Consider the following 57,671-nt stretch of genomic DNA (forward strand, 5'->3'; position numbering starts at 1 on the left):
CGACCGCACCGTGTGGATCCGCCCGTCGGACGCCGCGGCCTCCTACGACAAGGGCGAGCTGCTCATGATGCCGCCCACCATCGCGACCCTGCGCCGGCTCGCCCCGTACGCCACGGCGGCCGAAGCGCTCGCCGCCGCCCCGGACCTCGATCTCACCCCCGTCCTGGCAGAGGCGCGGATGGTGGAGGGCGAGGTCGTGCTCTCCTGGCCCGGGCACGACGAGTTCACCAAGCGGATCGGGGCCGAGATCACCGGAAGGGGGCCCGCATGACGGCCCTGTACACGGTCGCCCGTACGGTCCTCGGCGCGACGGTCGCCCGTACGGACCTCAGGACGACGGACACGCGCGTGGCGACCCGCCCGCGCGGGGCGGGTATCCGCCGGTCTCGGCCGGACGGTGGCGCGCAGGCCGTCGACCGCCGCCGTGGTGTTGCCCCCGGCGTCACGGAAGGGGCCCGGGCATGACCGACGCAGCCGCCCTCCCCGGCCAGCCCCGCGGCGGAGTGCTCTCGGGCCCGGCCACCGCGCGCGCGGTCAACGTCCTCGCTCCGAACGCGTCCGCCATGACCCTGGACGGCACGAACACCTGGATCGTCGCCGAGCCCGACTCCGACCTGGCGGTCGTGATCGACCCGGGCCCGCTGGACGACGGTCATCTGCGCGCGGTCGTGGACGCCGCCGAGCGGGCCGGCAAGCGCGTCGCGCTGACCCTGTTGACGCACGGCCACCCCGACCACGCCGAGGGCGCCGTCCGCTTCGCCGGGCTGACCGGCACGAAGGTGCGGGCCCTGGACCCGGCGCTGCGGCTGGGCGAGGAGGGGCTGGGCGCCGGCGACGTGGTCACCGTGGGCGGCCTCGAGCTGCGGGTCGTCCCCACGCCCGGCCACACCGCCGACTCGCTCTGTTTCCATCTCCCGGCCGACCGGGCCGTCCTGACCGGCGACACGATCCTCGGCCGGGGCACGACCGTCGTGGCGCACCCCGACGGCCGCTTGGGCGACTATCTGGACTCCCTGAGGCGGCTGCGGTCCCTCGCGGTCGACGACGGCGTCCACACGGTCCTTCCGGGCCACGGCCCGGTCCTGGAGGACGCCCAGGGCGCCGTCGAGTTCTACCTCGCCCACCGCGCCCACCGCCTCGCCCAGGTCGAGACGGCGGTCGAGAACGGCCGCCGCAGCCCTGCCGAGGTCGTCGCCCACGTGTACGCCGACGTCGACCGCTCACTGTGGCCGGCGGCAGAGCTGTCGGTACGGGCCCAGCTGGAGTACCTGACAGAGCACGGCCTCATCTGACCCGCACCGCACGGACCCGGCCGGCACCCGCACGGACCCGGCCGGCGCCCGCACGGACCCGGCCGGCGCCCGCACGGACCTGGTCAGGCCTGCCGGGTCGGCCCGATCAGGTCTGCTCGGCCGGTCTCGGGGCCTTCACGCCGTGCACGCGCGCGTACTCCCGCGCGAGCCAGGGGCCCAGGTCGTCGACGTAGGACGCGAGGACGTCCCGGTCGCCCCGCGGCTCGTACCCGAGGACGGCCGCCGCCCGCAGTTGCTCCGCGCGTCGCGGGTAGTAGACGCCGAAGGCCTCCGCCATCTCGTGGAGGTCGCTCGTCCAGCCGTTCCAGCGGGGCATGACGAGGGTGAAGGCGGTCCGCACGAGACGCCGGGACATGAACCGGACGAGAGGCCGCCGGGCCCCTTCGGAGTCGGCCGTGGCGACGCGCTCGCGCCAGCGCGGCAGGAGCAGGGCCAGATCGCCGTTGGTCTCGCGCGCGAGGAGGGAGTCGGGCCGGTAGCGCGGGAGGTGCTCGGCCAGGTCCTCGCCGAGCAGAGGGGTGCACAGGCAGGCCACGAACCACCCCAGGTCGTGGGTCTCCAGGTCGCTCAGCACGCGCGGGTGATCGACCAGGAGCGTCCCACAGCCGTCGATCTGCGGGAACTCGCTGTCGAGCGTCTCGTCGAGCGCACCGGCCGCCGCGCGGTCCCGGGCGGACGGCTCCGCGCGCAGCACGACGAGCAGGTCGAGATCGCTGCGCCCCACGCGCGCGGTGCCGCGCGGGATCGATCCGTAGACGTACGCGCTGTGCAGCTGTGCCGCGAAGAGGTCGCGGAGCCCGTCCCGGGCGGCTGCGACGACCGGCTCGAAGGCCGCCGGTACGCGCGCGAGGGAGCCTTCGCGCGCGATGTACCCCTGGGCGTCGAGACCTCGGGAAGGAAGCGCTTCTGTCATGCGCCCACTGTGCTGCCCCGGGGAGCGACTCGGCGGCCCGTTTTTCGGCCGCGCGAGGACGCGGCGGGGTCGCGAGTACGGCGGAACCGCGGACGCGGCGGGGCCGTGAGTGCGGCGAGGCCGCCGGAGGCGCTGTGGCGTGGCGCGGCGTGGGCGCGTGCGGGACGGCCTGTCCCGCACGCACATCACCAGATGACCATCGGGAGGGCGAGGCCCGCTCAGAGGCGTCAGCAGGGGGCTGGGGGCGGGCAGCCCCGAGGGACGGTCACGGCACTAGCGCGAGCGCTTGGCCAGTCGCTCGACGTCCAGCAGGATGACGGCCCGCGCCTCAAGGCGCAGCCACCCGCGCTGGGCGAAGTCCGCCAGGGCCTTGTTCACGGTCTCGCGCGAGGCGCCGACGAGCTGCGCCAGTTCCTCCTGCGTGAGGTCGTGGACGACGTGGATGCCTTCCTCGGACTGCACGCCGAAGCGGCGCGAGAGGTCCAGCAGCGCACGAGCCACACGGCCGGGAACGTCCGAGAACACCAGGTCGGACATGGCGTCGTTGGTCTTGCGCAGGCGCCGGGCGACGGCGCGCAGCAGCGCGGTGGCCACTTCCGGGCGGGCGTTGAGCCAGGGCTGGAGGTCGCCGTGGCCGAGGCCGAGCAGCTTGACCTCGGTGAGGGCGGTGGCGGTCGCCGTCCGCGGGCCCGGGTCGAAGAGCGACAGCTCTCCGATGAGCTCGCTGGGGCCCACCACGGCCAGCATGTTCTCCCGGCCGTCCGGGGACGTGCGGTGGAGCTTGACCTTGCCCTCGGTGACGACATAAAGCCGGTCGCCCGGGTCGCCCTCGTGGAACAGGGAGTCGCCGCGGGCCAGGGTCACCTCGCTCATGGAGGCGCGCAGTTCCGCGGCCTGCTCGTCGTCGAGTGCCGCGAAGAGCGGGTTGCGCCGCAGAACGTCGTCCACGAGTTCTCTCCTTGTCGACCTGCTCGGGGGATCTTGCTCCCCGTGTACCAGGGGACCGTGTTCCCCACTCTGCCGGAAGGTCCAAACAGTGTGATCTGTCACAAGGATGCCGCACACATGTCCTGAGGTAAGCGGCAGGGGTCCAATTGGGGGCTGATCTTCAGGGTCCGGGGCGGATGTCGGTCCCGGGCTTTAGGCTGGCCGGGTGTCCAAAACGCCGGTGAGAGCACAGGCCTAGGGGGCTGGGCGGGTGGTTGTACGTCGCGTTTCCGCTGTGGGCGAACAGAACTCTGGTGGTGGTAGGAAAACGGCAAAGGTGACAAACGAGATGCCTGGTGAGAAAGCCGCGGAAACGACCGGTGGAGCAGCCGCCGAAAGGGTTGCCGAGGATCAGACCGACGCCGGCAAAGCCGCGGTCGGGACCACTGCAGCGAAGAAGGCAGCGGCGAAGAGGGCAGCGGTCAGGAAAGCACCGGCCAAGTCGGCTCCGGTCAAGAAAGCTCCGGTCAGGAAGGCAGTCGACGCGAAGGCCCTCACGGCTGCGAAGACCGTCGTCCGGAAGCCCGAGTCCCGCACCGCGCTCGTCCGCCGTGCCCGCCGTATCGACCGCGAGCTTGCGGAGATCTACCCCTACGCCCACCCCGAGCTGGACTTCGTCAATCCGTTCCAGCTGATCGTCGCCACGGTCCTGTCCGCACAGACCACGGACCTCCGGGTGAACCAGACGACTCCCGCTCTCTTCGCCAAGTACCCCACCCCTGAGGACCTGGCCGCCGCCGACCCGGAGGAGGTCGAGGAGATCCTGCGCCCCACCGGTTTCTTCCGGGCCAAGACCAGGTCGGTGATAGGCCTCTCCAAGGCCCTGGTGGAGGAGTTCGGCGGCGAGGTCCCCGGCCGCCTCGAGGACCTGGTGAAACTGCCCGGCGTCGGCCGCAAGACCGCCTTCGTGGTGCTGGGCAACGCGTTCGGCAGGCCCGGGATCACCGTGGACACGCACTTCCAGCGGCTCGTACGGCGCTGGCAGTGGACCGAGCAGACCGAGCCCGACAAGATCGAGGCCGAGATAGCGGCGCTCTTCCCCAAGAGCGAGTGGACGATGCTCTCGCACCACGTGATCTTCCATGGCCGCCGCATCTGCCACGCCCGTAAGCCCGCATGCGGCGCCTGCCCCCTCGCTCCCCTCTGCCCGGCGTACGGAGAGGGGGAGACGGATCCGGAAAAGGCGAAGAAGCTCCTGAAGTACGAGAAGGGCGGCTTCCCCGGCCAGCGTCTGAACCCGCCCCAGTCCTACCTGGACGCGGGCGGCAAGCCGGCCCCGCCGCTGGGGGCCGGATGACGCGAGGAGTGACAGCCGGAGGACTGACGACCGGAGGACTGACGGCCGGAGGATTGACGGCCGGAGGGCTGGCGACCGCAGGACTGGCGACCGCAAAGCCGACTCCGGCGGTCGAGGCGAGGCGTCCTCGGCGATCCGCCGCCATGACCCTCGATGTGGGGTGTGAGCGGCGCTCTGCCGCTCTGGCGGTCGATGCGGTGGCCGGGGAGCTGTCGGCCGCGGCGGTGATCGGAACGGGATCCGCGGAACGATCTGCCGGTGTTCGGGCGTTGGACTCGGCAGAACGGGGGGCGGTGTGGCGATGACGCGAGCGAGCAATACCCAAGGCGGTTCCGTGACGCTCAGCAAGAAGGGGCTGCCTGCCTGGCTGGACCCGGTGGTGCACGCCGCGGAGACCGTCCAGCCACCCCAGCTCAGCCGCTTCCTCCCGCCGGCGAACGGCACGGGGCGCCAGTCGGCCGTCCTGATCCTGTTCGGCGAGGGCGACCGCGGCCCCGAGCTGCTCCTCATGGAGCGTGCGAGCTCCCTGCGCTCCCACGCCGGTCAGCCCTCCTTCCCGGGCGGCGCCCTCGACCCCGAGGACGGCGACCCGCACGGTGACGGGCCGCTCAGGGCAGCCCTCCGCGAGGCGGAGGAGGAGACCGGGCTCGATCCGTCCGGCGTCCAGCTCTTCGGTGTGCTGCCCAAGCTGTACATCCCGGTCAGCGGCTTCGTCGTCACCCCGGTGCTGGGCTGGTGGCGTGAGCCGACCCCGGTGGGGGTCGTCGACCCCGGCGAGACGGCCCGGGTCTTCACGGTCCCCGTGGCGGATCTCACAAATCCGGGCAACCGGGTCACGACCGTACATCCGAGCGGTCACCACGGCCCGGGATTCCTGGTCGAATCAGCCCTTGTGTGGGGGTTCACGGCCGGCGTCATCGACCGATTGCTGCACTTCGCGGGCTGGGAGCTGCCCTGGGACCGTGAGAAGCAGGTCCCGCTGGACTGGCGGTCATGACAGGGTGAGCTCCGTGAATGTGCTGGACATCCTGTTGCTGGTCGCCGCCCTCTGGTTCGCGGTCGTGGGCTATCGCCAGGGCTTCGTCGTCGGCATCCTGTCGGTGATCGGCTTCCTGGGCGGCGGCCTCGTCGCCGTCTACCTGCTGCCCGTGATCTGGGACGCGCTGACCGAGAACTCCGAGGTGAGCACCACGGCCGCTGTCGTGGCGGTCATCGTGGTGATCGTCTGCGCCTCGGTCGGCCAGGCGCTCACCACCCACCTCGGCAACAAGCTGCGCCGGCACATCACCTGGTCCCCGGCCCGCGCGCTGGACGCGACGGGCGGTGCGCTGGTCAACGTCGTGGCGATGCTGCTGGTGGCCTGGCTGATCGGCTCCGCCCTGGCCGGCACCACCCTGCCGACCCTCGGCAAGGAGGTCCGCAGCTCCAACGTGCTGCAAGGGGTGTCCCGGGCGCTGCCCGCCCAGGCCGACACCTGGTTCGCCGACTTCTCCTCCGTCCTCGCGCAGAACGGCTTCCCGCAGGTCTTCAGCCCGTTCTCCAACGAGCCGATCACCGACGTCCAGCCACCCGACCCGGCGCTGGCGAACAGTGCGGTCGCCAAGCGCGCCCAGCGCTCCATCGTCAAGGTCATGGGCACCGCGGAGAGCTGCGGGAAGGTCCTGGAGGGCACCGGCTTCGTCTTCGGCGAGCGCCGGGTCATGACCAACGCGCACGTCGTCGGCGGGGTCGACGAGCCCACCGTCCAGATAGGCGGTGAAGGGCGCAAGTACGACGCCACCGTCGTGCTGTACGACTGGAAGCGCGACATCGCGGTCCTGGATGTGCCGGACCTCGACGCGCCCCCCCTCCGGTTCACCACCGAGGACGCGGCGAGCGGCGACAGCGCGATCGTCGCGGGCTTCCCGGAGAACGGGTCGTACGACGTCCGGGCCGCGCGGGTACGCGGGCGCATCACGGCCAACGGTCCGGACATCTACCATCGCGGCACCGTGCGCCGTGACGTGTACTCGCTGTACACGACCGTCCGCCAGGGCAACTCCGGAGGCCCGCTCCTCACCCCCGACGGCAAGGTGTACGGCGTGGTCTTCGCGAAGTCCCTGGACGACTCCGACACCGGCTACGCCCTGACCGCGGACGAGATCCAGCAGGACATCTCCACGGGGCGTACCGCGGGCCAGCAGGTGGACAGCGACAGCTGCGCCCTCTAGCCGCGTACTTCAGCCGCGCTCTCCTCGGGCCGCCCGCGGCCTGCGTCAGGTTCAACGCGGCCCTGCGTCAGGCTCAACACGCCTTGCGTCGGGATCGAGGGCGGCCCCGCGTCAGCCTCGAGGGTGGCGCAGGCGGACCGAGACCCAGCGGGCCCGGCGGCGCAGGATGCGCGGAATGCCCACCCGGAGATCGGAATCCGGCAGTTGCGGGTCCGCGCCTCGTTGGTGGGGGCTCAGGCCACTGGCCGAGCGGCGGTTGCGTCCTGCGTCACTGTAGTCGTGCGTCCAGCCCATACCCGGACGTCTGCCCCTGCCCCAAGGTCGATAACCGCCCCCGGAGCCGCCAATTGGCCTATGCGTCAGGCATTTGGCCGATCGTCGTACAGGTGTGCCGAACCGACTGCCCGGACGCGGCCGAACGCTGTACCCATCGGGATCGAACGGTCACCGGTCGGGTTCGGGATCCTTCAGCCAACTGACCAGTTCGGTGGAGAAAGCGACCGGATCCTCCTCGTGCGGAAAGTGCCCGAGCCCGTCGAACAGCCTCCACCGGTACGGCGCTTCGACGTACTCGCCGGAACCGGCCGCACTGCGGGTGCGCATCACCGGATCGAGGGAGCCGTGCAGGTGCAGCGTGGGAACCCGCACCGGCCGCTTCATACGCCGGTAGAACTGGACGCCGTCCGGACGGGCCAGCGAGCGCACCAGCCATCGGTACGGCTCGACGGCGCAGTGCGCGGTGGACGGGATGCACATCGCGCGCCGGTACGTCTCCACCGCGTCGTCCTCCGGCAGCCGTGGCCCGGACCAGTCCCGCATCAGCCGGCCCACCAGCTCGCCGTCGTCGGCGGTGAGCTGCCGCTCCGGGATCCACGGCCGCTGGAAACCCCAGATGTGGGAGCTTGCGGCGCTCTGCCGGACGTCGGACAGCATCGCCGAGCGCCAGCGCCGCGGATGCGGCATCGACGCGACGGCCAGCCGCCGCACGAGCTTGGGGCGCATCACGGCCGCAGTCCACGCCAGGTAGCCGCCGAGGTCGTGGCCGACCAGCGCGGCGTCCGGCTCGCCCAGGGAGCGGATCACGCCGGTGATGTCGAGGGCGAGGTTGGCCGGGTCGTAACCGCGGGGCGTGCGGTCGCTGCCGCCCACGCCCCGCAGATCCATCGCCACGGCCCGGAAGCCGGCCTCGGCCAGCGCGACCAGTTGATGCCGCCACGTCCACCAGAACTGCGGGAAACCGTGGACGAGCATGACGAGCGGACCGTCGCCCGCCTCCGCGATGTGGAACCGCGCGCCGTTCGCGGCGACCTCGCGGTGGGTGACCGGCATGCCGAAGACCGCGCCCGGCCGTACGAGCGAGGCGGGCGGCGGCGAGGGAAACGCGGGGTCCGTCATGACGACGAGCGTGCCACAGCCTCGAGGGCCTCCGGCGCCCGCTCATGCGGCAGCTCGGGCCGCGGGTGCGGCTTGGCGTTCTGCAGGACGCCCGCCGTCTCCTTCATGGACGCGGCCACCTTCTGCGCTCCCTTGCCCTTCTGCGCCTTCTTGGCGAAGACCACGCCGATCAGCACGAGGACGACCGCGACGAGCACGTTCGCCGCGAAGGACAGCAGGAAGCAGATCGCGAGGTTCCAGTCGCTCCAGGTCCGGATGCCGTACGCCAGGGCGAAGTTCAGCATCGGCAGGGAGAACACCAGGACCGCGCCGGCCACCGAGAACGCCCCGCCGCTCAGTGCGCCGCGCTTGACGTCCTGCTTCAACTGCGCCTTCGCCAGCGCGATCTCGTCGTGCACCAGCGCCGACAATTCGGTCGTCGCCGAGGCGAACAGCTGGCCGATGCTGCGTTCGGCGCCGACCGGGCTGCCGTCGGGTGCGCTCATCGCGTTCTCCCTCTCCTGCTGCTGCTCTGAGATTCCGGGTTCTTTTGTACCGTCCCGTCAGATCATGCCGGACGGTCGCCGTCCTCGCCTGCCCCGCCCGGCACTTCGGCAAGCCCGTGACGCGCGGCGGCGTCCTCCTGGGCGATCCGCCGGCTGATCTCCTCAGCCGTCCGGCGGTGTTCGGCGGCCTTGCGGTCGTGGATCTCCGCCATCCGCAGGTGGTACGCCGGGTCGTCCTGTTCGTAGACGTCGGGGATGCCGTCGAGGTCGTCGTCGCGCTCCTCCGTTTCGCACATCCGGCGATACCGGGCGTTGCGCAGTTTCAGCAGCACGGTCGCCAGGGACGCCGCGATCAGTGAGCCCAGCAGGACGGCGGCCTTGACCTCGTCGGTCAGGGCCGCGTCTCCCTCGAAGGCCAGCTCGCCGATCAGCAGCGAGACGGTGAAACCGATTCCGGCGAGGGACGCGACGGCGAAGACGTCCGCCCAGGCCAGGTCCTCGCTGAGCGAAGCCCGGGTGAAACGGACGGTCAGCCAGGTTCCGCCGAAGATGCCGAGCGTCTTGCCGACCACGAGGCCGAGTACGACGCCCAGTGTCTCCGGCTGGCCGAACACGTCCGCGACGGCGTTGCCCGAAATCGCCACTCCGGCGCTGAACAGGGCGAACAGCGGGACCGCGACACCTGCGGAGAACGGTCGCACGAGATGCTCGATCCGCTCGCCGGGGGAGCTCTCCTCGCCGTCGCGCGTCGTGCAGCGCAGCATCAGCCCCATGGCGACGCCGGCGATCGTGGCGTGGATGCCGCTGTTGTACATCAACGCCCACACGATCAGCGAGAGCGGCAGATAGACGTACCAGCCGCGTACGCCCGAGCGCAGCAGCAGCCAGAAGACGACGAGCCCGGCGACCGCGCCCCCCAGCGCGGCGAAGTCGATGGTGCTCGTGAAGAAGACCGCGATGATCAGGATCGCGAAGAGGTCGTCGACGACGGCGAGGGTGAGCAGAAAGGCGCGCAGCGCGCTCGGCAGCGACGTCCCGATGACGGCGAGCACGGCGAGCGCGAACGCGATGTCGGTGGCCGTGGGCACGGCCCAACCGCTCACATCGCCGCCGCCCGTGAGGTTCGTGAGCGTGTAGACGAGCGCCGGCACGGCCATGCCGCTCAGAGCGGCCGCGACCGGGAGCGCGGCGGCTCTCGGATCCTTGAGATCACCGGCGACGAGTTCGCGTTTGAGTTCGATGCCGGCGACGAAGAAGAAGACGGCGAGGAGGCCGTCGGCGGCCCAGTGCTCCACGGAGAGGTGGAGGCCCAGGGCCTCCGGGCCGAGGTGGAAGTGGCTCACGCTGTCGTAGGCGTCGTGCAGTGAGGGTACGTTCGCCCAGATCAACGCGGCGACGGCGGCCACGAGCAGCAGCACCCCGCCGACGGTCTCGGTGCGCAGGGCGTTCGCGACGAAGTTCCGTTCGGGGAAGGAGAGCCGTCCGAACACCTTGCGGGGAGCGGGGGACGGGGCCGAGGGGCGGGGCGCGTTCACGGGGGGACCTCCGGTCGGTGGGCAGGGCTGACTGCATGCCGACCAGACTTCCCGGCGCACCTGAGGTTCACGTTTCTTCCCGAGCCTACCCATGGCACGTCGGGTCGCATCACGAGCGTGCGCCTCTTATGCATTTCACGGGTGCCCCCAGGGGCGGACGTGCGGGTGCTCCCAGAAGCGGCGCGCGGGTGCTCCCGGGTGCGGACGCGGGGGCGCACGGGCGCGCGGGGGGCCCGTCCGGCGCGGCGTGCGCCGGACGGGCCTGTGGAGCGTGTCCGCGGGGCCTTGAGAAGCCCCCGGGCTCAGTCCTCGCTGGGTGCGGCGGGGAGCTTGGCCTGGATGAGGTCCATGACCGTTGAGTCGGTCAGCGTCGTGACGTCACCCAGCTGACGGTTCTCCGCGACGTCCCGCAGCAGCCGGCGCATGATCTTGCCGGAGCGGGTCTTCGGCAGCTCCGCGACCGGCAGGACGCGCTTCGGCTTGGCGATCGGGCCGAGCGTGGCGCCGACATGGTTGCGCAGGTCGGCGACGAGTTGCTCGTCCTCCGCGTTCGCGGTGCCGCGCAGGATGACGAAGGCGACGATGGCCTGCCCGGTCGTCTCGTCCGCGGCGCCCACGACGGCCGCCTCGGCGACGGACGGGTGGGACACCAGCGCGGACTCCACCTCGGTGGTGGAGATGTTGTGACCCGACACCAGCATCACGTCGTCGACGCGGCCGAGGAGCCAGACGTCCCCGTCGTCGTCCTTCTTCGCTCCGTCGCCCGCGAAGTACCTGCCCTCGAAGCGGGACCAGTACGTGTCGAGGAACCGCTGGTCGTCGCCCCAGATGGTGCGCAGCATCGACGGCCACGGCTCGGTCAGGACCAGATAGCCGCCGCCGCCGTTCGGCACCTCGTTGGCCTCGTCGTCGACGACGGTCGCGCAGATGCCCGGCAGCGGAGTCTGCGCCGACCCCGGCTTGGTCGCCGTCACGCCCGGCAGCGGCGAGATCATCATCGCGCCGGTCTCGGTCTGCCACCAGGTGTCCACGACGGGCGTGCGGTCGCCCCCGATGTGCTTGCGGTACCAGATCCACGCCTCGGGGTTGATCGGCTCCCCGACCGAGCCCAGCACCCGCAGGCTGCCGAGGTCGAACTTCGCGGGGATGTCGTCGCCCCACTTCATGAAGGTGCGGATGGCGGTCGGCGCCGTGTACAGGATCGTGACCCCGTACTTCTGCACGATCTCCCAGAAGCGGCCCTGGTGCGGTGTGTCGGGCGTGCCCTCGTACATGACCTGCGTCGCGCCGTTGGCCAGTGGCCCGTACACGATGTACGAGTGGCCGGTGACCCAGCCGACGTCGGCGGTGCACCAGTACACGTCGGTCTCGGGCTTGAGGTCGAAGACCGCGTGGTGGGTGTACGCGGTCTGCGTGAGGTAGCCGCCGGACGTGTGCAGGATGCCCTTCGGCTTACCCGTGGTGCCGGAGGTGTAGAGGATGAAGAGCGGGTGTTCGGCCTCGAACGCCTCAGGTGTGTGCTCGGCCGACTGCCGGTCCACGGCCTCGTGCCACCACACGTCCCGGCCCTCGGTCCAGGCCACGTCCTGGCCGGTGCGCCGCACCACGAGGACGTGCTCGACGTTGTCCACGCGCGCGACGGCGTCGTCCACGGCCGGCTTCAGGGCGGACGGCTTGCCGCGCCGGTAACCGCCGTCGGACGTGATGACGACACGGGCGTCCGCGTCCTGGATCCGGGTGGCCAGCGCGTCCGCCGAGAACCCGCCGAAGACGACGGAGTGCGCCGCGCCGATCCGGGCGCAGGCGAGCATCGCGATCGCCGTCTCGGGGATCATCGGCATGTACACCGCGACCCGGTCGCCCTTCCGAACTCCCAGCTCCAACAAGGCGTTGGCGGCCTTGGACACCTCGTCCTTGAGCTCTGCGTAGGTGAGCGCGCGGCTGTCGCCCGGCTCGCCCTCGAAGTGGATGGCGACCCGGTCTCCGTTGCCGGCCTCCACGTGCCGGTCGACGCAGTTGTAGGCGACGTTGAGCTCGCCGTCCTTGAACCACTTGGCGAACGGCGGGTTCGACCAGTCCAGCGTCTCGGTCGGCTCTTTGGCCCAGGTGAGCCGACGGGCCTGCTCGGCCCAGAAGCCGAGCCTGTCAGCCTTGGCCTGCTCGTACGCCTCCGCCGTGACGTTGGCGTGGGCCGCCAGCTCGGCGGGCGGCGTGAACCTGCGCTCTTCCTTGAGCAGGTTGGAAAGTGAAGGAGACTCGGTCATACGCCACTCTCCTCCCCCAGCAGGTTGGCCAGGCTTTCGTTGTTCACGACATCTCCCTCTCGAAGGGTGTCCGTGTCCGTTGTGTCCCAGGCCACAGCTCATCAGACCTGAGGGGCCGGTGACAAGGGCCGACGAATAATTGGTTTAGACCTGTCAGGGTCGGGGTGACGCGAGGGTGCTCGCCCCCGTCGCGGTGAGCCAGGGGTCATCCGTACCCACGGACACGGAGCGGGAGGAGTTCAGCGGGTGTAACCCCTCTCACATCGGTTGTCGCATCACGGCACCTCCCCGTCTGCGTACCTCCTCATTTCCTCGGCCGGTGCGCCGCTGCCCTCCCGCCCGAGTCCGGAAAGGCAGCGGTGCGTGGTGCGTTTACGCTTGCGCGTCGGGGGCTCAGGCGGACACGTCCGTCGCCCCTACGTGGTCGAAGACCTCGCCGCCGCCCTGCTCGGCCCCGGTGAGCAGATACGTCTGGGCCTCGCCCACATGGAAGTACAGCCCGTGCAACTCCAACGTCCCGGCCTGCAACGCCCGGGTCACGGACGGGTGGGTCCGCAGATGCTCCAGCTGCTGGACGACATTGGTCAGGCACAGCTGCTCGACCGTGTCCGCCGCCGCCCGCCCGGCCAGCCGGGCGACGGGACGGCCGTCGTCGGCCATCCGATCCAGGCTCGGCAGGCCGTGCCGCAGCCACCGTCTCAGCGGTGTGCGCGCCGGGCCGGGCTCGCAGGTGAGCAGTGCCTGCATGGCGCCGCACCCCGAGTGCCCGCACACCGTGATGGATCGCACGTCGAGCACGTCCACCGCGTACTCGATCGCGGCGGCCACCGAGTCGTCCCCGCTCTCCTGCCCCGTCGGGGGCACCAGGTTGCCCACGTTGCGCACCACGAACAGGTCGCCGGGACCACTGGAGGTGATCATCGACGTGACCAGCCGTGAATCGGCGCAGGCGAGGAACAGCTGGGACGGCTGCTGCCCCTCCCGTGCCAGTCGGGCCAGCTCGCCCCGCACCAGTGGCGCGGTGTTGCGCTGAAACGCGCTGATGCCACGGACGAGCCGACGTGCGCTCGGCTCGGACGTGCTCGGTCCGGTTCCGCCCCCGGAACCCACGGCTCTGCCGGCGCCGGACCCCACGGCTCTGCCGGCACCGGCGGACCGGTGAGCCCCGGCGTCGCCGTGGCCGGCAACGGCCTTCCAGGTTCGGGCGGCGGCCTCGATGCCGGGCATCGGGCCGACTTCAGGAGCCCCGTCGGCGTCGGCGGCCCCGTCGTCCTTTGGCCGGGCACTGCCCACCCTGGCCCGGGCCCCATCGACCCCAGGCCGGTCCTCGTCGACCCCGGCTTCGGCCACCGCCCCGCCGGAGCCGGTGACGCGCGCGGAGCCGTGCACTGGTCCGTCGGGCACTGCTTCCCCGTGTCCCGGCTCGCCGTGCCGTCCGACCGGCTTCCCGGCCGACGTCGTCGGCTCCGAGCCGGCGGGTCTGCCGCCGGGACGGTTGTCGGCACTGCCGTCTGCGCCGTCGCCGTCAGCGGTGTCGTCGGTGTACTCGTCGAGGGACGAAGGGGCGGAACGCGGCTGTTCGCACTGGTGGTTGCGCCAAGGCGTCCAGGGACGGCAGCGGCAGTCGGCGAGGGCGGCGCCCACTTCCTGGCCGTCAGCCGGGTGTTCGACGCCGGCGGGTTCGAGGATTCTGCCCCCGAATGCGGAGCGCCGGCCGGCCAGGTCGACGGAGCCGCCGTGCGCGGTGTGCGTCTTCTGCCAGTGCTGCAGGGACTCGTAGGCGGCGTGATCCATGAAGGAGCCGTCCAACTCCACCACGACATGGGTTCCTTGCGGGACGAGGTGCAGGATTCGGCTGAGCCGCGGCACGGCGAGGAACGTCAACTGGCCTCTGACCTGTACGTGATGGACTCCTTCCTTCTCGTGGTGCGTGATGCGGGTGCGGGCGAGGCGGTGCAGGGCCACCGCGACCCCGACGGCGATGCCGAGGGCCACGCCTTCGAGGACGCCGAGGGCGACCACTCCGAGGGTGGTGACGGCGTACACCAGTACCTCTCGGTGGCGCGTCACCGAGCGAATGTGGTGCAGGGACACCATCTGGATGCCGACGGCCATCACCAGGGCGGCGAGTGAGGCGAGCGGGATGAGATCCAGGATCGGGACCATCAGCAGCGCGGCGACTACTACGAGAACGCCGTGCAGCATCGTGGAGTTCCGGCTCGCGGCACCGGCTCGGACATTCGCCGAACTGCGCACGGCCACGCCCGCGACGGGGAGTCCTCCGAGCGCGCCGGAGACGATGTTGGCCGCCCCCTGGCCCAGCAGTTCGCGGTCCAGGTCGGAGCGGCCGACGCGGGCGGAGCGGGAGCCGAGCAGGCCGGGGCGGGTGGCGATCATCTTGTCCACGGCAACCGCGCCGAGCAGAGACTGGACACTGCAGACGAGCGTGGTGGTGACCACGGCGGCCACCAGCCCGAGCACCGGTCCCTCGGGGAGGCCGGCCAGGGCGTGACTGCTCCAGGACGGCAGGTCGACCTTCGGCAGGGCAAGGCCGGCGAGAGCGGCCGCGGTGGTGGCGCCGTTGACCGCGACCAGCGCGGCGGGCACCTTGTTCAACAGCCGGCCCGCCCGGCCGGGGATACGCGGCCAGAGCAGCAGCAGGGTCAGCGTCAGCGCGCTCACGACGACGGCCGCGGGATGCAGGCCCGCCAACTGAGCGGGCAGAGCACGAAGGTTGTCGAGGACGGAGCTCTGCGGGTTGCCGCCGAGGACGACATGGAGCTGGGCGACGGCGATGGTGATGCCGATGCCGGCGAGCATGCCGTGCACGATGGCGGGGCTGACGGCGAGGGCCGTGCGCGCCACGCGCAGGCAGCCGAGACCCAGTTGGGCGATCCCGGCGAGGACGGTGATGGCGCAGGTGGTCCGCCATCCGTAGCGCTGGATGAGATCGGCGGTGACGACGGTCAGACCGGCAGCGGGGCCGCTGACCTGGAGCGGTGAACCGCCGACCCAGCCGGCGACGATCCCGCCGGCGGCGGCGGCCACGAGGCCGGCCTGAAGGGGCGCGCCGGTGGCGAGGGCGATGCCGAGGGACAGCGGGAGGGCGATCAGGAACACCGCGATCGAGGCGGACACATCGGCGCCCGCGACGTGGAAGCGGCGGTGAGGGGGCGGTGACGGACTGTGGGACTGCTGGACGCGCTTCGTGCGCGTCGAGTGGGCGGTGGTGCGGGTGGGGACGCAGGCGGACATGGTTCCCGTCTCCTCCGGGGCGGCGCGGTCGCGGAACAGGTGGTCCCCCGGCTGTGGCGGGGGCGGTCGCGGCCGTGGGTCACGGCATGCAGCGGCGGGATGAATTCCAACGCTCGGTAAACAGATCGTAATGCAGAGTAAAGGTCAAGCATGGATTTTTGTGGCAAATAGGGCAACGAATCGCCTGAAAGGGTGAAGTGGTCTTTTTGTCGGCTTGTCGTATTAATTCCTTCTCGGCCCTATGCGATCTTGACGGCGCCGTCGGCTCGATCCGGCGCGTCATCAGAGAACGCCCTCGTCGGCGTTGGCCGAGAGAAGGAAGAAGGTGGGCGGAACATGGCCGCCACCCAGAGGATCGCCGCAGGCGCAGTGGTCGCCGCGGCCGTAGCCGCATCGCTCGCCGGTTGCGCCACGGGAACCGGTGGTTCCCATGGCTCCGAGGAAGGGGTGTCGGGGGCGGAGAAGGCGAAGCCGGCTCCGGCGCCCAAAAGCCTCGTCCGGCTGATCGGCGACGGCTCCACCGCGTACACCGGAGCACAGCCCCACCTGCCCAGGGCCGAACGCCTGAAGCCGGGCCAGAAGCCGCCCCAGTTCGTGGTCTTCTCCTGGGACGGCGCCGGCGAGGACAGCCAGAAGCTGTTCTCGCACTTCCGCAAGGTCGCCAGGGACAACCACGCGACCATGACCTACTTCCTCAGCGGCGTGTACATGCTGCCGGCGGAGAAGGCCGACCTGTACAAACCGCCACAGCACTCGCCGGGCCGCTCGGACATCGGGTTCAACGACGAGCAGGGCATCGCCGCAACCGTGAAGCAGCTGCGCCTGGCGTGGCTGGAGGGCAACGAGATCGGCACCCACTTCAACGGTCACTTCTGCGGCAAGAACGGCGGCGTCGGCGAGTGGTCCGTCGAGGAGTGGAAGGACGAGATCGACCAGGCCAAACAGTTCGTCAAGACCTGGAAGAGCAACACCGGCATGAAGAAGGCGGCCCCGCTGCCCTTCGACTACGACAAGGAGCTCGTCGGCGCGCGCACGCCCTGCCTCGAGGGGCAGAAGAACTTCATGACGGCCGCGCGCGGGCTCGGCTTCCGCTACGACACGAGCGGCGTCAACAACCAGGTCTGGCCGGGCAAGAAGCAGGGCCTGTGGGACCTGTCCATGCAGCTCGTGCCCTTTCCCGGCCACCGCTACGAGCAGCTCACCATGGATTACAACTACATGGTCAACCAGTCTGGGACCGCCACCCAGGGCGACCGGACCAAGTTCGCCTACTGGGGCGACCAGATGCGCGACAGCCTGCTCAAGGGCTTCGGCCGGGCCTACGACGGCAACCGCGCACCGCTGATCATCGGCAACCACTTCGAGTCCTGGAACGGCGGCACGTACATGCGCGCCGTCGAGCAGGTCGTCGCGCACGTCTGCAACAAACCCGACGTGCGCTGCGTGTCCTTCCGGCAGCTGGCCGACTGGCTGGACGCCCAGGACCCGGCGGTCCTGGCCAGGCTGCGCACCCTGGACGTGGGCGAGGCCCCGAAGCAGGGCTGGGCGTCCTTCCTCTCCGGCGCCCCGGCCCCGGCGCCCAAGGGCGTGCCCGGGGTGCCGGCGGTCGGGCGGTAGCCGAGGGGGATCGTCGACGCCGGCGGCCGCCGGTGCCGTCCGGCGGACACGGCAGGCGCCGCCGACGCGGCGCCTGCCGAAGGGGGGAGGCCCAGCCCGTCACACAGAGGCTGTGGCGGTGACCCCTTCCCCCAGGACGAAGCCGGGGTCGACCTGCGCGGCCAGGTCGGCCCCGGTGCGCTCGTTGCCCCAGGACTCGGCGTTCTTGAGGTGGAAGTGCACCATCTGGCGGGTGTAGCGCTCCCAGTCCCGCCTGTCGTACGCCGAGTCGACGGTCGTCCGCAGAAGGTGCAGGGCGTGAAGGTTGGTGTCCTCGAGGAGTGCGAACCGGGGCGGTCGGCCCTTCTCCATCGCACGAACCCAGTCCGACTGCCCGACCGTCACGAGCAGGTCGTCGCCGACTTCGGCGCGGAGGAAGTCGATGTCGTCCCGGCCCTGCACCTTGTTGCCGACGACCTTCAGCTCGACACCGAAGTCGCGGGCGTACTCCTTGTACTGGCGATAGACGGAGACCCCCTTGCGAGTCGGCTCGGCGACGAGGAACGTGATGTCGAAACGGGTGAACATGCCGGAGGCGAAGGAGTCCGAGCCGGCGGTCATGTCGACCACGACGTACTCGTCACGACCGTCCACCAGGTGGTTCAGGCACAGCTCCACCGCTCCGGTCTTGGAGTGGTAGCAGGAGACCCCCAGGTCGGCTTCCGTGAAAGGCCCCGTGACCATCAAACGGACGGAGCCGCCGTCGAGTTCCACCGGCCGGGCGCAGGCGTCGTACACCGGATTGTCCTCGCGCACCCGCAGCAGGCGTGAGCCCTCGCCGGGCGGTGTCGTCTTGATCATCGTCTCGGTGGAGGCGACGCGGGGGTTGGAGCCGCGCAGATAGTCCTTGATCAACGGCAGCCGGTCGCCCATCGCGGGCAGTGCGGCGGCGTCCGACTCGTCGAGCCCGAGCGCGGGGCCGAGGTGCTGGTTGATGTCCGCGTCGACCGCGATGACGGGTGCGCCGGCGGCAGCGAGGTGACGGATGAACAGGGAGGACAGGGTCGTCTTGCCGCTGCCGCCCTTCCCGACGAAAGCAATTTTCATGTTCACCAAGCGTAGTTAATAGATAGCTTTGAGTGACAGCGGGGCGTGAAGAAGACCACTCCTTCGTGGGGTGTGGGCGCAGGTTGCGTAATGTCGCACTCATGAGTACGACAGGCGCGTCCGCCGATCCGCTTGCCGCCCTGGGAGTGTTGCCCGGAGTGGCCGAGTCCGTGGAGTCCGTCCGCAAGGCCGTGGACCGGGTCTACGGGCACCGTGTCATGCGTCGCCGCAGCGGCGCGGTCACTTCCGAGGCCGCCCTGCGCGGAGCCCGCGGCTCGGCGGCGCTGTCCGGGGCGGACTGGGCCCTGGAGGAGGTGCGCCGACGCAGCGACTTCGGCGTGGACGGCGAGGCACGCGTCGTGGGCGCCTCGCTGCGGCTCACCGCGGAGGCGGGTCAGTTGCTGTCCATCTGGCGGCAGTCGCCCCTGCGGGTGCTGGCGCGGCTGCACCTTGTCGCCGCCGCGAGCAACGGTGACGAGGTCGGGCGGCCGCGCCATGCCGGGGAGGCGGTCGACGAACCGCTGATCGAACTGCCGCTGCCGGACGCGGACGAGCTGGCCGGCCGCCTCGAGGGCCTGTCCGAACTGATCATCGCGGGAGGGTCCGCCCCCGCCCTGGTGACGGCCGCAATCGTGCACGGGGAGCTTCTGGCGCTCCGTCCCTTCACCTCCCACAACGGTCTGGTGGCGCGGGCCGCCCAGCGTGTCGTCCTCATCGGCAGCGGTCTCGACCCCAAGTCGGTCTGCCCCGCCGAGGTGGGACACGCCGAGCTCGGCCGGGCCGCCTATGTCGCGGCCCTGGACGGTTACGCGTCCGGCACCCCGGACGGCATGGCGGCGTGGATCACGCACTGCGGCAAGGCCGTGGAACTGGGCGCGCGCGAGTCGACGGCGGTGTGCGAGGCGCTGCAGCGCGGAGCCGCGTGACGACGCTCCGCGCGTGGTGGAGCGGCAAGCCGACAACCCGTGCACGCGTGAGGCGGGTATGAAAAAGGCCCCCCGCGGGGGCCCTGCAAAGGGTTGCGGCGGTACGAGTTCTCGTACCGCCGCTGGCATGATCACCCGGTTACCAAGCGTCCTCGATATATGCCCATCAGGTCGGGACTTTGCCCGTCACCTGGTGCGGCTGGCCCGTAATCGACGGGTCGACGTCGCGTGGGTGCCCGGTTCTCATGCGCGGTCCGTGGGGCCAAATGCGTTATTAAGGTGATCCTCTCGGATGTCCTTGGTCTCGCGGGCCGTTGAGTCATTTGTACTCCAGGACCTCGACAAGCGGAAGCCCTGGCACCAGTTCTTTACTTTCACTCTCAAACAACAGCGAATTAAATGAAAACGGTCATTGTGGCGCGGCGTCGTACGGTGGATCGTCGCGGACGCAAGTGGGGCGACCCCTCAGGCCATCGCCGCCCGGCGCCTGCTGGCGTACCAGACCAGACCCGCGGTGGCCGCCGCCGCTCCTATGGCCGCCATGGCGACGAGTGCCGGGCGCGGCGGCACGGAGAACGCGGGGATCCGCTGCTTGAGGCGCACCGGACGATGGAAGTCGAGAATCGGCCATCCGCGCGCCACGGCCTCGCGCCGGAGCGCCCGGTCCGGGTTCACCGCGTGCGGATGCCCGACCGACTGCAGCATCGGCAGGTCGGTCGCCGAGTCGCTGTAGGCGTAGCAGCGGGAGAGGTCGTAGCCCTCGGACACGGCCAGCTCCTTGATCGCCTCCGCCTTCGTCGGACCGTACGCGTAGTACTCCACTTCGCCGGTGAAGCAGCCGTCCTCGCCCACGACCATGCGGGTGGCGACCACGCGGTCCGCTCCGAGCAGCTCGCCGATCGGCTCGACCACCTCCGCGCCCGAGGTGGAGACGATGACCACGTCACGGCCGGCGACGTGATGCTCCTCGATGAGTGAGGCCGCCTCGTCGTAGATCAGCGGATCGATCAGGTCGTGAAGCGTCTCGGCCACGATCTCCTTCACCTGTTGGACGTTCCAGCCGCGCACGAGGGCCGACAGGTACTCGCGGGTTCGTTCCATCTGGTCGTGGTCCATGCCGCCGACCAGGAACACGAACTGGGCATATGCGGTACGCAAGGCCGCCCGGCGGTTGATCAGCCCGCCTTGGTAGAAGGACTTGCTGAAGGTGAGCGTGCTCGACTTCGCAATGACGGTCTTGTCCAGGTCAAAGAAGGCCGCGGTGCGGGGCAGGGAGTGGTTTTCCACAAGCAAGAGCATAGGCGCAGCCCATTCGGCGTAAGGTGGGCGCGTGGGTTTGCCTGAGAGGGCTCTCGGGTACACCATGGAAGTCACGGATCGTTCGCGACCGTGCTAACCCGGTCCGGCTCCTCCCCCCCCCGAGTCGGCCGTGGAGACGACCCCCGCTCTCCCCCCCGGCGGGGGTCGTCGCATGTCCGGGTGGGTTTTGGTGGGTTTCTCCCTTTGAACGCGGCGGATGCGCCGTCTCGAGGCGGCTGCGGCCGCCTCTTTCGCATGCCCGCGACGCGTCACGGTACGTAGTCGTCGGACTGCTCTGCGGGAGTCGCGCAGGACGGGCGCCAGCCGCCGTACGGGTGACGGCGATATTCACAACTGTCCGCTCGTCCACAGTTTTCCACCAAGATCCACAAGATTTCCGGGTTCGTCGCACCGTGATTCCCACGGATCCGCTCGGGCCGACTCCACATGGTCGGTTCCGTTTGTCGGACGCCCGCCGCCGGTTTCCGGTGGCCGCTCATACGGAGGGCCGCGCGCCGGTTCTCCACGCATCGGTGAATCGCGGGGCCGCAGTCACTGCGCGACCCGCAGTGAAGGGGGATGGAGAACATGACCGGAGCCGTCGCACACGAGCCGCCGCCCACCACCGGAGGGCGGCCGGCCAAGCCTCTGATCGTCACGGAGGACCCGGACCTCCTGGACGACCTGCTGCGCCTGTGCGCCGCGGCCGGCGCCACACCGGAGGTCCACCACTCGGCACCGCAGCGCCGGGGCAGCTGGGAGGCCGCGCCCCTTGTCCTGGTGGGCGACGACGCGGCACGCCGCGTGCGCGGTGCCGCCCGCCGGCGCGGGGTGGTCCTGGTCGGTCGCGACCAGGACGACTCCGGGGTGTGGCAGCGCGCCGTGGAGATCGGCGCCGACCACGTCCTGATGCTTCCAGACGGAGAGCAGTGGTTGGTCGACCGCATCGCCGACGTCGCCGAAGGCATCGGCCGGCCCGCCCTCACCGTCGGCGTGATCGGCGGCCGTGGCGGCGCCGGAGCGTCCACGCTCGCCTGTGCCCTCGCCGTCACCTCGGCACGCGAGGGGCTGCGCACCCTGCTCATGGACGCCGACCCGCTGGGCGGCGGACTCGACGTGCTCCTCGGCGGCGAGAGCGCCGAAGGGCTGCGCTGGCCCGCCTTCGCCGCCTCACGGGGGCGAGTCGGCGGTGGCGCCCTGGAGGAGTCGCTGCCCAGGCTGCACTCGCTGCGCGTCCTCAGCTGGGACCGAGGCGACTGTGTGGCCGTCGCGCCGCAGGCCGTACGCGCGGTGCTCGCTGCGGCCCGCCGCAGGGGCGGCACCGTCGTCGTCGACCTGCCACGCCGTATCGACGACTCGGGCGCCGAGGTGCTGGCCCAGCTCGACTTGGGCCTCCTCGTGGTCCCCGCCGAACTGCGCGCCGTCGCCGCAGCCGGGCGCGTGGCCTCCGCCGTCGGCATGGTGGTGCGCGACCTGCGGGTGGCGGTGCGCGGCCCCTACGCACCCGGGCTCGACGACGTCGAGGTGTCCCGCCTGCTCGGATTGCCGCTGGCCGGCGAGGTGCCCGTCGAGACGGGCCTGCTGCGTCCGGACGGCGGGAAGACGCCGCCGGGCGCGGCCGCGCGCGGGCCCCTCGCCCGCTTCTGCAAGGAGTTCTGGGAGCGGGCGCTGACCGAGACGGGCAGGTCATGAGCGCGCCGCTCGGCCTCGAACGGACGGGAGAGGACGGGGCGCTGCTGGACGGCGTACGTCAGTGGCTCGCCGAGAGCGGCGCCGACCCCACTCCCGCCCGCGTGGCGCAGGCCCTTCGGGAACAGGGCCGGGTCCTCGGGGACGCGGAGATTCTCGGGGCGGCCGAGCATCTGCGCTCCGAACTGATCGGCAGCGGGCCTCTGGAGCCGCTGCTGGCCGACCCCCGGGTGACCGACGTGCTGGTCTCCGCCCCGGACCGGGTGTGGGTCGATCGGGGCGGCGGCCTGGAACCGACCGGCGTCTCCTTCCCGGACGCGGCGGCTGTGCGACGCCTCGCGCAGCGGTTGGCGGCGGTGGCCGGACGACGGCTGGACGACGCCCGGCCATGGGTCGACGCCCGGCTGCCGGACGGGACGCGACTGCACGCGGTGTTGCCCCCGGTGGCCGTCGGCTGCACCTGCCTGTCGCTGCGCGTCGCGCGGCCCCGAGCCTTCACGCTCGAGGAACTGGTGGCCGCCGGCACCGTCCCGCCGGGTGGCGACCGGGTGCTGCGGGCCCTGTTGCGAGCACGATTGTCCTTCCTGGTCAGCGGGGGGACGGGAAGCGGCAAGACGACCTTGCTGAGTGCGCTTCTCGGCCTGGTCGGGCCGGGGGAGCGGATCGTCCTGGCGGAGGACTCGGCGGAGCTGCGACCGGAGCACCCGCACGTGGTCCGCCTGGAGAGCAGACCCGCCAACCAGGAGGGCGCGGGGCTCGTCACCCTCGAGGACCTGGTGCGACAGGCCCTGAGAATGCGGCCGGACCGGCTTGTCGTCGGCGAGGTACGCGGGCGGGAGGTCGTCGATCTGCTGGCCGCGCTCAACACGGGCCACCAAGGCGGCTGTGGCACGGTCCACGCCAATGCCGCCGGCGACGTCCCCGCGCGGCTGGAGGCGCTCGGCACGGCGGCCGGGCTCGACCGGGTCGCGCTGCACAGCCAGTTGGCGGCGGCGCTGTCGGTGGTCCTGCACCTGGTGCGGGACCCGGCAGGGCGACGGCGGATCGCGGAGGTGCACGTCTTGGAACGGGACCTGACCGGACTGGTGCGGACCGTGCCGGCGCTGCGCTGGACGACCGGCGCCTTCGCCCGGGAGCGGGGCTGGGAGCGGCTGCGGGAACTGCTGCGGAGCGAGGAGGACGACCAGTGGGCGTGGTGAGCAGGGCGGACGGACGGGTGGGCGAGTGGAGGGAAAGGCCGCCACGAGCGGGAGCGGAGGGGCGATGGCGGGTGACGGGAGGGCGGGGGCCGGCGCCGGGTGAGGAGGGCCGGAGACCTGTGACGGGTGAGGAAGGAGAGAGGGCTGTGACGAGTGACGAAGGGGTGGGCGGGTGTGATGAGTGAGATGCCCATGGCCGCTGCCGTGGCGTGTGCCGGGGCCGCGGCCTGGCTGACCGGCGGACCGTACGCAGGGGCCAGGAGGGCGCAGATGCTGCTCGCCGGAGGCGGCGTGGTCGGCAGTGTGCCGCCCCCGGCCTGGCGCCTGCTGGCCGATGAACTGCGCAGCCTCCGGGGCCGGTGGCGGCCCGAATGGTGGGCGCCGGTCGCCGGCTTGGTCCTCGCGGTGCTGGGCGGCTCGGCACTGCCCGTCGTCGCGGGGGCGGCCGGAGTGCCCCTGCTGCGCCGGGCGCGGCGGGCGGCCGAGGCGCGGCGGGCGGGGGAGAGTCGGGGCGATGCGGTGATCGCGCTGTGCGCGGCGCTGGCGGGGGAGGTGCTCGCGGGCCGGCAGCCCGGGGAGGCGTTGCAGTGGGCGGCGCGGGACTCGGGCGGGCTGGGCGAGGTGCAGCCCACGGTGCTGGCGGCGGCGCGGTTCGGCGGCGATGTGCCGCGGGCCCTGGCGCTCGCCGCGCGGTCGCCGGGAGCCGAGGGGCTGCTGGGACTTGCCGCGTGTTGGCGGGTGGCTGTGGACCAGGGTGCGGGTCTGGCGGCCGGACTCGACCGTCTCGAAGCCGCGTTGCGAGCGGAGCGGGATCAACGGGCTGATCTACGGGCTCAGTTGGCAGGACCTCGCGCCACTGTGGTGATGCTCGCCGGCCTGCCGGTCCTGGGACTGCTGCTGGGCGCCGCGCTCGGTGCGGACCCCCTGCACGTCCTGCTGCACACCGGAGCGGGGTTGGGCTGCCTGCTCGTCGGCGGAGTGCTGGAGGGAGCCGGGGCGTGGTGGGCGCTGCGGATCGTACGCAGGGCGGAGGCGGCGTGAGCGGGGAAGTTGTCCACAGGCTGGGGGTGACCGTGGGGATCGTGGCGGCCCTGTGGTGGTCGGTGCGGCGGCTGGCGACCGTCCGGCGCGAGCGCGGGGCACGTCGGCGGCTGGCCGGACTGCTGACCTCGGACACGGCGTCGGGGCCGGTGTTCGCGTCGACGTCGGGCAGTCGGCGTCCCGGGCCACGGGAGGCCGTACGGCAGTGGCTTCCTGAAGCCCTCGGGGTGGGCGCCGGATGGGCGGCGGTCGGCGGTGTCACGGATTTCCTCCTGGGGTTGACGGGCGCGGTGGGCCTGGGACGGTGGCGGCGTCGGCAGCTGGCCACGGGTACGGCGGGCGAGGACGACGCCGGGATCGCCGCACGGCAGCTCCCGCTCGCCGCGGATCTGCTGGCCGCATGCATCGCGGCGGGTGCCGGCCCCGTGATCGCGGCTCAGGCGGTCGGCGAGGCGCTGGGCGGTCCTGTCGGCAACGGGCTGGCGCGTGGTGCTGCCGAGGTACGGCTGGGAGGCGAACCGGGCACAGCCTGGCGGAGGTTGGCATCGACGCCAGGCGCGGCAGCGCTGGCCGGGCTGCTGGAGCGGGCTGCCGTGTCGGGTCTGCCGGCCGCCGCACCTGTCGCCCGGCTCGCCGCCGACACCCGAGCCGGCTGGGCGCGCGCGGCGACGGCACGGGCCCGGCGGGCGTCCGTCATGGTCACCGCGCCTGTGGGGCTGTGCTTTCTTCCCGCGTTCATCGCGGTCGGTGTGCTGCCGATCGTGCTCGGACTGGCGGGCGGGGTGCTGGGAGGAGGTGGGCCATGACGAAGCGGCGCGGGTGAGCAGCCGAACGACAAGAGATCGACAGACCTGACCTGAACTGAACTGAGCCGAGCTGAAATCGGACGAACTGGGCCAGAAACGACGGGGGTTGAAATGAACAAGACGACGGCAAGGGTGGTACGGACGGTGCGGGCAAGGCTGCTCGCCCTGGTGTGCAGGGCACAGGGGGCACGGCGGGACGCGGGGATGGTGACGTCCGAGTACGCGATGGGAATCGTGGCGGCCGTGGGTTTCGCGGTGCTTCTCTACCAGGTGGTGACGAGCGATGTGGTCGCGGAGCAACTGCAGGCGCTCGTGAAACGGGCGCTCAGTGCGGGCGCGTAGGTACGGAGGCGAGTCCTCGCGCGGGCGTCGGCGGCAGCGCGGCCGCGGGGACTGGGGGTTCGTGACGGCGGAGTCGGCGGTGGTGCTGCCGGTGCTGGTGGTTTTCGCGATGTCGCTGGTCTGGGGGCTGCTCGTCATGGCTGCCCAGATCCAGTGCGTGGACGCGGCCAGGGCCGGCGCCCGGGCCGCGGCCCGTCAGGACCCGGCCGGCTCGGTGCTCGAGGTGGCCCGCGCCACGGCGCCGCGCGGGGCGCGGGTGACGATCGGCAGGGAGGGCGACCAGGTTCGCGTGGTGGTCGTCGCGAAGCCGCCCGGGCTGCGCGGGCTGCCCTTCGAGGTACGGGAGGAGGCCGTGGCCGCCGCGGAGGAGGCCGTGGGAGACCCCGGGAGCCCAGAGGATCTGGGCACCCCGGGCACCCCTGGGGGCGCAGGGGGCGCAGGGGGCGCAGGGGGCGCGGTCGACGCCCCAGGGGTGGCCCCGGGAGCGGAGGCGGGGTCATGAGCCGCCTCGGCCACGTCGGAGGGGATGGGCGGAGCTTCCGACAGGTCGGAGAGGACGGGAGGCGTCTTAGTGGCCTCGCAGCGGACGGGAGCAGCCTTCGTGACCTTGGAACAGGCGGGAGGCGCTGGGGCCTCCGTGACCTGCGGGAAGACCAGCGCGGGGGTCTTCGTCGCGCCGGAAGGGGGTGGACTCGTCTCCGGCGCCTCGCGGCAGGCAGCCGCGGCGGGGGAGATCGCGGTTCCGCCACCGTCTGGAGCGTCGGTGCGATCACCGTGCTGTGCGTGGTGTTCGGCGCGGTACTCGCACTCGGGCAGGCCGTGACGTCCCGGCATCGGGCCGCGGGCGGCGCCGACCTCGCGGCGCTCGCGGCTGCCGACCACTGGTCGGACGGCGCCGAACGGGCTTGCACCCGGGCGGACCGGGTGGCCCGGGCGCAACGCGCGCGGCTGGTGCGGTGCTCCGTGGTCGGTCAGATCGCGGACGTCACGGCGGCCTCGGGAAGCGGAGCCTTCGCGGCCCAGGTCAGGGCGCGGGCGGGACCACCGGAGGCGGCGGCACTCCCGGTGCCTTTGCCACCGCAGGCACCCCCACCAGCGCAGGCGCCCCCGTCTCCTCCTGCGGACGCACTTCCGTCTTCGCCCGCGGAGGAGTCTCCGTCTCCTCCTGCGGACGCACTTCCCTCCACTACTCCGCGGCCGGTCCCGCCGTCTCTTGCGCGGCCGGTATCGCCGTCTCCTCCGCGGCCGGTCCCGCTGCCTCATGCGCGGCCGGTATCGCCGTCTCCTCCGCGGGCGCTCGGGGGTTCTCCTGTGGAGCCTCCCGCAGGAGTTCCGTGAGGAGGCGGACCGCACCCCGCTTGTGCAGTGGGTCGTTGCCGTTGCCGCACTTGGGGGACTGGATGCAGGACGGGCAGCCGGCGTCGCACTCGCAGGAGGCGATGGCCTGGCGGGTGGCGGTCAGCCAGGCGCGGGCCGTGTGGAAGGCGCGCTCCGAGAAGCCCGCGCCGCCGGGATGGCCGTCGTAGACGAAGACCGTCGGGAGCAGCGTGTCGGGGTGGAGGGGCACCGACACGCCACCGATGTCCCAGCGGTCGCAGGTCGCGAACAGCGGCAGCATGCCGATCGACGCGTGCTCGGCGGCGTGCAGGGCCCCGCCGAGGATCTCGGGGTTGATCCGGGCCGCGTCCAGTTGGTCGTCGGTGACGGTCCACCAGACGGCACGCGTGCGCAGGGTACGGGGAGGGAGGTCGAGCTTCGACTCGCCCAGGACCTCACCGGTGATGACGCGTCGACGAAGGAAGGAGACGACCTGGTTGGTGACTTCGACCGACCCGTAGCACAACCGGCCCTGACCCCAGGGGATTTCGACGTCCGTCTCCAGGACGGAGATCGACGTGGTGTCGCGGGCGACCGTCGAGTACGGCGGGCTGGCCTCCTCGACCAGGGCGACGGAGTCGTCCAGGTCCAGGGAGCGCACGAGATACGTGCGGCCCTGGTGGAGGTGGACAGCGCCCGTGTGAACGGTGGTGTGGGAGGCCCCGGCGTCGACCGTGCCGAGCAGTCGGCCCGTGCCGGCCTCGACGACCTGGACCGGGCGACCGCCCTGGCCGCGGATGTCCGCCAGGTCGGCGGCCCGTTCACGGCGGGTCCAGTGCCAGGCCTTCGTCCGGCGGCGCAGCAGCTTCGCGGCCTCCAGCTGCGGCAGCAGGCCTTCCGTCTCGGGGCCGAACAGGGGCAGGTCCTCGTCGGTCAGCGGCAGCTCGGCGGCCGCCGCGCACAGATGCGGCGCGAGAACGTAGGGGTTGTCGGGGTCGAGGACCGTCGACTCCACCGGACGGTCGAACAGCGCCTCCGGGTGGTGGACGAGGAAGGTGTCCAGGGGGTCGTCCCGGGCGATGAGCACGGCCAGCGCGCCCTGACCGGCGCGACCCGCCCGGCCGGCCTGCTGCCACAGGGACGCGCGCGTGCCCGGGTAGCCGGCGATCAGGACGGCGTCGAGTCCGGAGACGTCGATGCCGAGTTCCAGGGCGGTGGTCGCGGCGAGACCGAGGAGCTCGCCCGAATGGAGGGCCTGCTCCAGGGCGCGTCGCTCCTCGGGCAGGTAGCCACCGCGGTAGGCGGCGACACGCCGGGCGAGCGAGCGGTCGACCTCGGCCAGACGTTCCTGGGCGATCACGGAGATCAGCTCGGCGCCGCGCCGGGAGCGGACGAAGGCGACGGTGCGCACGCCCTGGACGGCGAGGTCGGTCAGCAGGTCGGCCGTCTCGGCGGTGGCCGTACGCCGGACGGGTGCACCTTTCTCGCCCACCATCTCGGTGAGCGGCGGCTCCCAGAGGGCGAACACCAGTTCACCCCGGGGTGAGGCGTCGTCGACCACCTCGACCACGGGGAGGCCCGTGAGGCGGCCGGCGGCGACGCCCGGGTCGGCCGCTGTCGCGGAGGCCAGCAGGAAGACCGGGGAGGCGCCGTAGCGGGCGCACAGGCGGCGCAGACGCCGCAGCACGTGGGCGACGTGGGAGCCGAACACGCCGCGATAGGTGTGGCACTCGTCGATGACGACGTACTTCAGGGACTTCAGGAAGGAGGACCAGCGGGGGTGGGACGGGAGTATGCCCCGGTGCAGCATGTCCGGGTTGGTGAGGACGTAGTTGGCGTACTGGCGGATCCACTCCCGTTCCTCGAACGGCGTGTCGCCGTCGTACACGGCCGGCCGTACGGCGTTGCCGAGCGGTTGTGAGAGTTCCTTCACCGAGCGGCACTGATCGGCCGCCAGCGCCTTCGTGGGCGCCAGGTACAGGGTGGTGGCACCGCGGCCGTTGGGGGCCTCCGAGCCCTCCAGGAGGGCCGAGAGGACCGGTACGAGGTACGCCAGCGACTTGCCGGACGCGGTGCCCGTGGCGACGACCACGCAGTCGCCGTCGAGGGCGTGCTCGGCGGCCAGGGCCTGATGGGCCCAGGGGTGCTCGATGCCGCAGGCCTGCACGGCCGCGACGACTTCGGAACGAATCCGGTCGGGCCAGACGGCATGGCGGCCCGCACGCGGGGGCAAGTGCTCCGTATGAGTGATGCGCGACGCCCGGCTCGGTCCCGGGGCGAGCCGGTCGAGGACCGCGCCCGGAGACAGGCGGGGCGCGGTCTCGGGCGAGGATCGATCGGATCGGAGATTCTTGGCCATCGGCACCGAGTGTGTCACTGGCGTGACGGACAATGGAGCCAAGGCGTCGTGCACGCCTGCCGGTAAGTGATTGAATGCCATCGCGGCTGGCGTACCGTCCCGGGGGCTCCTGTTCAGGTGTTCCGAGGGACGACCGCTCGATAGCAAGGTGCTGGAGGATCCGTGGACCTGTCCCTGTCGACCCGTACCGTCGGCGATCGTACGGTCGTCGAGGTCGGTGGCGAAATCGACGTATATACCGCGCCCAAGTTGCGCGAGCAGCTGGTCGAGCTGGTGAACGACGGGAATTTCCACCTCGTCGTCGACATGGAGGGCGTGGACTTCCTCGACTCCACCGGGCTCGGCGTACTGGTGGGCGGACTGAAGCGGGTGCGTGCCCACGAGGGCTCGCTCCGTCTGGTCTGCAACCAGGAGCGTATTTTGAAGATCTTCCGCATCACTGGTCTGACCAAGGTGTTCCCCATTCACACCTCGGTCGACGAAGCGGTCGCTGCCACCGACTGACCACCCCTGCCGGGCCGATGCGGCCCGGCACGGATGGTCGAACAACATAGGGGGTCCGGGCCTGTGCGGCCCGGCCCCCCTGACAGCACGCCCGTAGTTCCGAGGGGGACGCATGGCCACCGTTGAACTCCGCTTCAGCGCGCTGCCCGAGCACGTCAGGACCGCCCGACTGGTGGCGGCGGCGGTGGCGCGCAGGGCCGGGGTGGACGAGGCCGTTCTCGACGAGGTCCGGCTCGCCGTCGGTGAGGCCTGCTCCCGCGCCGTCGGACTACACCAGACGGGCGGTATCACCGCGCCCGTGAAGGTGCTGCTGATCGAGGAGGAGAAACAGTTCTCCATCGAGGTCGGCGATGAGGCGCCCCATACGGCTCCCGGCGACCGGGCGCCCGGTTCCGGCGGGGAGGTCGAGGTCGAGGAGGACGAGATGGGCCTCGCGGTCATCAGCGGCCTCGTGGACGACGTGGAGGTCACCGCCGGAGAGCACGGTGGGCAGATCCGTATGTCCTGGCCGTCGGCTGCGGTCACGGCCACGCTGACCTGAGTCGTCCCGAGCCGCCCACAGCGTTTCGGTTTCCCAGGGGCCCCACTCCGGTGGGGCCCTTTGGCATGCGCGGACCTGGGGACTCGTGCATGCTTGCAGTGATCTCGTGAAGTGAATCATGAGAAGTCAGTCACGAGAAGTGAATCATGCAGTGGCGGAAATCGACTGGAATTCGTGAAGTAATTCACGATCAATGCCTTGAAGGCATTACTTGACGAAAAGGCGAATTTCGTTTGCCGGGCACTGTTTTGATCAGGTTCCGGTACCTACAATCCGTCCACATCTTGAGCTCAGCCCAAGCGTCAAGGAGGACGAATGGCGGGGCTTCCCACCTCTCATCCGTTGGATCACCCGACAACCCTCGCAGCCGCGGAGCTGACCGACGGCAACCGCCTCCTGGTGGTGGTCATCGCGGTCGTGGCGTTGGCCGCACTCGTGGTGGCGGGCGTGCTGCTGCGCCAGGTGCTCGCGGCCGGCGAGGGCACCGACAGCATGAAGAAGATCGCGGCGGCGGTCCAGGAGGGCGCCAACGCCTATCTGGCCCGACAGCTGCGCACACTCGGCGTATTCGCCGTCGTCGTCTTCTTCCTGCTCATGCTGCTGCCCGCGGACGACTGGAATCAGCGCGCCGGAAGATCGCTGTTCTTCTTGATCGGAGCGGCGTTCTCGGCGGCCACCGGTTATATCGGTATGTGGCTCGCCGTGCGCAGCAACGTGCGTGTCGCCGCCGCGGCGCGGGAAGCGACTCCGGCGGCAGGTGAACCGGAAAAGGATCTCACCGCCGTCTCGCACAAAGCAATGAAGATCGCATTCCGTACGGGCGGCGTCGTCGGCATGTTCACGGTGGGGCTCGGCCTGCTCGGCGCGGCCTGCGTGGTGCTGGTGTACGCGGCCGACGCGCCGAAGGTGCTGGAGGGATTCGGACTCGGCGCCGCTCTCATCGCCATGTTCATGAGGGTCGGCGGCGGAATCTTCACCAAGGCCGCCGACGTCGGCGCCGACCTGGTCGGAAAAGTGGAACAGGGCATTCCGGAGGACGATCCGCGCAATGCCGCGACCATCGCCGACAACGTGGGCGACAACGTCGGCGACTGTGCGGGCATGGCGGCAGACCTCTTCGAGTCGTATGCCGTGACCCTGGTCGCCGCGCTGATCCTGGGCAAGGCGGCCTTCGGCGACGCCGGACTCGCCTTCCCGCTTCTGGTGCCCGCGATCGGCGTGCTCACGGCCATGGTCGGGATCTTCGCGGTCGCCCCGCGCCGGGCCGACCGAAGCGGCATGTCGGCGATCAACCGGGGCTTCTTCATCTCTGCGACGATCTCGCTCGCGCTCGTCGCCGTGGCCGTCTTCCTCTACCTCCCCGGCACGTACGCCGACCTCGACGGCGTCACCGACGCGGCGATCCAGGACAAGAGCGGCGACCCGCGCGTCCTCGCACTCGTCGCGGTCGCCATCGGCATCCTTCTGGCAGCCGTCATCCAGCAGTTGACGGGCTATTTCACGGAGACCAACCGCCGACCGGTGCGCGACATCGGCAAGTCGTCCCTGACGGGCCCCGCCACCGTGGTCCTCGCCGGAATCTCCGTCGGTCTCGAATCGGCCGTCTACACCGCCTTGCTGATCGGCCTCGGCGTGTACGGGGCGTTCCTGCTCGGCGGCACGTCGATCATGCTGGCGCTGTTCGCCGTGGCGCTGGCCGGTACCGGTCTGCTCACCACGGTGGGCGTGATCGTGGCCATGGACACCTTCGGGCCGGTCTCCGACAACGCGCAGGGCATCGCCGAGATGTCCGGTGACGTCGAGGGCGCGGGCGCCCAGGTGCTCACCAACCTGGACGCCGTCGGCAACACCACCAAGGCGATCACCAAGGGAATCGCCATCGCCACCGCGGTCCTCGCGGCGTCGGCGCTCTTCGGGTCGTACCGGGACGCGATCACGACCGGCGCGCAGGACGTGGGCGAGAAGCTGTCCGGGGCGGGCGCGCCGATGACCTTGATGATGGACATCTCGCAGCCCAACAACCTCGTCGGTCTCATCGCGGGCGCGGCGGTCGTCTTCCTCTTCTCAGGGCTGGCGATCAACGCGGTGTCGCGGTCGGCCGGCGCCGTGGTGTTCGAGGTGCGTCGGCAGTTCCGCGAGCACCCCGGGATCATGGATTACAGCGAGGAGCCGGAGTACGGCAAGGTCGTCGACATCTGCACCCGGGACGCGCTGCGCGAGCTGGCCACACCCGGACTGCTGGCAGTGCTGGCGCCCATCTTCATCGGGTTCACCCTCGGGGTCGGGGCGCTGGGCGCGTTCCTGGCGGGCGCGATCGGCTGCGGCACGCTGATGGCCGTCTTCCTCGCCAACTCCGGCGGTGCGTGGGACAACGCCAAGAAACTGGTCGAGGACGGCCACCACGGCGGCAAGGGCAGCGAGGCGCACGCGGCGACGGTGATCGGTGACACGGTCGGCGACCCGTTCAAGGACACCGCAGGTCCCGCGATCAACCCGCTGCTGAAGGTCATGAACCTCGTGGCGCTCCTCATCGCTCCCGCAGTGATCAAGTTCAGCTACGGAGACGACAAGAGCATCGGTGTGCGGATCGTGATCGCGCTTCTCTCGCTCCTCGTCATCGTGGTCGCGGTGTACGTCTCCAAACGGCGCGGCATCGCCATGGGTGACGAAGAGAACAGCGCCGGCAAAGCGTCCAAGTCGGCCGATCCGGCGGTGGTTTCCTAGGGCGGCTCACCGGAGGCCAGTTCAAAGGGCGGGCGGGCGACGCGGGTTGACGCGTCGCCCGCCCGCTGTGTCGTCGGTGTGCCCCCGCCGTGAGCCTTCTCTCTCTTGGTGCAAATGGTTCAGCAGCTCACATAGCGGTCATTCGTTCTGGGGTTGTCGCCCGGTTGCCGTGTATGTTCCGGGGCCGAGAGCCATGGAAGGAACCAAACCGGTGAACAAGAAGCTCACGGCCGCACTGTCCGGCGGTGCGGTACTGGTACTGGCACTGTCCGGATGCAGCAGCGACGAAGGCAACAAGGAGCTCGACGCCTGGGCCAAGCAGGTCTGCGACGCGCTGCCCGCGCAGGACGCCAAGGTCGACGCGGCCAACGCCGCGATCAAGCAGGCCGCCACGGACAACAACGCCCCCGTGAACGTCCAGAAGACCGACTCCAAGGCCTTCCAGGACATGTCCGACGCCTACAGCGCGCTCGCGCAGGCCGTCCAGAAGGCGGGCACGCCGCCCGGCGTCGACAACGGCGAGAAGAAGCAGAAGGACGCCGTCGCGGCGCTCACGACCCTCTCGACCTCCTACGCCGGCCTGAAGAAGCAGGTCGACGCCCTGGACACCAAGGACCAGGGGAAGTTCGCCGACGGTCTGCAGGACATCGCCACCGATCTCGGCCGGCTCAGCAAGAGCGGCAACACCGCGCTGAAGAACCTCGAGCAGGGCGACGTCAAGGACGCCATGGCCAAGCAGGACAGCTGCAAGAAGGTGGCCGCCTCCGCCTCCGCCCGCGCGAAGAAGAGCTGAGCCGGCGCGACCGGACCGGCTGGGGCCGGGAGCGGCCCCAGGGGTGACGGGGGACAATGGGGGCGTGAGTAACGCCACCCTGTCCCCCCTGCCCTCCGCCGACCGTCCCGACGTCGCGGCCCGGCTGCGGGAGGCCCTGCTCGCGGCCTCCTTCACCGCGGACGGTCTCCTCGAGCTGCTCGGCGCCCCCGCCTACGCGGCTCTGGCCCGCAGCGAGACCGTTCCCGCGCTGCGCGCGACCCGCGGGGACACGCCGCTGGAGACGCTCGCCCGCCTCTTCCTGCTTCAGCAACCGGTCCCGCACGCGCGCGTGGCGGAGTTCCTGCCCGTACACGCGTGCGTGGAGAGCGGCTGGCTGGTCCCCACGGGCGGCGACGAGATGGCCGCGACCGTCGACGTGCGGCCGTACGGCGGGCCGGGCGGCGAGGACTGGTTCATCGTGTCCGATCTCGGGTGCGCGGTCGGCGGCGCCGGAGGCATCGGCAGCGACGCCGAGGGCGTCGTCCTCGGCGTCGGAGGCGCGTCCACGACCCTCGCCGGCGTCACCGTGCGCAAGCCCGTCTCCGCCGCGCTCGACCTGGGCGCCGGCTCGGGCATCCAGGCGCTGCACGCCGCCCAGCACGCAACGCGCGTGACGGCGACCGACCTCAATCCGCGCGCGCTGCACATCACCGCCCTCACGCTCGCGCTGTCCGCGGCCCCGGCGGCCGAACTGCGTGAGGGCTCGCTCTTCGAGCCGGTCCGGGACGACGAGACCTACGACCTGATCGTGTCGAACCCGCCGTTCGTGATCTCGCCGGGCGCCCGGCTGACCTACCGGGACGGCGGGATGGGCGGGGACGATCTGTGCCGCTCGCTCGTTCAAGGGGCGGGGGAACGGCTGAACCAGGGCGGGTTCGCGCAGTTCCTGGCCAACTGGCAGCACGTGGAAGGGGAGGACTGGCAGGACAGGCTCAGGTCGTGGGTGCCCCGTGGGTGCGACGCGTGGATCGTGCAGCGCGAGGTGCAGGACGTCACGCAGTACGCCGAACTCTGGCTGAGGGACGCCGGTGACCACCGCGGCGACCCGGCCGAGTACCAGGCCCGGTACGACGCATGGCTGGACGAGTTCGAGGCGCGCAAGGTGAAGGCCGTCGGTTTCGGCTGGATCACGCTCCGCAGGACCGCGGCCGAGGAGCCCGTGATCACGGTGGAGGAGTGGCCGCACCCGGTCGAACAGCCGCTCGGTGACGCGGTCCTGGCGCACTTCGAGCGGCTCGACTACCTGCGGGCGCACGATGACGCGGCGCTGCTCGCCGGCCATTTCAGGCTGGTCGAGGAGGTCGTCCAGGAGCAGGTGGGCCTCCCCGGCGCGGAGGACCCGGAGCACGTGGTGCTGCGCCAGCACCGCGGCATGCGCCGGGCGACCAAGGTGGACTCGGTCGGCGCGGGCTTCGCGGGCGTGTGCGACGGCTCGCTGAGCGCCGGCCGCATCCTTGACGCGATCGCCCAGTTGGTGGGCGAGGACCCGGTGCTGCTGCGGGACCGCACTCCGGCCCAGATCCGTCTGCTGGTGGAGCAGGGGTTCCTCGAACCGGCGCAGTGACGCGGTGCAGCGGCCGGATTTCGGCTCCTCGGGACGGCCCGGTCGTGTCACCACCGGTACACGCGCGCCGTCGCCCAACCGAGCCCGCTGGACGCGCCTCCGCCCCTCCGGCCGTGGTCGCCACCGACCCGTCCCCGTCCCCGTCCCCGCTTCCACGCCCACCTCTCCTGCCCTTGCTTTCGCTTGCCCGGCCCCTGGCCCGTCTCGGTGGCGCGGCATCCGCCCCCTGCGTAGTCCAGGTGTTCACCTCGGGTTCGCCGGTTCGCCGCCCGCGCGTGGCAGCGTCCGTGCCGGGGCCGGGGCCGGGGCCGGGGCCGAGGCGGGGGCCGGGGCCTGCGCCGACGTCGGGACAGGCACGGGCAGGCGGGCAGGCGAAGGGGGCGGGGGCAATCATGGAGAGTGTGCCGATGATCTTCGCGGGAATGGTGTTCGCCCTGTTCGGGGGCGCTCTGCTGGTGTGGGCCGGGGTCCGGGTGGGGCACCGGGAGCCCGTGGCGCAGGGTGTGAGCCCTGTCGCATCGGCGGCTCTCGCCCTGCTGGCCTCGGGCGCCGCACTGGTGGTCGGCGTGTGGTGCCTGGCCCGCCGGTGAATCGATCTCGCCGCACGCGCGTTCGGCCGGCGTGAGTGTGCTCACGCCGATCAGGAGGAAGGCGCCCTCCGGTCGTACGGAAAAGGGCCGGTCGGTACTCCGGGCGGCAGGAATGGCGGTAGTCGGGTTACCGTTCGAGTGGCCGTTGCGGGCTTTTCCCGTTTGACACGGGGGCGGGATGTACCGTCACACTCCGCAGCGTCACCATGACCCGACCCCGGGAGCAAGGCCTGGGGAGGCCCCAGCCTCGACCGGAGAGAAGAGCGAAGTTGTCCCCGACCAGCGAGACCGCACAGGGCGGCCGCCGACTCGTGATCGTCGAGTCGCCTGCCAAGGCGAAGACGATCAAGGGTTATCTCGGCCCCGGCTATATCGTCGAGGCCAGCGTCGGGCACATCCGCGACCTTCCCAACGGCGCCGCGGAGGTGCCGGACCAGTACACGGGCGAGGTCCGCCGCCTCGGTGTGGACGTCGAGCACGACTTCCAGCCGATCTACGTGGTCAACGCCGACAAGCGGGCGCAGGTCAAGAAGCTCAAGGACCTGCTGAAGGAGTCCGACGAGCTCTTCCTCGCCACCGATGAGGACCGCGAGGGCGAGGCGATCGCCTGGCACCTCCAGGAAGTGCTCAAGCCGAAGATCCCGGTCAAGCGGATGGTCTTCCACGAGATCACCAAGGACGCGATCAGGGCCGCCGTCGCCAACCCGCGCCAGCTCAACCAGAAACTGGTCGACGCCCAGGAGACCCGCCGCATCCTCGACCGCCTCTACGGCTACGAGGTCTCGCCGGTCCTGTGGAAGAAGGTCATGCCGCGCCTGTCGGCGGGGCGTGTCCAGTCCGTCGCCACCCGTCTCGTCGTCGAGCGGGAACGCGAGCGCATCGCGTTTCGCTCTGCTGAGTACTGGGATCTGACGGGCACCTTCGCGACCGGCCGCGCCGGTGACCCGTCGGACCCGTCGTCGCTGGTCGCCCGCCTCCAGTCCGTCGACGGCAGGCGAGTCGCACAGGGCCGCGACTTCGATTCCCTGGGACAACTCAAGAGCGCGAACACCCTCCCGCTCGACGAGGCGAACGCCCGCGCCCTGGCCGCCGCCCTGGAGAACACCCGGTTCTCCGTGCGCTCCGTCGAGTCGAAGCCGTACCGCCGCTCGCCGTACGCCCCGTTCCGTACGACGACCCTGCAGCAGGAGGCCAGCCGCAAGCTGGGCTTCGGCGCGAAGGCCACGATGCAGGTCGCGCAGAAGCTGTACGAGAACGGCTACATCACGTACATGCGTACGGACTCCACGACCCTGAGCGGCACGGCCGTCTCCGCGGCCCGCGCCCAGGTCACACAGCTGTACGGCGCCGACTATCTGCCGGCCCAGCCGCGCACGTACGCCGCGAAGGTCAAGAACGCGCAGGAGGCGCACGAGGCGATCCGCCCATCGGGTGATCGTTTCCGCACCCCCGCGGAGACGGGCCTGGCCGGCGACCAGTTCCGGCTGTACGAGCTGATCTGGAAGCGGACCGTCGCCTCCCAGATGAAGGACGCGACCGGCAACAGCGTCACCGTCAAGATCGGCGGCACCGCGGCCGACGGCCGGGACGTCGAGTTCAGTGCCTCCGGCAAGACGATCACCTTCCACGGCTTCCTCAAGGCGTACGTCGAAGGCGCCGACGACCCGAACGCCGAGCTGGACGACCGTGAGCGCCGGCTGCCCCAGGTCGCCGAGGGCGACCCGCTGTCCGCCGAGCAGATCACGGTCGACGGGCACGCCACCAAGCCCCCGGCCCGCTACACCGAGGCCAGCCTCGTCAAGGAGCTCGAAGAGCGCGAGATCGGCCGGCCGTCCACGTACGCGTCGATCATCGGCACGATCCTCGACCGCGGCTACGTCTTCAAGAAGGGCACGGCGCTCGTCCCGTCCTTCCTGTCCTTCGCCGTGGTCAACCTCCTGGAGAAGCACTTCGGGCGGCTCGTCGACTACGACTTCACCGCCAAGATGGAGGACGACCTCGACCGCATCGCCAACGGCGAGGCGCAGTCCGTGCCGTGGCTCAGGAGGTTCTACTTCGGCGAGGGCGCGGCCGAGGGCCGTGCCGCCGACGCAGGCAACGGCGACGGGGACCACCTCGGAGGTCTCAAGGAACTGGTCACCGACCTGGGCGCGATCGACGCGCGCGAGGTGTCCTCGTTCCCCGTCGGCAACGGCATCATGCTGCGGGTCGGCCGCTTCGGCCCGTACATCGAGCGCGGGGAGAAGGGCGCCGAGGGTCACCAGCGGGCGGACATCGCCGAAGAGCTGGCGCCCGACGAGCTGACCCTCGAGATGGCCGAGGAACTCCTCGCCGCACCGAGCGGTGACTTCGAACTGGGCGCCGACCCGGAGACGGGTCACCAGATCGTCGCCAGGAAGGGCCGCTACGGCCCGTACGTCACCGAGGTGCTCCCCGAGGGCACCCCGAAGACCGGCAAGAACGCCGTGAAGCCGCGTACTGCCTCGCTGTTCAAGACGATGTCGCCGGACACGGTGACGCTGGCGGAGGCCCTCAAGCTGATGTCCCTGCCGCGCGTCGTCGGCGTGGACGCGGAGGGCCAGGAGATCACCGCGCAGAACGGCCGCTACGGGCCCTACCTGAAGAAGGGCACGGACTCGCGGTCGCTGCAGACCGAGGAGCAGCTCTTCACGATCACCCTCGAAGAGGCGCTGGAGATCTACTCCCAGCCCAAGCAGCGCGGCCGGGCAGCCGCCAAACCGCCGCTGAAGGAGCTGGGCGCGGACCCGGTCAGCGGAAAGCCCGTCGTCGTCAAGGACGGCCGCTTCGGCCCGTACGTCACCGACGGGGAAACCAACGCGACCCTGCGCTCCGGCGACAGCGTCGAGGAGATCACCCCCGAGCGCGGCTACGAGCTACTCGCCGAGAAGCGCGCCAAGGCGCCCGCCAAGAAGACGGCGAAGAAGGCCCCGGCGAAGAAGACGACCACCGCGAAGAAGGCCGCGCCGGCGAAGAAGGCCGCGGCCAAGAAGACCACGACGGCCGCGAAGACGACGACGGCGAAGAAGACCACTGCGAAGAAGAGCACCGCGACGAAGACGACGGCCGCACGGTCGGCGTCCGAGGACTGACCGGCCCGGCCCGGCCCGGACCGCAGCCCCTCCCGGACGGATCGCCCCTTTCGCGCATTCAGTGCCTGTCAGGCGTTACAGGCGGCGGATCCGGCACGGTTCGCACACGGTTTCCGCACGGATTCCGCACGGCGCGTTCGCGAAACGACCGGCCCCGGCATCACTTTGGTGTCGGGGTTGTCGCACGCCCGGACGGGGGCCACGGGCTGTCGGTCGCGGCCGATAGGCTGAAAGCATGACGCGAGCCGAGCAGCCAACGGCCCACCACCCGGCCCCGGACGACGCCCTGGTGGCGGACTCCCGCGAGCGTGCCGTGCGCGCGCTGTTGCGCGAGCCACAGCTCAAGCGGCTCTGGAGCGCGCAGCTGGTGAGCGGTGTGGGAGACGCCCTCGCCCTTCTGGTCTTCGTCCTCCTCGTCCTCCAGACGGCCATCGCCGAGGCCTCCTTCGGGGGCGGCTACCGGGGCGTGGCGTTCGCGGTGGCGACCGTCTTCGGGGTGCGCATTCTGGCCACCCTGCTGTTCGGGGCGGTCCTCCTCGGTCCGTTGACGTCACTGACATCGCCCGACGGCCCGCTCGACCGCCGCTGGACCATGGTCGCCGCCGACGGTCTGCGCGCCGCGCTCCTGATCGTCGCGCCCTTGTGGATCGACTGGACTCCCGACGACGCGCTGCCCCTGCTGCTCGTCACCGTGTTCGTGACGGGCGTCGCCGAACGGTTCTGGACGGTCGCCCGGGAGAGCGCCGCCCCCGCCCTGCTGCCCGCGCCGCCTCTGGAGGGCGCGACGGTACGCCCGCTGCCGGACCACATGGACGCCCTGCGCCGCCTGTCGCTGCGCACCGGATTCGTGACGATCCCGGTGGGTGCGGTCACCCTGGTCGCCGCGGCGTTGTTCAACAATCTGCTGGGCATCGGCATCGCCTGGTTCGACCAGCATCAGGCGGCTCTCGCCTCGTACGTCGCCGGAGGGCTCTTCGCCGGGTCGCTGTCCATCGTGACGTTCCTCGAACTACCCGCGGTGCGTACCCCCCGCGCGCGGTCACCGCTCGAGGGCCTGCGCCGCCCCCGCACCGCCACCGGCGTCGACAGCGGACGCACGGGCGCCGTCCCGCTGCTGGTCCTCGCCTGCGCCGCGGTCGCCGGAGCGATCGCCGCCGCCGTGGCCGTCGCCGTGCTGCACGCCACGGACCTGGGCGGCGGCCCGGTCCTGTACGGACTGCTCGTCCTCGGGCTGACCGGCGGCGTCGTCATCGGCGTCCGCACCGCTCCGAAGGTGCTGGTGTCACTTTCGCGGCGCAGGCTGCTCGCTCTTGCCCTCGCCTTCACCGGCGTGGCACTGCTGGCCGCCGGCCTGGTCCCGGACGTCACCAGCGTGCTGCTGATCGTGACCCTGGCCGGCGTCGGCGCGGGCGTCGCCGCCAACACCGGGCACGCGCTGCTCGACCAGGAGACCGAGGACCACCGCCGCGCGCGGACGAACGAGCACCTGCACGCCGTGGTCCGGGTCCTGGTGGCGCTGGGTGCGCTGCTCGCCCCGGTCGTCGCGGCGCTCATCGGCCCGCACCGGCTGGAGAACGGCAGGTTCGTCTTCGCGCACGGCGGAGCGGCGTTCGTGCTCATGCTGGTCGGCGCGCTGCTGCTGCCGGTGGCCGCCGTGGTCCTCGCCAAGGTCGACGACCGCTCCGGCGTCCCTCTGCGAAAGGACCTGCGGGACGCGCTGCGGGGCGGCGACGACCCGGAGACGATGCCGGCCGCGAACGGCTTCTTCATCGCCCTGGAGGGCGGCGACGGCGCCGGCAAGTCCACCCAGGCCGAGGCGCTCGCCGAGTGGATCAGGGCCAAGGGCCACGAGGTCGTCCTCACCCGCGAGCCCGGCGCCACGCCCGTGGGCAAGCGGCTGCGTTCGATCCTGCTCGACGTCTCGAGTGCCGGGCTGTCCCATCGCGCGGAGGCGCTGCTGTACGCGGCGGACCGCGCGGAGCACGTCGACACCGTCGTACGGCCCGCGCTGGAACGCGGCGCGGTGGTCATCACCGACCGGTACGTCGACTCGTCCGTGGCCTACCAGGGCGCCGGCCGTGACCTGTCCCCGACCGAGATCGCGCGGATCTCGCGCTGGGCGACGAACGGCCTGGTCCCGCATCTGACGGTCCTTCTGGACGTGTCGCCGGAGGCGGCCCGGGAGCGTTTCACGGAGGCGCCGGACCGGCTGGAGTCGGAACCGGCGGAGTTCCACGCGCGCGTGCGCTCCGGTTTCCTCACCCTGGCCGCCGCTGACCCGGGGCGATACCTGGTGGTCGACGCGGCCCAGGAGCCCGAGGCCGTCACCGCCGTCGTCCGGCACCGGCTCGACCTGTTGCTGCCCCTGTCCGAGGCCGAGATCAAGGCCCAGGAGGAGGCGCGCAGGAAGGCCGAGGAGGAGGCGCGCAGGAAGGCCGAGGAGGAGGCCGCGCGCAAGGCCGAGGAGGAGCGTCTCGAGCGCGAGCGCCAGGAGCAGCTCGCCAAGCTGCGCGCCGAGGAGGAGGAGCGCAAGCGGCGCGAGCTGGAGGAGGCGCAGCGCCGCGAGGCCGAACGGCAGGCCGAGGAGGCCCGGCTGCGCGCCGAGGAGGCGCGGAGGCGGGCTGAGGAGGAGCGGGTCCGGCTCCTCGCGGAGGAGAAGGCCCGCGCCGAGGAGGAGGCCCGCCGCAAGGCGGACGAGGAGCGGCGTCGCAAGCAGGCCGAGGAAGAGGCCAGGGCGCGCGCCGAGGCCGAGACCCGCCGGCTGGAGAAGCAGCGCAAGGCCGAGGAGGCGCTGCTGCGGGCCGAGCAGGCCCGGCGTGCGGCCGAGCAGGCCGCCGCAGCCGCGTCGGTCGGCCCGAAGCCGCCCCGCCCGGCACCGGCCGCGGCTGCGGCTGCGGCTCCGGCGGTCCCGCCGGAGGCGGTGACCGTGCCGACGCCGGTGGTGACTCCGACCAACGCGTCGGGCGGGCCGGTGGACGAGACGGCGGTGCTGCCGCCGATCCGGATGGACAAGGAACCCGAGCAGCCCTCCCGGCCGTCGGCGGAGCCCGCAGGGTGGGCGGCCGACGCCGAGGTGACGACCGAGCTGCCGCAGCCGTCGATCCCGGCAGGCGCCGCGGACGAGACGGCGGTCCTGCCCCCGGTGCGTGACCAGGGCCCCGATGACGAGACTGCCGTACTGCCTCCGGTGAGGGACGAGAGCCCCTCGGACCGGGTGCCGCCGGGCTTCTTCCGCGACGAGCGGGGCGGACGGGCCGAGCGGGGCGGGGCGCGTCCGGACGGTACCGACGACCGCACGCGCGAACTGCCTCAGCTCGACGAGGAGGGCGCGCCCCGGCAGCGCCCCCGTCCGGACTGGGCCGAGGAGACCCCGCTGGACGATCTGCCCACACTCGCGGACGAACTGCTGGGACCGCACCGCGACGAGGACGACGGCGACGAGGGACGCGAGGACGGCCGTGGGCGGGGCCGTCGCCGCTGAGCGAGCCTGTCGTGGTGTCGTGGGTGCGGCGGGCCCGTTCAACGGGACCCGCCGACGGCCCGCCCGCGTCGCCTGCCCCGTCCGCCTCGCCCTCCGGCCCGGTTGTCAGTGGTGGCCCGCACAATGGAACCCGCAGCGCGAAACGTGACGAAAGGGCGGCGTGACGCATGACCGTGTGGGACGACCTCGTCGGGCAGGAGAAGGTGAGCGAGCAGCTGATCGCGGCCGCTCGGGACGCCGACGCGTTCGTCACCGCGGCCGCCTCCGGCACCGCCCCGCCGGAGGCGTCGAAGATGACGCACGCCTGGCTGTTCACCGGCCCGCCGGGTGCCGGCCGCAGCCGGACGGCGCGGGCCTTCGCCGCCGCCCTGCAGTGCGTGAGCCCCGATCGGGCGCTGGGCGGCATGCCGGGCTGCGGGTTCTGCGACGGCTGCCATACGGCGCTCATCGGCACGCACGCCGACGTCACGACCGTCGCCGCGGTCGGGTCGCAGATCCTCGCCGAGGACATGCGCGACACGGTCCGCAAGTCCTACACCTCACCCGCCACGGGCCGCTGGCAGGTCATCCTCGTCGAGGACGCGGAGCGGCTGAACGAGAAGTCGGCCAACGCCGTGCTGAAGGCGGTCGAGGAGCCCGCCCCCCGCACGGTCTGGATGCTCTGCGCGCCCTCCCTGGAGGACGTGCTGCCCACCATCCGCTCCCGCTGCCGGCACCTGAACCTGCGCACGCCCTCCGTCGACGCCGTCGCCGACATGCTCGTACGGCGTGAGGGCATCGAGCCGGCCGTCGCCGCGGCCGCCGCCCGGGCCACCCAGGGGCATGTCGACCGGGCCCGGCGGCTCGCCACCGACCCCGCCGCGCGCGAGCGCCGGGCGACCGTGCTGAAGGTGCCCCTGCGCGTCGACGACGTCGGCGGCTGCCTCAGAGCGGCCCAGGAGCTCGTCGACGCGGCCGCCGAGGACGCCAAACAGCTGGCGGAGGAGCGGGACGGCAAGGAGACCGAGGAGCTGAAGGCGGCCCTGGGCGCGGTCCAGGGTGGCCGGATGCCGCGCGGTACGGCGGGCGTCATGAAGGACCTGGAGGACAAGCAGAAGCGGCGCAGGACGCGCACGCAGCGCGACAGCCTCGACCTCGCGCTGACCGACCTCACCGCTTTCTACCGGGATGTTCTGGCGCTGCAGCTCGGCTCCCGCATCGCGATCGCCAACGCGGACGCCGAAGACGCGCTGGAGCGGCTTGCCCGGGCCGGCAGACCGGAGTCGACGCTTCGCCGCATCGACGCCATCGCCGCCTGCCGAGACGCCCTCGACCGCAACGTGGCCCCGCTGCTCGCGGTGGAGGCGATGACGCTCGCCCTGAGAGCGGGCTGACGAGAACGCCGAACCCGTGAGCCCTGACGACATGGATTGTCTGACGACGTTGGTTGTCTGACGACGTTGGTTGTCTGACGGCGTTGCTTGATTGACGGCATCACTCGTCCGTGAGCACTTGGTGCACGCAGCGCATGCGCTCGGTCGCTCACAGTTACGCTCGTTGGATGGACATCAGGCGTTCCCTCCGCAGGTCCCGCACCGGCGTCACCCTTGTGTCGCTCGCCGCGCTCCTCGTGTCCGGCTGCTCCGCCGAAAAGCCGACGAGTACCGCCGGGTCGACGGCGAGGGCGGCGCTCGCCGCGCTCCCGCGGGCCACGCCGTCGGCACTCATGCCGTACTACGCGCAGAAGCCGTCCTGGCGCGGCTGCGGTGTCCCCGGCTTCGAGTGCGCCACCATGACGGCGCCGCTCGACTACGCGGAGCCGGGTGCGGGTGATGTCAGGCTCGCGGTCGCCCGCAAGAAGGCGACGGGCCCGGGCAAGCGGCTCGGCTCGCTGCTGGTGAACCCGGGCGGACCGGGCGGCTCGGCGGTCGGCTACCTCCAGCAGTACGCCGGCATCGGCTATCCCGCCGAGGTTCGCGCCCGCTACGACATGGTCGCGGTGGACCCCAGAGGCGTGGCCCGCAGCGAGCCCGTGGAATGCCTCGAGGGGCCCGAGATGGACACCTACACGCAGACGGACACCACCCCCGACGATCCGCGGGAGACACGCGAACTCGTCCGCGCGTACAAGAAGTTCGCGGAGGCGTGCGGCGCGCGCTCGGCCCGGCTGCTGCGTCACGTCTCCACCGCCGGGGCGGCCCGGGACATGGACATCCTGCGCGCGATCCTCGGCGACAGGAAACTGACGTACGTGGGGGCCTCCTACGGAACGTTCCTCGGCGCGACGTACGCAGGCCTGTTCCCGAACCGGGTGGGCAGACTCGTCCTCGACGGCGCGATGGATCCGGCGCTGCCCGCCCGGCGGCTGAACCTGGACCAGACAGCGGGGTTCGAGACGGCGTTCCGGTCGTTCGCGAAGGACTGCGTGCGACAGCCCGACTGCCCGCTTGCCGCGAAGGGCGCCGCTCCCGCCAGGGTGGGCGAGAACCTGAAGGCCTTCTTCCGCAAGCTCGACGCGCACCCCCTCCCCGCGGGCGACCCGGACGGCCGCAAGCTCGGTGAGGCACTCGCCACCACCGGCGTGATCGCCGCGATGTACGACGAGAGCACGTGGGCGCAGTTGCGCGAGTCGCTGGCCTCGGCCATGAAGGAGGACGACGGCGCGGGGCTGCTCACCCTCTCCGACGCCTACTACGAGCGCGACGCCGACGGCCGGTACGCCAACCTGATGGCCGCCAACGCCGCGGTGAACTGCCTGGACCTCCCCGCCGCGTTCACCACCGCGGAGCAGGTGGAGAAGGCGCTGCCGTCCTTCGAGAAGGCGTCCCCGGTCTTCGGTGAGGGCCTCGCCTGGGCCTCCCTGAACTGCACGTACTGGCCGGTGGGGCCCACCGGCGAGCCGCAACGCATCGAGGCGAAGGGCGCCGCGCCGATCGTCGTCGTCGGCACCACCCGAGACCCGGCGACCCCGTACCCCTGGGCCGTGTCCCTCTCCCGCCAGCTCACCTCCGCCCGCCTCCTCACCTACCAGGGCGACGGCCACACCGCCTACGGTCGCGGCAGCGCCTGCATCGACTCCGCGATCAACGCCTACCTGCTCCACGGGACGCCTCCGGCGAGGGGAAAGCGCTGCTGATAGTCCCTCGACCGGCCCGGCCCTCCGTACCCCCGGAGCTGGTGCGGAGCACCCCGGGAAACTGTGTAGACTTACCGACGTTGCTGACCGCACCATGGTGCGGACAGCGCGCCGCCTTAGCTCAGATGGCCAGAGCAACGCACTCGTAATGCGTAGGTCTCGGGTTCGAATCCCGAAGGCGGCTCTGCCGAAGCCTCAGGACTCACTCGCCGTGACCTGGGGCTTTTGCTTTTACCGGATGCGGCGGCGGGCGCGGAAGCGGGCCGCGCGGCGGTTCCCAGTCTCAGTTTTAGTCTCAGTTGCGGGCGCAGGGGCAGGCTCCGGGGCGGGCAGGAACGTGTCTCCCATGCGTCGCATGGCGTCCTTCGAGAGGTGCGAGCGACCTTTGACGTAGCGGCGGGTCTGACTGATCTGGGTGTGGCGCAGGATCTCCATGATCGTGGGCATGTCGACCCCGAGTTCATTGAGGATCGTGCCGGCCGTGTGGCGGCTCCCGTCGTAGAGGCGCCGGTCTCCGATGCCCGCCTCTTGAAGCAGTTCCTTGAACTCTTCCCAGTCGGCGCGGGGGTCGATGGGGCGGCCGTCGGGTCGGGTGAACACGGCATGGTGCTCTTGCCAGAGTTCGCCGGCCGCCTCGCGTAGTTCGTCCTGCTGTGCCTTGTGCGCGATCAGGTAGGGGACGAAGGCGGGCGGGATCGGTACGGGGTTCGTGCTCTTCTTGGTCTTGGGGCGTGTGAAGGCCAACCCGCCGCCTTTGCGGTCGGGGCAGATGCTCGCGTGCTTGACGCACGTTGCCGTGCACGGCTTCGGGCACCCGCGCTTGTAGTTCTTGTGCGTGGCGCAGTCGGGCGGGCAGGGCTCGAAGCGGTGCAGACGCGCCCCGCAGGCGTGCGCGTTACCGCAACCGTGCCGCCACGTGAGTCGCTGTAGCTGCCACTTGGGGTGGAACAGTTCGGCCGTGAGGTCGACGTATGGCCACCGCAGTCCCAGGGTCTCTCCCTGCCGGAACCCCATGCCGACGCCGACGATCCACCGCATGAACGTGGGCCGCTTGGCCGCGGCTTCCAGGAACGCCTTGGCCTCTTCCTGAGTGAACGGGTTCGCCTCGGTCTCGTCGATCGAAGGCGGGTCGACCAGGGTGGCGACGTTCTCGCCGATCATCCGGCGGCGGTGGGCAATCTTCAGGGCCCGCGACAGGATGCGGTGCACCTTGACGATGTGGGAGGGGGCGTGACCGGCGTCGAGCATGGCACGGTACATCTGCTCGAGGTGCTCGGGGGCGAGCTTGTCGAGGCGGTGCTTACCGACGCCCGGGACGATGTCGTTGCGGGTCTTGGACCAGTAGTCGTCCAGGGAGCGGGGCTTGAGCTTCAGGCTCGCGATGTCGGTCAGGTACGTCGTCATCCACTGTTCGACGGTCGGCTTGCGGCCGGCCTTCGGGGCGCCTCCCTTCTCTCGCAGGTTCTCCAGCTCGCGGACCTTGCGGCGTACGGCGGGTTCGGTGCGAGCCATACGGTGGCGGCGGTCGGGGCTGCCATCGGGCAGCACGCCCATGGTCACGCGGCCGTGCCACCAGCCGTCATCGCCGAAGTAGACGGTCGATTCCAGGTTCGACTTCCGGGGACTCATGCGTGTTCCTCCATGCGGGAGGCACCCCGAGCGGAGTGCTCGGGGTGCCTCAGGGTGTGCTCAGATCAGTTGGGCAGGAGAGCGAGGGCGGCTACGAAGGCTTCGAGGTCAGCACGCCGAATCCGCCGCGTGCGGCCCAACTTGATGTACTTCAGGGCGCCTTCGGCCATCAGCTCGTAGACGGTGGATCGACCGACGGCGAGCGCTTCGGCGGCTTCCTCGGGCTTGTACAGGAGTCGGTCGACGGGGGCAGCGATCGCGGTACTCATCCGGGGTGCCTCCTGGGCAGCGCGGTGGGCCGTGTGTGTCCGAGGTTCGGATTTCTGCGTCATTGCGTCATCAGCGTCATTCAGGCTTCTGACCTGCGGCTTTGTGTGACGCAGTCGTGTGGGGGTGCGTCATCGGTGCGTTGTGGGCTGCGTCATCGCATGACGCAGATGACGCAGGATGACGCAGAGCCCGCCGTCTGCGTCATGGCTGTAGCCACAGGTCAGGTGCCGTTTTCCGGTCCACATGACGCAGATGACGCAGCGTCTTCCCTCTTAGGACAAAAGAGGGGGTGTCTGTTGTGGTGCGGTGCGCCTCAGAGCGTGAAGAAGGAGCCGCTGCGCGGCGCGACCATCAGGCGGCGCGCTGCGCCGAACAGCAAGAGGAGCACGCCACGCCGCTGGTGCTCCTCTTGCTTGTCCAGGCGGTGCGGGTCAGTGCATCCGCTGTTGCTCGTGTGGGGGCGGGGTGGCCAGGCGGGTCATTTCGAGGTAGCGGCCCTCGCTGGTGCGACCCGTGTCGATGAGGACACCCCGGGCGCCCAGAGTGGGCTGAAGGCGCTTGAGCCGGTCGGAGAGCACTTTGCCCGTGGTCGGCCACCCCTTGGGCAGGGCACGGCAATCGTCGCCGCTGTAGAGGAGGCTGAGGCAGTGCAGCCACTCCGTGGACGTCATCCGCTGCGCCCCGCCCGGCTCGATGGAGTCGGCATGCCTGAGGACGGTCTGAGCGAGGAGGTCACCTTCGATCACGTCGTCGTTCAGGTCGTCCAGACTGGCCCGGTAAGCCGTGAGGGCGCCGAGCCCGGTTGCCGCGTCGAGCTGCGCGCACAGGTGCGCGAAGTCCGCCATCCGCAGGTCGGTGGGAGTCTCCGCATCGACCGCGCGGACCTTGACGGTGAGGTCCAGGAGCGAGCCGAGGACGACGGGCAGGACTTCCGCGTACTCCGCCCACAGTTCCGCTTCGGTGCGCCGGACGCGTGGCCGCTCCAGGCGCAGGGGCAGGAGCCGTTCGGCGAGGTCGGGCCGGATGACGCCCACGTCGATGCCGGTCAGGAGCAGGGGCCGGCGGTAGCCGACGCGGAAGACGTCCCCGTCGGTGAACAGGGCCCGCTTGACGCTCTCGGCTCCGGTCACGATGCAGCACATGGCGTCGGACAGGTCCGGGGTCATGTGGGAGAGGTTGTCCAGAGCGGTGACCCACCCGGCCGCCACCGCCGCAATCAGGTTCTCCTCGTCCTTCGGGGCCCGGCGTAGGTCACCGCTCATGCCCTCGATGATCCGCACGAGCATCCGGCCGCCGGTGGACTTGCCGGCACCCTGGGGCCCGGTGAGGAACGGCGCGGGGACCGGTACGGACGGCCCGAGGCAGCCGATCAGCCACGCGATGGCCAGGCACTCGGTCTCCGCGTTGGCGAAGTTGCACAGCCGCATCAACAGGTCGATGCCCTTGCCGTCCGTGTCCTTGACGGGCAGGGGCAGTTCCCCGGTGAGCTGTGTCCGCCGCCAGCACACCTCGCGCGGGTCCGGGACAGCGATGTCCCAGCCGGTGGGGTGGATCCGGACGGACTTCCCGTCATCGCGGCCCAGGTCCAACCACGTCACCCCATCAAATCCGGGGGCGACGCGGATGTTCACCGGTTGCACGTCCTCGTACAGCGCGAGCGCCTCGATCAGGTCCAACGCCTCCTTGAGAGCGGTCCCGTTGAACACGCCGATCCCGTCCTTGAACAGCCCGACCATGAGTTCCTGCCTATGACTGCCCGTCGTGCCCTGAGAGCGGATCGGACGGGCCACGGGGTGGCCATTCCGCTGCGCGTACACGGTGCCGTCAGCGGTACGGAAGTACCGGAAGTGCTCCTGCGCGTAGTCGGTGATGACCTTGCGGGCGGGGTTCTTCTCGTCGTCGGACATGGTCACAGTCCCAACCTGGTGCGGGCGTTGGTCCACGCGTCGGTGCAGTGCCGGGCTGATTCGCCCTTGGCCTGCGCGGCGGTGAACAAGCGGCTGATGTGGGCGTCGGTGAGGCAGCCGCACCGGCCGTGCGCGGAGAGCACGGCGAGGAACGTCCGGTACACGGTGGCGTGGACTCCTCCAGTAGCGCCGGTGATGCGCTGCTCTGCCATGGAGATGCCACGGTCCAGGTAGGCCGGAGTGCGGTGACGGCACTGCCCGCCCCCGGCCGGGGCAGGCACGGTGACGACCTGCGGCGCTGGCCGGGCTGTGGCGGGCTCCTTCATGGCAAGCGCGCGCACATTGTTCGGCAGGTAGGCCATGGTGCCGGTACCGAATCCGCGCCAGCGGGCGTAGGCCATCGTGGACTTGATGTCCACGCCGGGGCGGACCGCGTTCGCGGACTGCATCCGACCGAGGTAGAGCCAGTGCTCGCCCCGGGTGGTGGGCACAGTCTGGGTAGCGGGCAGGTTCTCGTGGGCCCACGTGATCGCGTCAGGGTTGTCCAGGTCGACGACAGTCAGTCCCGCCCCGCCCGGGTGATAGGCGACCGCACTCGCGCGCAGCCATGCCCGGCGCCAGATGCCGGAGTTGATGACGTCCGGGTCGGTGGTCGCGGCGGCCCAACCGTGGCAGGGCGCCGGGCAGGCGCAGGGACCCGGGGTCTTCATGTTCGGCCGGCCGCCGCACGCGTTGTCGGCGCAGCGACGGCAGTTGCCGAACGGCACCTTCCCAGCTCGTAACGGCAGCGCGGGCACGCCGGAGGCGGCCAGGCCGAGGGCGGTGCGCAGGTGTTCGCTCATGCCGCCACCCCAAGCGCGCGGGAAGCGAGGTACGCGCGGCCGATGTGCTCGCTGTAGGCGGGCGGGATGGCCTCGGTCAGTTCCTCGCGCACGTCGGTCCACGTGATGCCGAGCGCGGCTTGCAGCTCCGAGATGGTGGGCTTGCCTCCGCCGTTGCCGTACGCGGCCACATACGGGCCGTCGTAGAAGCGGCCGTGCCGGTAGCCGCGCACGCGGCCCCGGTGCGGCACGTGGACCGGTTGCGCGGCGGTCCAGCCGCTCACCTCGAAGTTGCGGTGGCGGATGACTCTGAGCCCGTACATCTCGCCACACAGGGTCAGGTCCTTGCGGATCTCCGCCTGTCCGTTGGGCTGTTCGATGACGTACGGCAGGCCGGTCCTGTCGAGCAGGTTTCGGGTGGGGGCCACGAGGTCCACGTGGGTGCCGCCCCAGCCGCGAGAGCGATTGGTGCCCACGGTCAGGGTGTTCTTGGCCTGGCAGGGCGGGGAGGCGTGGACGAACGCGTATCGGCGGATCTCGCCGGTGGCGATGAGGTGGGCGAGGTATCTGAGCGCGTCGCCCCGGTGGTATGGGAAGGGGTAGTTGGGCCGGTGGGCGATGTCGCAGCCGTGGACGGTGAATCCGGCGCGGGCGTAGCCCATGGCGGCGCCGCCGGCGCAGGAGAACAGGTCCAGCAGTAACGGCTGCTCGCCATCTCGCCGGATGTCGGTGGGTTGGGTCATGCTGGGAGACCTCCACAGGTCTGTTGATGGCTGCGGACAGGCGGCGGCCCCCGGTTCTTGGCGGAAGGGGGCCGCCGTCGTCTTTGGTGGTGGGTCAGGCGGCGGCGGACTCGTCGCCGCGCGTGGCGGTCAATCGGCCGTCCAGGGAACGCACGGCCATGCCGTCGGTCGTGAGGTCCTTCACGGCCTTGGATACGGCGCTCTTGGACAGGCCGGTGATGGTGACCAGGTCCTTCTGGCGGATCGGTTCGTCGGCGGTCTCGATGGCCTTGAGGACGCGGGCGAGGGCGCTGTCCGGGGCGGGCTCGACCGGCGCCGTGGTCTTGACGAGGGTGAGGGTCGGGGCGCCCGCGGCTTCCACCGTGGGGGCGACGGAGCGGGACCACGGGGTGCGGTCGGGCAGGGCGATGACGACGGCCTTGTCCATGTAGCGGACCTTGACCGGGTCGGGCTTGCGCTTGCCGTTGCGGATCAAGGCCACGCCCGGGACGGGGAGTTCGTCGGCGTTCCAGCCCTTGGCCTGTGCGTCCTCACCGAGGACCACGCGCGCTTCGGCCGGCGTGCGCACGGCCAGGCAGATGGAGACGCCGATCTGCGGGGCGATCTGCTTGGGGATGCCGTCACCGATGGTGGGCTTCTGGGTCATCCACCACAGGTCGATGCACGCCGCGCGGCCCATGCGGGCGATGGACTCCAGGCCCGGCAGCGCGGAGCGGTTCACGGTGCGGGTTTTACCGTCTGCGGTCTCCGTCTCGCACGGGACCTTGTCGGCGGCCGTCATGACCTCGGCGCCCTCGTCGACGACGACCGTGATGCGCGGCCGGTCTGCCGTGGGGGTCCAGGTGTCCTGTCCCTTGGGCAGGATGCTGAGCCGCTCCAGCATCTCCGTCTCCAGCTCGTCGACTACGTCGACCACTTCGCGCGGGGTGGAGGCGACACGGGCGCGGTGGTCCCACAACCGGCCTTCGACGCGCTTGAGGTCGATGATGACGAGCGCGTTCGTGTCGCCCTCGGACGCGTCGTACAGCAGTGGCCGGGAGGCCACCGACTTGCCTGCGCCGGACCGTCCGGCGATCAGCAGCCGCTCCCCGAGCGGCACGGTGACCTGCTCGCCGGTGACGGTGTCGACCCCGAGCGAGCGCCGTTCGGGCGTCCACGTGAGGTCGTCGCCGTCGGCCGCGCTGCGGGTGCGCAAGGTCAGTTCGGCCCAGCCGCCTTGCTTGCCCGCCTTGATCTGCACGCGCAGGCTCGTGCGGGCCCCGAGCAGGTTACGGATGTGGTCTTCGGCCGCGCGCAGCTTGGTCGCGGTCCACGTCCCGTCGAGGCGGACGGCGCACACGATCCCGGCTTCGGTCAGCCGGGGCCGACCGGTCAGCGTGCCTGCCAGCCCGCGCTGTTCGGCGTGCTCTTTCCAGTGCTGCGGCTGCAACCGCTTCAGCAGCGCCGACTCCTCGGCGGTGGGCTTCAGTCCGGTGGTGTCGCGCTCGCGCACGGCGATCCACACGGTCAGCGCGGTGACGGCGGCGACGAGGGCGACAGCCGACCACACCCACACGCGGGTGGGCACCTGCGGCAGCCACACGTACCCGGCGGCGCCGAGCGTGGCGCTGGTCTTGGCGGCGAACAGCCACAGCGGGTCGGGCACGCGCCGCTTGGCGGTGCGCAGTTCGCGCTCCGCGCGGTGGCGGATGGGGGTGACGCCTTCGGGGTCGATGGCGCGTGCGGTGGCGAGCGCGCGACGGGCATCGCGCACCAGCGGCTTGCGTTCGGCACGCAGGGCGCGGCGGCGCTCGGCTTCCTTGCGCCAGTGCTCGGCACTCCAGCGGGCGGCGGTGGCGGCGTACTGACGATGGGTGCGCCAGACTTGTCCGTGACTCACGGGTGTCCTCGTTTCCGGGATGAGTGGGTCGGTGGTGACGGGCCCTGCGACGGCCCGTCACCACACACAGGTGTTACGCGGAGTGAGCGTGTTTCCGGTTTCCTGGTTTCCGAGGCGGCCCCTACGCGTGTGCGCGCGAGGACGGAAACTTCCGTCACCCTGCGTCGCTACGGGGCTTCTGGCGGCCGAACGTCCTCCCGGGGGTAAAACCCCCTCCGGAAGGCCCCTCGGGCGCCCTGCGGGCCGCCTACGGCCTCACGGTGTTTCAGCGGCCCTTGCGGCCGGTCCTGCCGGTGCCCTTGCCGCCGTCGGCGACGGCGCGGACGACGGTGACGACGGACCAGCCGAGCACGAGCGCGATGAAGGCGAGCATCGCGAGGTTCGCGGCGATGGCGGTCAGGGCGCCGACGAGCAGCGGGCCGAAGTAGACGCCGGCCGCGACTGCACCGGCCCCGACACCGGAGCCGAGCGCGACGCGCTGCACCGTGCGGTCCGGCGGCGCCTGGTGGATGTGCACCACCTGCGGCCCGGCGGGCTGCTGCGCGGGCAGGTTGGCGGGGTCGGCGTAGACGTGGCGGCCGTCGGGGAGCTGGACGACCATCAGCGGGCGTTGTGCGGGGAGCTGTTCCATGACGCACCCTCCGGGGCGTTGTCGGGGAAAGCGCAGGCAGGACACATGCCGAGGGAGGGCGGGATGACGTATCCCGCGTCGCGGCGGCACTCGGGGCAGATGCGGCGGGCGGCGTTGGCCTTGGCCAGGGCCGCCCAACGGGCCGGGGTCATCGCCCGCACAGGCTTGGCGCGGTCGATGCGGTAGAGGTAGGCGACGAGCGGGCCCCGTCGGCGCCGGGGCCGCTCCAGCTGAGCCGCCACCCCCTGACCACCGGGACGGAGTCCGAGGGCGCGGAGCTGGCGGTAGGTCGCGTAGCCGTCCGGGGCGAGCCGCCACCGGTAGACGGGTAGCGCGGTCATCAGGCGACCTGCACGCCGCGCTCGGCCCGCAGGGTGTCGCGCAGGGCACGAGCGTTCGCCGGCGAGGTACGAACCTCGCGGCGGATGCCCTCGGCGCTCAGCTTGGCGTCCGGCCAATCGGCCGTGGCCTTCCGCGCCTCGTCGAGCAGCTCGTCCGGGGTGCGCTTCGGGCGCGGCGTGCGGGCCGCCTCGGGCACGCGGCCGGTGGCCCCGCGCGGTCGGGTCGACTCGGCAGCCACCGCGTGCCGCTCGATCGGCGGCACGGTCGGCTGCTCGATGGCCCGGACCGGCTTGATCGCCGTGGTCGACTTCAGGAAGCCGACGGCCACCGGCCGGGGCAGCGGCTTGAGGCTCGGAGTGATCGGCGCCGGGGTCGATACCGTGAGGTCAGAACTAGACCGATTCCTATCGGTATGAGTCGATTCCTCATCATTCCTGGTCGGAGCTTCGATCGGGGCGGGGCGGTGGTGCAGCACCTTCGCCACGAGGTCCGAGCCGAAGTAAATCGACCCGACCGGCAGCGACGTGGCGAGCAGCACCAGCATCCAGTTCGCCGCGTCCCACTCCGCGACTCGGCCCAACTCGACCGACTGACCGTGGAGCTCCGGGACCAGGCCGTGCACGTAGTTCAGGACGAGAGAGGCGATGGTGTAGGCGGCCAGCACCCGCAGGGCGAATGTCCGGTCCCGTCCGGCGAGCACGAGCGTGGCGATCAGGGCCAGGGCCATGAGGCCGTCGACGACGAACGGATAGAGCGTCGCGGCCGTGGCGTCGGCGCCGATGGCACCGGCGATGTCGCGCAGGGCGTTCCAGGACACCCGGAAGGCCATGGCGACCACGACGACCAGCGCAAGCACGAGGGCGGCGCGGCCCTTGCGGTGCAGGTTCATGCGATGCCGCCCGTCTGACCGGGCAGGCCGTTGACGTGGTCGCGGTGCGCGGCGAGCACCCGCCGGCGGGCCCGGCGGATGCGCCGCTCGTCCAGCTCGCACGGCGTGCGGTCGATGACGATGATCTGTGCGTCCAGCAGCTCCATCTCCGCGCGGATGACGGGCATCTCCGCGTCGATGGCGTCCAGCTCCGCGTCCGTGGGCTCTATCCACGGCTCGAACGCGGTAACAGCTTCCTGAACAGTGACGATGTGGTTCATGGGTCGTGTTCTCCCTAGCAGGTGGCAACGGCCCGAACAGCGGCCTCGGTGTTCCAGCACCGGGGCCGCGCGCCGTTGAAGTCGGTGATCCGGCTCCCCTCAGCGCTGCTCGTACGAGACGAGCAGCGGAGGCAACCGGCCGCAGCAACGCTGCGGGGTTGATTCGCGCTGTACCTCACGCGGGAAGTCCCGCGTAGCCGCCTACTTGGCCGAGGAGAGGCGGCGTGATCCCCATTCAGTTGTCAAACAACGGCCGATGCGGGGCCCCAACTGCACGAGCTATCCCGAACCGATGTGACCTGGAGGCAGGCCGAACAAGGCCCCTTCCGGCTCGCTGTCCTAGGACTGCGAGCGGCCTGAGATGAAGATGGCACGTAGTCCTGGGACTGTCAACAGTCCTAGGACTGTGTTTCACTGGTTCTCATCGAGAGGAGTTCGGCGTGGCATCCAAGTGGCGCGACCTGGCGGACAGGCTCGCGGAGCAGATCAGAAGCGGTGAGTACGAGCCGGGCGCTCAGTTGCCCCAGATCAGGGAGCTGGTCGAGGCCGGTGAGGGCTCAAAGGCCACCGTCCATCAGGCCTATAAGGCCCTTGAAGCCGAGGGGCTGGTGACGTCGACGCGCGGCCACGGAACCGTCGTGCGGTCGCGTACCCCCCTGAAGCGGCTCGGCATTGCCCGGTACGACAAGGCCAAGTGGCGCGACGGGGACGAAGTCGCGTTCATCGCCGACCGCGTAGCGTCGGGCCGTGCCTACAAGCGCAACGAGCAGACGCAGACTGTGAGCCGTGAGATCGCCAGCAGCCTCGTGGCGGAGGGCCTAGGCGTCCCGGTCGGCTCTGACATCTACGCCCGCGCCCGTCTCGTGAAGGAAGGGACGCAGCCGACCCACACTCTGACCAGTTATTACCGGCCGGAGCATGTGGAGGGGACGCGCATCGTGGACCCCACTCCCGGCCCGGCCGGCCGTGGCGGCGGATACCGGGTGCTCTACGACGCCGGTTACGAGATCGACCACATGAAAGAGGCGTTGTTCGCTCGCGTCCCGACGGCCGAGGAAGTGCAGCTCCTCCAGCTCCCGGCCGGCGAGCCGGTCGTCGAGCTGCACCGGACGACGTACACGGCGGACGGTACGGTCGTCGAGTTCGCCGTCGGCATCCATTCGGCCTCCCGCTTCGCGTGGGAGTACGAGTTCAAGGTTCCCGACTCTGCCAGCGACAACGGCGCGGAGGATTCAGCGTGATCTCGGAGCAGGACTGGCAGGACGCACAGCTCTTGTGGGACTACCAGCAGATGCACCACGAGTCGCGCCCCTGCTCGGTCGCCATCGGTCTCGGTAGCCACGATCTCGGCGTCGCCGACACCACCGTCGACCTGTACCGGCGCGGCATGATGCCGCTGATCGTCTTCACAGGCGCCACCAGCCGGACCACGCAGGACCGTATGCCGCGCGGTGAGGCTGAGCACTACCGGGATCGCGCATTGGAGTTGGGTGTGCCAGCCGACGTCATCCTCGTCGAGCCTAACGCCCGCAACACCGGCCAGAACATCACGCTCTCCCGTGCCCTGCTCGTGGAGCACAGCATCGACGTCTCATCAGTTCTGCTCGTCAGCAAGCCGTATGAGGAGCGTCGGGCATATGCCACCGCGCGAAAGCTGTGGCCGGGGGTGGAGTTTGTCAGTGCCTCTACCCCAATGACACTTGCCACGTATGTCGACGCAATTCAAGATGCTCGCCGTGTAGTCGACATGCTGGTCGGATCGTTGCAGCGGCTGATGATTTACCCGGCCCAGGGCTTTCTGATCTCGCAAGATGTACCTGACGAAGCGATCCGAGCCTACAAACGGCTTGTCGCTCGTGGCTTCACGAGTCGCCTGGTTCCTGTCGTAATCTGAGCCAGGCTGGAATTCGGTACGTCAGCCGAGTTATTGGAAGAAGAGTGCAAAGGGGTCTGCCGGGCGACCGCCGTGCACGACGCATTTATCGATCTCCAACTCTCTGTCGGTCAGAGACGTCGCAAATTCTTTGGAATCCCGCCACTCGGCCTTGATTTGACGCCCGAAAGAGAGGCCTACTACCGATGCGGCGCCAGCCTGTTTAAGTGCATATGCGGCGCTGGCCATGGATCCGCCGGTCGTGAATGTGTCATCAAATAATAGAACTCGTTTACCTCTAACCGTAGGGCTGGCAGTAAACAAGCCTGGCACTATCTTCTCGCGCCGAGTACCCGCCTTTGAGGCGTCATTCTTAACCAGAGCCCCCCTGCTCCATTCGTCGGAGAAGTCTCGCACGTGCTTGATGAGGGCATCTAAGTGACTTTGTCCGCTCCGTGTAGAAGAGTGCGAGGGCATAGCTACGCGCAGGTCAAATGGTCCGCCGTAAAACCCTTCTATGCACGCCAGGTGTCGTTCCATAAATGTCCAGAGGAGGGACCCTAACGGGAGTCTTAGCCAGACGTTAGAGGGCTCATTCTTGGCGTTCCACAGGACTCCCTCAAGGCCAGTATGGAGGGAATAACAAATC

Annotated in this window: 46 protein-coding genes, 1 tRNA gene and 2 pseudogenes (1 of these 49 cut by a window edge); 28 read left to right on the forward strand and 21 right to left on the reverse strand. The window is 70.9% G+C overall.

Features of this window, described 5'->3' with window-relative positions:
- The 3 genes in view from QA802_RS23045 to QA802_RS23055 are tightly spaced (each overlapping or abutting the next) and all read left to right on the forward strand, a layout consistent with a single transcriptional unit that may run on beyond the window.
- A protein-coding gene (locus tag QA802_RS23045) for an NUDIX hydrolase (RefSeq protein WP_334525890.1) crosses the window boundary here: on the forward strand, positions 1-271 show its final stretch. 608 nt of this gene lie to the left of the window's left edge; the window shows 271 of its 879 coding nt (coding positions 609-879); its start codon lies off the left edge, out of view; the stop codon is at positions 269-271.
- On the forward strand, positions 268-465 hold the full coding sequence (locus QA802_RS23050; RefSeq protein ID WP_334525893.1) for a hypothetical protein: 198 nt from the start codon (positions 268-270) through the stop codon (positions 463-465). The genes QA802_RS23045 and QA802_RS23050 overlap by 4 nt, the downstream gene beginning before the upstream one ends.
- Complete coding sequence (locus tag QA802_RS23055; RefSeq protein ID WP_334525896.1) at positions 462-1,292, forward strand: MBL fold metallo-hydrolase; 831 nt, start codon at positions 462-464, stop codon at positions 1,290-1,292. Before QA802_RS23050 ends, QA802_RS23055 begins: the two co-directional genes overlap by 4 nt.
- 106 nt (positions 1,293-1,398) lie before the next feature.
- On the opposite strand, the gene QA802_RS23060 is transcribed toward QA802_RS23055, so the two are convergent.
- Complete coding sequence (locus tag QA802_RS23060) at positions 1,399-2,226, reverse strand: nucleotidyltransferase domain-containing protein (protein WP_334525899.1); 828 nt, start codon at positions 2,224-2,226, stop codon at positions 1,399-1,401.
- 273 nt (positions 2,227-2,499) lie between these two features.
- Positions 2,500-3,174, reverse strand: coding sequence for a Crp/Fnr family transcriptional regulator (locus QA802_RS23065; protein ID WP_020129286.1), 675 nt, complete (start codon positions 3,172-3,174; stop codon positions 2,500-2,502).
- A gap of 328 nt (positions 3,175-3,502) precedes the next feature.
- Here QA802_RS23065 and nth point away from each other — a divergent pair, with 328 nt between their 5' ends.
- From nth to QA802_RS23080, 3 genes are all read left to right on the forward strand, one after another.
- Positions 3,503-4,510 carry an endonuclease III gene (gene nth, locus QA802_RS23070; RefSeq protein ID WP_334525902.1) on the forward strand — a complete coding sequence of 336 codons (1,008 nt, stop codon included), beginning with the start codon at positions 3,503-3,505 and terminating at the stop codon, positions 4,508-4,510.
- A 301-nt stretch (positions 4,511-4,811) separates the two neighbouring features.
- Positions 4,812-5,507 (forward strand): NUDIX hydrolase, encoded by a 696-nt coding sequence (locus QA802_RS23075; protein WP_334525905.1) that lies wholly within the window; start codon positions 4,812-4,814, stop codon positions 5,505-5,507.
- Positions 5,508-5,520: 13 nt separating this feature from the next.
- Complete coding sequence (locus QA802_RS23080; RefSeq protein ID WP_334534827.1) at positions 5,521-6,720, forward strand: MarP family serine protease; 1,200 nt, start codon at positions 5,521-5,523, stop codon at positions 6,718-6,720.
- 111 nt (positions 6,721-6,831) lie between these two features.
- On the opposite strand, the gene QA802_RS23085 is transcribed toward QA802_RS23080, so the two are convergent.
- From QA802_RS23085 to QA802_RS23110, 6 genes are all read right to left on the reverse strand, one after another.
- Positions 6,832-7,014 carry a hypothetical protein gene (locus QA802_RS23085; RefSeq protein WP_107442719.1) on the reverse strand — a complete coding sequence of 61 codons (183 nt, stop codon included), beginning with the start codon at positions 7,012-7,014 and terminating at the stop codon, positions 6,832-6,834.
- A 150-nt stretch (positions 7,015-7,164) separates the two neighbouring features.
- The gene (locus tag QA802_RS23090; protein WP_334525910.1) at positions 7,165-8,115 is read right to left on the reverse strand and encodes an alpha/beta fold hydrolase; all 951 of its coding nucleotides are present in this window, start codon (positions 8,113-8,115) and stop codon (positions 7,165-7,167) included.
- Positions 8,112-8,600: a phage holin family protein gene (locus tag QA802_RS23095; RefSeq protein WP_334525913.1), complete on the reverse strand. Its 489-nt coding sequence runs from the start codon at positions 8,598-8,600 to the stop codon at positions 8,112-8,114. The genes QA802_RS23090 and QA802_RS23095 overlap by 4 nt, the downstream gene beginning before the upstream one ends.
- Positions 8,601-8,662: 62 nt before the next feature.
- Positions 8,663-10,135, reverse strand: a complete 1,473-nt coding sequence (nhaA, locus tag QA802_RS23100) for a Na+/H+ antiporter NhaA (protein WP_334525916.1) — start codon at positions 10,133-10,135, stop codon at positions 8,663-8,665.
- 302 nt (positions 10,136-10,437) lie between these two features.
- Positions 10,438-12,399, reverse strand: coding sequence for an acetate--CoA ligase (acs, locus tag QA802_RS23105; RefSeq protein ID WP_334525919.1), 1,962 nt, complete (start codon positions 12,397-12,399; stop codon positions 10,438-10,440).
- 393 nt (positions 12,400-12,792) lie between these two features.
- On the reverse strand, positions 12,793-15,654 hold the full coding sequence (locus QA802_RS23110; RefSeq protein ID WP_334525922.1) for a bifunctional SulP family inorganic anion transporter/carbonic anhydrase: 2,862 nt from the start codon (positions 15,652-15,654) through the stop codon (positions 12,793-12,795).
- Positions 15,655-15,990: 336 nt separating this feature from the next.
- Between QA802_RS23110 and QA802_RS23115 the strand changes: the two genes are divergently transcribed.
- Positions 15,991-17,271, forward strand: coding sequence for a polysaccharide deacetylase family protein (locus tag QA802_RS23115; RefSeq protein WP_334525925.1), 1,281 nt, complete (start codon positions 15,991-15,993; stop codon positions 17,269-17,271).
- A 99-nt stretch (positions 17,272-17,370) separates the two neighbouring features.
- Here the strand turns inward: QA802_RS23115 and QA802_RS23120 are convergent, their stop codons facing one another.
- The gene (locus QA802_RS23120) at positions 17,371-18,357 is read right to left on the reverse strand and encodes an ATP-binding protein (RefSeq protein WP_334525927.1); all 987 of its coding nucleotides are present in this window, start codon (positions 18,355-18,357) and stop codon (positions 17,371-17,373) included.
- Between the two features lie 101 nt (positions 18,358-18,458).
- Between QA802_RS23120 and QA802_RS23125 the strand changes: the two genes are divergently transcribed.
- Complete coding sequence (locus QA802_RS23125) at positions 18,459-19,283, forward strand: Fic family protein (protein ID WP_334525930.1); 825 nt, start codon at positions 18,459-18,461, stop codon at positions 19,281-19,283.
- A 465-nt stretch (positions 19,284-19,748) separates the two neighbouring features.
- Here QA802_RS23125 and QA802_RS23130 read toward each other — a convergent pair whose 3' ends face one another.
- Complete coding sequence (locus QA802_RS23130; RefSeq protein WP_334525933.1) at positions 19,749-20,582, reverse strand: HAD family hydrolase; 834 nt, start codon at positions 20,580-20,582, stop codon at positions 19,749-19,751.
- 588 nt (positions 20,583-21,170) lie between these two features.
- Here QA802_RS23130 and ssd point away from each other — a divergent pair.
- The 7 genes and pseudogenes from ssd to QA802_RS23165 form a co-directional block, all read left to right on the forward strand.
- Positions 21,171-22,274, forward strand: a complete 1,104-nt coding sequence (gene ssd, locus QA802_RS23135; RefSeq protein WP_334525936.1) for a septum site-determining protein Ssd — start codon at positions 21,171-21,173, stop codon at positions 22,272-22,274.
- Positions 22,271-23,470: a TadA family conjugal transfer-associated ATPase gene (locus QA802_RS23140; protein ID WP_319171817.1), complete on the forward strand. Its 1,200-nt coding sequence runs from the start codon at positions 22,271-22,273 to the stop codon at positions 23,468-23,470. The genes ssd and QA802_RS23140 overlap by 4 nt, the downstream gene beginning before the upstream one ends.
- Positions 23,471-23,647: 177 nt before the next feature.
- Entirely contained in the window at positions 23,648-24,511 is an 864-nt protein-coding gene (locus QA802_RS23145; protein ID WP_443042167.1) for a type II secretion system F family protein, read from the forward strand.
- Positions 24,508-25,317, forward strand: a complete 810-nt coding sequence (locus QA802_RS23150; RefSeq protein WP_334525940.1) for a type II secretion system F family protein — start codon at positions 24,508-24,510, stop codon at positions 25,315-25,317. Before QA802_RS23145 ends, QA802_RS23150 begins: the two co-directional genes overlap by 4 nt.
- 111 nt (positions 25,318-25,428) lie before the next feature.
- A complete protein-coding gene (locus tag QA802_RS23155; protein WP_416070996.1) occupies positions 25,429-25,659 on the forward strand; it encodes a DUF4244 domain-containing protein in 231 nt (76 codons plus the stop codon).
- Positions 25,660-25,720: 61 nt separating this feature from the next.
- A pseudogene (locus tag QA802_RS23160) lies at positions 25,721-26,041 on the forward strand (TadE family type IV pilus minor pilin); the annotation flags it as partial.
- A 116-nt stretch (positions 26,042-26,157) separates the two neighbouring features.
- Positions 26,158-26,691, forward strand: a pseudogene (locus QA802_RS23165) (Rv3654c family TadE-like protein); the annotation flags it as partial.
- Positions 26,692-26,845: 154 nt separating this feature from the next.
- Here the strand turns inward: QA802_RS23165 and QA802_RS23170 are convergent.
- On the reverse strand, positions 26,846-29,416 hold the full coding sequence (locus tag QA802_RS23170; RefSeq protein WP_334525946.1) for a DEAD/DEAH box helicase: 2,571 nt from the start codon (positions 29,414-29,416) through the stop codon (positions 26,846-26,848).
- 81 nt (positions 29,417-29,497) lie between these two features.
- On the opposite strand from QA802_RS23170, the gene bldG reads away from it, so the two are divergent.
- The 11 genes from bldG to QA802_RS23225 all read left to right on the forward strand — a co-directional run bounded on the left by bldG (position 29,498) and on the right by QA802_RS23225 (position 45,962).
- Positions 29,498-29,839 carry an anti-sigma factor antagonist BldG gene (gene bldG, locus QA802_RS23175; RefSeq protein WP_009189842.1) on the forward strand — a complete coding sequence of 114 codons (342 nt, stop codon included), beginning with the start codon at positions 29,498-29,500 and terminating at the stop codon, positions 29,837-29,839.
- 112 nt (positions 29,840-29,951) lie between these two features.
- Positions 29,952-30,380: an ATP-binding protein gene (locus tag QA802_RS23180; protein WP_334525949.1), complete on the forward strand. Its 429-nt coding sequence runs from the start codon at positions 29,952-29,954 to the stop codon at positions 30,378-30,380.
- 315 nt (positions 30,381-30,695) lie between these two features.
- Positions 30,696-33,104 (forward strand): sodium-translocating pyrophosphatase, encoded by a 2,409-nt coding sequence (locus tag QA802_RS23185; RefSeq protein WP_334525952.1) that lies wholly within the window; start codon positions 30,696-30,698, stop codon positions 33,102-33,104.
- A gap of 193 nt (positions 33,105-33,297) precedes the next feature.
- Positions 33,298-33,897, forward strand: coding sequence for a small secreted protein (locus QA802_RS23190; protein WP_306950154.1), 600 nt, complete (start codon positions 33,298-33,300; stop codon positions 33,895-33,897).
- A 64-nt stretch (positions 33,898-33,961) separates the two neighbouring features.
- Positions 33,962-35,482: a DUF7059 domain-containing protein gene (locus tag QA802_RS23195; protein WP_334525955.1), complete on the forward strand. Its 1,521-nt coding sequence runs from the start codon at positions 33,962-33,964 to the stop codon at positions 35,480-35,482.
- A gap of 392 nt (positions 35,483-35,874) precedes the next feature.
- Complete coding sequence (locus QA802_RS23200; RefSeq protein WP_334525958.1) at positions 35,875-36,072, forward strand: hypothetical protein; 198 nt, start codon at positions 35,875-35,877, stop codon at positions 36,070-36,072.
- A 269-nt stretch (positions 36,073-36,341) separates the two neighbouring features.
- Positions 36,342-39,182: a type I DNA topoisomerase gene (gene topA / locus QA802_RS23205; RefSeq protein WP_334525961.1), complete on the forward strand. Its 2,841-nt coding sequence runs from the start codon at positions 36,342-36,344 to the stop codon at positions 39,180-39,182.
- A 235-nt stretch (positions 39,183-39,417) separates the two neighbouring features.
- The gene (gene tmk / locus QA802_RS23210; RefSeq protein ID WP_319171807.1) at positions 39,418-42,663 is read left to right on the forward strand and encodes a dTMP kinase; all 3,246 of its coding nucleotides are present in this window, start codon (positions 39,418-39,420) and stop codon (positions 42,661-42,663) included.
- Positions 42,664-42,830: 167 nt separating this feature from the next.
- Positions 42,831-44,036: a DNA polymerase III subunit delta' gene (locus QA802_RS23215; RefSeq protein WP_319171806.1), complete on the forward strand. Its 1,206-nt coding sequence runs from the start codon at positions 42,831-42,833 to the stop codon at positions 44,034-44,036.
- A gap of 167 nt (positions 44,037-44,203) precedes the next feature.
- Positions 44,204-45,778: an alpha/beta hydrolase gene (locus QA802_RS23220; protein ID WP_334525970.1), complete on the forward strand. Its 1,575-nt coding sequence runs from the start codon at positions 44,204-44,206 to the stop codon at positions 45,776-45,778.
- Positions 45,779-45,888: 110 nt separating this feature from the next.
- Positions 45,889-45,962: transfer RNA gene (locus QA802_RS23225), tRNA-Thr, on the forward strand.
- Positions 45,963-46,009: 47 nt separating this feature from the next.
- Here the strand turns inward: QA802_RS23225 and QA802_RS23230 are convergent.
- The 10 genes from QA802_RS23230 to QA802_RS23275 form a co-directional block, all read right to left on the reverse strand.
- On the reverse strand, positions 46,010-47,407 hold the full coding sequence (locus QA802_RS23230; protein WP_334525972.1) for a tyrosine-type recombinase/integrase: 1,398 nt from the start codon (positions 47,405-47,407) through the stop codon (positions 46,010-46,012).
- Positions 47,408-47,472: 65 nt separating this feature from the next.
- A complete protein-coding gene (locus QA802_RS23235) occupies positions 47,473-47,676 on the reverse strand; it encodes a helix-turn-helix domain-containing protein (RefSeq protein WP_334525975.1) in 204 nt (67 codons plus the stop codon).
- A 432-nt stretch (positions 47,677-48,108) separates the two neighbouring features.
- Entirely contained in the window at positions 48,109-49,584 is a 1,476-nt protein-coding gene (locus QA802_RS23240) for an AICE element replication initiation protein (RefSeq protein WP_334525978.1), read from the reverse strand.
- Positions 49,585-49,586: 2 nt separating this feature from the next.
- Positions 49,587-50,426, reverse strand: a complete 840-nt coding sequence (locus QA802_RS23245; protein ID WP_334525981.1) for a bifunctional DNA primase/polymerase — start codon at positions 50,424-50,426, stop codon at positions 49,587-49,589.
- Positions 50,423-51,148 carry a DNA cytosine methyltransferase gene (locus QA802_RS23250; RefSeq protein WP_334525984.1) on the reverse strand — a complete coding sequence of 242 codons (726 nt, stop codon included), beginning with the start codon at positions 51,146-51,148 and terminating at the stop codon, positions 50,423-50,425. The genes QA802_RS23245 and QA802_RS23250 overlap by 4 nt, the downstream gene beginning before the upstream one ends.
- Positions 51,149-51,242: 94 nt before the next feature.
- Entirely contained in the window at positions 51,243-53,027 is a 1,785-nt protein-coding gene (locus QA802_RS23255) for a MarR family transcriptional regulator (protein WP_334525988.1), read from the reverse strand.
- 265 nt (positions 53,028-53,292) lie between these two features.
- Positions 53,293-53,658, reverse strand: a complete 366-nt coding sequence (locus tag QA802_RS23260; RefSeq protein ID WP_334525991.1) for a DUF6251 family protein — start codon at positions 53,656-53,658, stop codon at positions 53,293-53,295.
- A complete protein-coding gene (locus QA802_RS23265) occupies positions 53,628-53,999 on the reverse strand; it encodes an RRQRL motif-containing zinc-binding protein (protein WP_334525994.1) in 372 nt (123 codons plus the stop codon). Before QA802_RS23265 ends, QA802_RS23260 begins: the two co-directional genes overlap by 31 nt.
- Positions 53,999-54,889 carry a DUF2637 domain-containing protein gene (locus QA802_RS23270; RefSeq protein ID WP_334525996.1) on the reverse strand — a complete coding sequence of 297 codons (891 nt, stop codon included), beginning with the start codon at positions 54,887-54,889 and terminating at the stop codon, positions 53,999-54,001. The genes QA802_RS23265 and QA802_RS23270 overlap by 1 nt, the downstream gene beginning before the upstream one ends.
- Positions 54,886-55,149 carry a DUF6284 family protein gene (locus tag QA802_RS23275; protein WP_334525998.1) on the reverse strand — a complete coding sequence of 88 codons (264 nt, stop codon included), beginning with the start codon at positions 55,147-55,149 and terminating at the stop codon, positions 54,886-54,888. Before QA802_RS23275 ends, QA802_RS23270 begins: the two co-directional genes overlap by 4 nt.
- Positions 55,150-55,589: 440 nt before the next feature.
- Between QA802_RS23275 and QA802_RS23280 the strand changes: the two genes are divergently transcribed.
- Both QA802_RS23280 and QA802_RS23285 read left to right on the forward strand, forming a co-directional pair.
- Positions 55,590-56,390, forward strand: a complete 801-nt coding sequence (locus QA802_RS23280; RefSeq protein ID WP_334526001.1) for a GntR family transcriptional regulator — start codon at positions 55,590-55,592, stop codon at positions 56,388-56,390.
- A complete protein-coding gene (locus QA802_RS23285) occupies positions 56,387-57,043 on the forward strand; it encodes a YdcF family protein (protein ID WP_334526004.1) in 657 nt (218 codons plus the stop codon). The genes QA802_RS23280 and QA802_RS23285 overlap by 4 nt, the downstream gene beginning before the upstream one ends.
- The last annotated feature ends 628 nt before the right edge of the window (positions 57,044-57,671 follow it).

Source organism: Streptomyces sp. B21-105 (genome assembly GCF_036898465.1).
Taxonomy (GTDB): domain Bacteria; phylum Actinomycetota; class Actinomycetes; order Streptomycetales; family Streptomycetaceae; genus Streptomyces.

Excerpts from the sequence above, each read along its gene's own strand:
- QA802_RS23050 (WP_334525893.1), top strand. The coding sequence starts at position 268 with ATGACGGCCCTGTACACGGTCGCCCGTACGGTCCTCGGCGCGACGGTC.
- QA802_RS23055 (WP_334525896.1), top strand. The coding sequence starts at position 462 with ATGACCGACGCAGCCGCCCTCCCCGGCCAGCCCCGCGGCGGAGTGCTC.
- QA802_RS23060 (WP_334525899.1), bottom strand. The coding sequence starts at position 2,226 with ATGACAGAAGCGCTTCCTTCCCGAGGTCTCGACGCCCAGGGGTACATC.
- nth (WP_334525902.1), top strand. The coding sequence starts at position 3,503 with ATGCCTGGTGAGAAAGCCGCGGAAACGACCGGTGGAGCAGCCGCCGAA.
- QA802_RS23075 (WP_334525905.1), top strand. The coding sequence starts at position 4,812 with ATGACGCGAGCGAGCAATACCCAAGGCGGTTCCGTGACGCTCAGCAAG.
- QA802_RS23085 (WP_107442719.1), bottom strand. The coding sequence starts at position 7,014 with ATGGGCTGGACGCACGACTACAGTGACGCAGGACGCAACCGCCGCTCG.
- QA802_RS23090 (WP_334525910.1), bottom strand. The coding sequence starts at position 8,115 with ATGACGGACCCCGCGTTTCCCTCGCCGCCGCCCGCCTCGCTCGTACGG.
- QA802_RS23095 (WP_334525913.1), bottom strand. The coding sequence starts at position 8,600 with ATGAGCGCACCCGACGGCAGCCCGGTCGGCGCCGAACGCAGCATCGGC.
- acs (WP_334525919.1), bottom strand. The coding sequence starts at position 12,399 with ATGACCGAGTCTCCTTCACTTTCCAACCTGCTCAAGGAAGAGCGCAGG.
- QA802_RS23110 (WP_334525922.1), bottom strand. The coding sequence starts at position 15,654 with ATGTCCGCCTGCGTCCCCACCCGCACCACCGCCCACTCGACGCGCACG.
- QA802_RS23115 (WP_334525925.1), top strand. The coding sequence starts at position 15,991 with ATGGCCGCCACCCAGAGGATCGCCGCAGGCGCAGTGGTCGCCGCGGCC.
- QA802_RS23120 (WP_334525927.1), bottom strand. The coding sequence starts at position 18,357 with ATGAAAATTGCTTTCGTCGGGAAGGGCGGCAGCGGCAAGACGACCCTG.
- QA802_RS23125 (WP_334525930.1), top strand. The coding sequence starts at position 18,459 with ATGAGTACGACAGGCGCGTCCGCCGATCCGCTTGCCGCCCTGGGAGTG.
- QA802_RS23130 (WP_334525933.1), bottom strand. The coding sequence starts at position 20,582 with ATGCTCTTGCTTGTGGAAAACCACTCCCTGCCCCGCACCGCGGCCTTC.
- ssd (WP_334525936.1), top strand. The coding sequence starts at position 21,171 with ATGACCGGAGCCGTCGCACACGAGCCGCCGCCCACCACCGGAGGGCGG.
- QA802_RS23140 (WP_319171817.1), top strand. The coding sequence starts at position 22,271 with ATGAGCGCGCCGCTCGGCCTCGAACGGACGGGAGAGGACGGGGCGCTG.
- QA802_RS23145 (WP_443042167.1), top strand. The coding sequence starts at position 23,648 with ATGAGTGAGATGCCCATGGCCGCTGCCGTGGCGTGTGCCGGGGCCGCG.
- QA802_RS23155 (WP_416070996.1), top strand. The coding sequence starts at position 25,429 with ATGAACAAGACGACGGCAAGGGTGGTACGGACGGTGCGGGCAAGGCTG.
- QA802_RS23170 (WP_334525946.1), bottom strand. The coding sequence starts at position 29,416 with ATGGCATTCAATCACTTACCGGCAGGCGTGCACGACGCCTTGGCTCCA.
- QA802_RS23180 (WP_334525949.1), top strand. The coding sequence starts at position 29,952 with ATGGCCACCGTTGAACTCCGCTTCAGCGCGCTGCCCGAGCACGTCAGG.
- QA802_RS23185 (WP_334525952.1), top strand. The coding sequence starts at position 30,696 with ATGGCGGGGCTTCCCACCTCTCATCCGTTGGATCACCCGACAACCCTC.
- QA802_RS23190 (WP_306950154.1), top strand. The coding sequence starts at position 33,298 with ATGGAAGGAACCAAACCGGTGAACAAGAAGCTCACGGCCGCACTGTCC.
- QA802_RS23200 (WP_334525958.1), top strand. The coding sequence starts at position 35,875 with ATGGAGAGTGTGCCGATGATCTTCGCGGGAATGGTGTTCGCCCTGTTC.
- tmk (WP_319171807.1), top strand. The coding sequence starts at position 39,418 with ATGACGCGAGCCGAGCAGCCAACGGCCCACCACCCGGCCCCGGACGAC.
- QA802_RS23215 (WP_319171806.1), top strand. The coding sequence starts at position 42,831 with ATGACCGTGTGGGACGACCTCGTCGGGCAGGAGAAGGTGAGCGAGCAG.
- QA802_RS23220 (WP_334525970.1), top strand. The coding sequence starts at position 44,204 with ATGGACATCAGGCGTTCCCTCCGCAGGTCCCGCACCGGCGTCACCCTT.
- QA802_RS23230 (WP_334525972.1), bottom strand. The coding sequence starts at position 47,407 with ATGAGTCCCCGGAAGTCGAACCTGGAATCGACCGTCTACTTCGGCGAT.
- QA802_RS23235 (WP_334525975.1), bottom strand. The coding sequence starts at position 47,676 with ATGAGTACCGCGATCGCTGCCCCCGTCGACCGACTCCTGTACAAGCCC.
- QA802_RS23240 (WP_334525978.1), bottom strand. The coding sequence starts at position 49,584 with ATGTCCGACGACGAGAAGAACCCCGCCCGCAAGGTCATCACCGACTAC.
- QA802_RS23245 (WP_334525981.1), bottom strand. The coding sequence starts at position 50,426 with ATGAGCGAACACCTGCGCACCGCCCTCGGCCTGGCCGCCTCCGGCGTG.
- QA802_RS23250 (WP_334525984.1), bottom strand. The coding sequence starts at position 51,148 with ATGACCCAACCCACCGACATCCGGCGAGATGGCGAGCAGCCGTTACTG.
- QA802_RS23260 (WP_334525991.1), bottom strand. The coding sequence starts at position 53,658 with ATGGAACAGCTCCCCGCACAACGCCCGCTGATGGTCGTCCAGCTCCCC.
- QA802_RS23265 (WP_334525994.1), bottom strand. The coding sequence starts at position 53,999 with ATGACCGCGCTACCCGTCTACCGGTGGCGGCTCGCCCCGGACGGCTAC.
- QA802_RS23270 (WP_334525996.1), bottom strand. The coding sequence starts at position 54,889 with ATGAACCTGCACCGCAAGGGCCGCGCCGCCCTCGTGCTTGCGCTGGTC.
- QA802_RS23275 (WP_334525998.1), bottom strand. The coding sequence starts at position 55,149 with ATGAACCACATCGTCACTGTTCAGGAAGCTGTTACCGCGTTCGAGCCG.